The sequence below is a fragment of the Flavicella sediminum genome (genome assembly GCF_006381105.1).
In the GTDB taxonomy this organism is placed as follows: domain Bacteria; phylum Bacteroidota; class Bacteroidia; order Flavobacteriales; family Flavobacteriaceae; genus Flavicella; species Flavicella sediminum.
Genome location: NZ_VDET01000002.1, coordinates 651,546 through 709,216 on the forward strand (window position 1 = coordinate 651,546; position 57,671 = coordinate 709,216).

The window sequence follows — 57,671 nt, forward strand, 5'->3', positions numbered from 1 at the left end:
TTAAAGGAGGTTTTTTATTTTTTACTAGGACCTATATTCTTTAAAATAAATCAGCAAAAATTTCTCTAGTTTTTGCTGCTACAAACAAAAGCCTTAAATTCGCTTTTCATATTTAAACTCCAGTAATTTTGGCAAAAACAAAAGCGAAAAAGGAAACTCCTTTAATGAAACAATACAACACAATCAAGGCAAAATACCCTGATGCCATGTTGTTATTTAGAGTTGGTGATTTTTATGAAACTTTTGGAGAAGATGCCGTAAAATGTGCACGTGTTTTAAATATTACTTTAACCAAAAGAGGTGCCGGTAGTGAAACCGAAACTGCTTTGGCTGGTTTTCCCCACCATTCGTTAAACACCTATTTGCCTAAACTGGTAAAAGCAGGAATGCGTGTGGCTATTTGCGATCAATTAGAAGATCCTAAAATGACCAAAACCATTGTAAAACGAGGCGTTACTGAACTGGTTACTCCTGGTGTTTCATTTAATGATGAAGTCTTACAATCCAATACCAATAATTTTTTAGCCGCCGTTCATTTTGGAAAAAAACAATTGGGAGTTTCTTTTTTGGATGTTTCTACGGGTGAATTTTTTACAGCACAAGGTTCTGCTGAATACATCGATAAATTATTGCAGAATTTTCATCCAAGTGAAGTCCTAATTCAAAAACAACACCGTGTAAAATTTACCGAAGTTTTTGGCACTAATTTTCATTCTTTTTATTTAGATGATTGGGTTTTTCAAAGTGATTTTGCCAATGAAAGCTTAGAAAATCATTTCAAAGTAAACTCTTTAAAAGGTTTTGGTATCGATACCTTAACAGAAGGAATTATTTCTGCAGGGGCTGTTTTGTATTATTTGTCAGAAACACAACACAATAAAATTGAACACATCACTTGTATTCAAAGAATACAAGAAGATAAATATGTTTGGATGGACAGATTTACCATTCGAAATTTAGAATTATACGCATCAACGGAAGCAAACGCGGTAACTCTTTTAAAAGTTATTGATCAAACCATTTCTCCTATGGGCGGACGCTTATTAAGAAGATGGTTGGCTTTGCCCTTAAAAAATATTGACGAAATAAAAACACGCCAAGAGGTAGTTAAATACCTAATGGACACACCTGATTTCTTTGAAACGGTAAGTTATCAAATCAAACAAATTAGCGATATTGAAAGATTGGTTTCTAAAGTTGCTACCAGTAAAATTCAACCTAGAGATGTTGTCAATCTTAAAAATTCTTTAAACGCAATTATTCCGATCAAAGAAGCTGCTGAAAAAAGCAGCAATACTTCTTTAAAAACAATTGGACAACAATTACACGATTGTGCTGAAATAAGAAATACCATTAAGAGTACTTTATTTGAAGAAGCTCCAGTGAATATCAACAAAGGAAACAGCATTGCTTCTGGTGTTTCTCAAGAATTAGACGACTTAAGAGCAATATCTACTTCGGGTAAGGATTATTTAGATGCCATGTTGACTAGAGAAACTGAACGAACTGGAATTACTTCGTTAAAAATAGCTTTTAACAATGTTTTCGGATATTATATTGAGGTGCGTAATTCTCATAAAGACAAGGTTCCCGAAGAGTGGATTCGTAAGCAAACCTTAGTCAATGCAGAAAGATATATTACAGAAGAATTAAAAGAATATGAAACTAAAATTCTTGGTGCTGAAGAAAAAATAAGCAAGTTAGAACATGAATTGTATGCTAAATTGATTCATTATTTAAGTGGACACATTCAAAAAATGCAATTAAATGCACAGCTTATTGCACAAGTAGACTGTCTGACTTCTTTTGCAAAAACCGCTACAGAAAATAGTTATGTTCGTCCGCTTTTAGATGAAAGCACCGATTTGGAAATAAAAAACGGTCGACACCCTGTTATAGAAAAACAATTGCCAATTGGCGAAGAATATATTGCCAATGATGTGGTGTTAAATAGGACTTCCCAACAAATTATTATGATTACAGGACCCAATATGTCGGGTAAATCAGCCATCCTTCGCCAAACTGCTTTGATTGTTTTGCTAGCACAAATGGGAAGTTATGTTCCTGCACAAAATGCCAAAATTGGCGTGGTTGATAAAATATTTACACGAGTTGGAGCCAGTGATAATATTTCTATGGGAGAATCTACTTTTATGGTAGAGATGAATGAGACTGCTAGTATTTTGAACAATGTTTCTGAGAGAAGTCTGATTTTATTAGATGAAATTGGACGTGGAACTAGTACCTATGATGGAATTTCTATAGCTTGGGCCATTGCAGAATATTTACATGAACATCCTACCAAAGCAAAAACATTGTTTGCTACGCATTATCATGAATTAAATGATATGACCAATACCTTTGAAAGGGTAAAAAACTTTAATGTTTCTGTAAAAGAATTGAAAGACACGGTTATCTTCTTACGTAAACTGGTTGCGGGTGGAAGTGAGCACAGTTTTGGTATTCATGTTGCTAAATTGGCCGGTATGCCAACACAAGTAATTCACAGGGCCAATAAAATGCTAAAGCAGTTAGAGAAAAACCATACCAATGAAGATGTCAAAGAAAAACTAAAAACAGCAAGTCAGGAAGACGATTTACAATTGAGTTTTTTCAAATTAGACGACCCACTTTTAGAAGACATCAAAGAAGAAATTTTAACAACAAATATTGACACTTTAACACCCATTGAAGCTTTAATGAAGCTGAATGAGATCAAAAGAATGTTGACAAAAAAATAGTTTTTCTATGAACCCGATGGAACTTATCATCAGCCATATTACTATTGTTGGATCCTTTGTTTTTGCTATATCAGGCGCACTTACAGCCATCAAAAAAAAATTAGATCCTTTCGGAATTCTAATTGTTTCCTTTATTACTGCCGTTGGTGGTGGTACCTTAAGAGATATGCTTTTGGCGGAAAGAGATGTTTTTTGGTTGTACGAAACCAAAATAATTTATGCCGTTCTAACGGGAGGAATCATCGCTATGGTATTAAAAGATAGATTGGATTTCTTTAACAAACCGATGTTCTTTTACGATTCTGTTGGACTAGGTTTATTTACTATAACAGGTGTGCAAATCGGTTTAGGCGCTAATTTAGAACCTATTATTTGTGTACTATTAGGAACTGTAACCGGTGTTTTTGGAGGCGTAATTCGTGATGTTCTTGTTAATAAAATACCCGTTATTTTCAAAAAAGAAATATACGCCACGGCTAGTATTTTTGGTGGAATTTTGTATTTAGTTTTAACAAAACTTGATGTCGAAAATCCTTACGTACAAATTATCCCAATTATTTCAATTATCTTAATTCGTATTCTTGCGGTCACTTTTAATATTTCACTTCCCAACATCTACAAGAAAAAAAAATGATTGATAATTTACAACAAGGCTTTTTTGGTATTGGAATTTTTAATGGTAAAACTCCAGAAAATTTAGGGGTATTATGGCGCTCTGCTCAAAACATGGGAGCCAGTTATATTTTCACCATCGGAAACCGCTATGCCAAACAAGCCTGTGATACACACAAGGCTGTAGGTGCCATGCCCTATTTTCACTATACTACTTTTGATGATTTTTACCAGCAGCTTCCAAAAGGAGCTATGTTGGTTGGTGTTGAATTGGATGAAAGAGCCGTATCTTTAGAAACCTTTAAACACCCAACACGTTGTGTGTATTTATTAGGGGCAGAAGACCATGGCTTGTCTAGAGTTGCCATAGAAAAGTCACATCACCTAGTGAAATTTGACACCCCTATGAGCTTGAATGTTTCTGTAGCTGGAAGTATTGTAATGTATGACAGGAGAACTAAAGTTTTTCAAAAAAACTAATCTGCATTATAAAGCAACCATTTGTTCTTTCTTGCATCTTATAAAAAAGACCCGATTCACTTACTTAAAACAGTATTGGTATTCTTATGAAAAATATACTTGTAAAAACATTGATCTTTTTTCTTCTGATAGCTTGCAGTGAAAAAGGTGCTGAGAACAACACCGAAAGCTTAGACTTTATAAAATATGGTACCTCATTCGGATTTTGTTATGGCTATTGCAATGAACATCTAAACATTACGGATTCAAAAATTGTTTACAATAAAGAAAGTTGGGGAGACAATGCCTTGTTTCCTAAAATTGAAAAAACAATAGACATTGATTTAAATGATTGGGAGTTATTAAATAACAAAATCAACTTCAAAAATTTCTCAAAACTACAAGAAACCTTTGGCTGTCCAGATTGTGCTGATGGAGGAGCAGAATGGATTGAAATTCAATCTGGAGAACGCACTCATAAAATAACATTTGAGTATCAAAATGAACCGGATGCTGTAAAAGAGTATATTTCCATATTAAGAAATAGAATTTCAATGATCTCTAAAAGCCATAATTTTCATGAAAGCTTAAATACTTGGAATACATTGAAAGCGAATAAAGGAAATTCATACAAATACACGATCGAGTTTGTTTCTTATATTGGTTTTGGAAACCGCACAGAAATTGAAGTCTATAATGGAAACGTCATTTCTAGAAAGTACGAAGATTTCTTAACAGAAGGAGCCATGATAAAACCAGCTTTGACAACATACACTGAGACGGGGAATGAACTCGGTTCACACACTAAAGGAGCTCCTATAAAAACCATAGACGAATTGTACGAAACCTGTATTGGAGAATACCTAATTGTTGATGCAAACACAAACTATATAAGTTTTTTAACAAACGATGCCGGTCTTCTAAGTGATTGTGGCTATAGTTCAAAGAACTGTGCAGATGATTGTTTTGTTGGAGTCTCAATTTCAAATTTTGAATGGATTCAATCCGAACAGCGTTAATCAACAATCTCAATATTTCTTTTCAACTCATTCCCAAATTCATCAACCACCGTCAACACATATTTCCCTGGCTTTACGGCAATAGATTTTTCATGAATAGCATTTGTTTCACCCAAATACTTTTCGTTTACATACCAAAATACTTTTGTATCCGAAATACTATGCGCCAATTTTACGACCAATTGGTTTTGAGATCCATCAAAATCCTTGGGTAAAAATATCTTAGAAAAATCTTTAGGATAAACAAAATCCATCACCCGTTGTTTTTCTGAGAAACAGTCCCTTCTATAATTAGGCAATGTTTTGTAAAACGGATTTTTCTGACGGTAATAAAACTCCATTAAAGGAGGCAAAACAAACCAACTTTTGTGTTTGATTTTGTTTAACGGTTGGCAAGAAGTATTGACTTGGTATTGCTCATTTTCTGTTACATGCACCCAACGGTGGTAAGGGCACGGTTTGGTATCTAGTCCGGCCAACTGCACCAAAACCGTATCTTTTTCTGTACAAATTTCTTTTGCTCTATAGCCACTTTTCCCACAAACAACAACTTCTGCCAATTCATCACTCGGTTCTTCAAACCAAGTGCTAGAAGGCAATGTATCAAAAACATCAAACAAGACAGGTCCAGCTGTGGAAACTCCTGTTAAACCGGGTCTACCCTCTCCATCTGCATTTCCTACCCAAACACCAACAACATAGTCTTTGGTACTTCCAATAGCCCAAGCATCACGAAAACCAAAACTAGTTCCTGTTTTCCAAGCAATCTCCTTTGAAGAATCAAAAAACTCCCAATTTTCTTCTCCTTGTGGGCGGTTGACTTCTCTCAAAGCCGTATAAGTTAAAAACAAGGAACCAGCATCAAAAATAGTTTTTTCTGTCGAAGCCTTTCCAAAGTCAATTTTTTCATTTTCATAATAACTAGGTGCCACAAATTCCTTAGAAAAATACTTCCCATAAGATTCTTCATAATGATTGATTGTCCCGGAAAAAGCGGCATAGGTTTTACACAAATCCCATAAATTACTTTCTGCTCCACCCAAAATCAACGACAGTCCGTAATGACTCGAATGGTATTTGATATCCGTCAACTTCATTTTTTTTAAATAATCATGAAATCGATCTACACCAAATTCTTGTAGCATTTTAACAGCAGGTACGTTTAAAGACCTCGACAAAGCCTTACTTGCAGGAACAGCACCATCGTATTCCAAGTTAAAATTTTTTGGATTGTAAGACGCTATTTGTGTTGGCACGTCTGCAATTAAAGTATTGGGTAAAATAACTCCCGCATCTAAAATTCCTGCATACAAAAGTGGTTTTAAAATACTTCCGGTACTTCTTGCTTTGTGAATAATATTCACATCTTTTTGATGCAATTTGTCTGTAGGTGTATTGCCAACATAGCCCAACACTTTTCTTGTTTTTACATCCAACACCAAAACCGACATATTGTAAATATTGTTTTGCTGCAAATCTTTGTAATGTTTCGAAACAATGGCATTTACTTGTTGCTGAATCGCAATATCAAGACTGGTTTTTACTTTTTCTATTGGGTTTTCGGCATCAATTTTAGCCAATAAATGAGGAGCAATTTGTGGTAAACTATGTGGTTTTTGAGGCACACTTTCTAAAGAAGCCAAAGAACAAGTAAGAGAATCTATTACTTTTGTTTTCCATAATTTTCTTAAAAGTCGGTTTCGTTTTTCCAACAAACGGTATTGATTTTTACCCGGATAAATTAAACTCGGGGCGTTTGGCAATACTGCCAAAGTAGCTGTTTCTCCCCAAGAAAGATTTTGCGGAGCACAAGCATAATAACGCCATGAAGCAGCTTCCAAACCAACAACATTTCCTCCAAAAGGAGCATTGGAAACATAGTGACTTAAAATTTCTTTTTTTGAAGAACGAAATTCCAAACGAATGGCTAACAGTACTTCTTTTAATTTCTCAAAATAGGATCTTTTTTTTCCTTTTCTAGACAAACGAATGACCTGCTGAGTAAGAGTACTACCTCCTCTTTTTATCCTTTTCGATTTGCTGTTTTTCACAATTGCCTTTGCAATGGAAACGGGATTAAACCCAAAGTGCTTGTAAAAATAAGCATCTTCAAAAGCGAGGATGCATTCTTCAAATTTAACAGGTATCTTTTTATTTTCTGGGAAACGCCATTGTCCATCCTTGGCAATTTTGGCGCCTAATAAAACCCCTTCTCTACTTTCAATTACTGTAGATTTGGGGTCGTTAAATAGTTTTTCTGGCAGACAAAAATAGAACCATAACAAACAACAAAAACCAACAAGTAGTTTAATTTTATGTCGCTTTACAAAAGTACGGTTCTGAGCCAAAAGAATTTTTCAGTTAATTAATCTTCAACACTTTCATTCTTAAATCTTGGAAGAATAATTCTTTTTTCATCATCAAATTCTAAATAGGCAACACCTACATCACCTGTTTTCCAAGAATCATAAGATCTAGACCCGCCCTTTACATAACATTTTAAACGCTGTCTATCAACAAATTCTCTTAAACCATAAAGACTTAAGTTTTTGTTCTTTTTAATTTCTCTAGTAATTAAATTTGCACTTTCCTGAGTAATGGCATTTAAAAAAGCCATTCCATACGTTTCCCCATTTTGGTGCTTAAAAATTTCACCATTTTCATGATGTGTTCTAAAGTCGTAAATTTTCACGCCTTCAAACCCAACATTGTGCTCGTCTAAAATTGCAATCGTCTTCAATTCTGCATCTATATACTCTGCTACTTTTTTATCCATTCTTTTCTTTTTTTAAAGCTGTAACTTCAATTTCTATTTTCATTCTTTCATCCGCCAAACCTGCGGATATCATCATTGCTGCCGGACGAACATTTCCTAAATACTTTTTCATCGTAGGCCAACATTTTTCAAAGTCTGTAGCTATGGGCAGCACATATTGTACTTTTACAATATCTTCCATTTTCGCACCTGCTTTCTCCAATGCCGCTTCAATATTCACAAAACATTGTTCTACCTGAGATTCTACATCTTCCACAATACTCATGGTATTGTAATCAAAGCCTGTAGTTCCTGAAACAAAAACCCAATCACCTACAACAACAGCTCGTGAATACGCCATTTTTTCTTCAAAACTAGATCCTGAACTGATATGTATTCTCTTCATTTTGATGCTTATTTTACTACTTCAATCCAACGCCCTTGACTTCTAGAAAAATAATCGTTGTCGTACATCGCTTCTGCCTGCACACCTGGCAAATAATATTTCCCGAGGTAAGATGCATTTAGCAAAACTTTAAATGTCCTGGTTTCATTCTTTTCTAAAGAGAAATAAAAATTCACACGATCATCTCTAATATCCGTATAATCTGCTTTATTCTCAGTAGCCTCTCCAAAATCAGTAAAACGTGTATTTACAATTTCCCAACCTGAAGGAAAAATCTGTGTCAACGCAATATCTGCAACTTTCTCCGTATTCGGATTTGACAAGGTTACCAAAGCCATAAAATCAGTCCCCTGTTTCAGCTTTGCAAAAGTAATAGGTTTTGCTTCATCATCCACATATTTGACATACAATTTGAAATTTCTTTGCACCGCAATTTCATTCCCAACAGGTAATATTCCAGAATTGATCAATCGTACATACACCACATTGTCTTTGTTATTTGTGATCGTGAATTTATTCGTGGAAGTCTCCGAAATTTTCAATGTTCGTTGCGCAATCGTGTTTTCTGTTTTAATAGAAGATTGGCTTTTGTTAATTTGATACTTTATTGCTATTTCTTTTCCTCCATTCAACTCCACCATTTTTGCCATAGACAACAAGCAATAGGCAGTCGTTTGTGTACTCATCCAAGAGTCTGACGACAAACGCTTGGCAATGGTCTTGGCCAAAGTTCTACTTTCCGAATCTTTCAATAACAATAAAGTTTCCATTGCCATCGCCCTGTTTCTGTCGGAAGAACCATAGGTATAATAATCTCTATATTTCCGACTAAAATCGTAATTTGCTTTTCCGGCTAGTTGAACTGCTGCCTCTTTTTGACCTGCCAAAGCATAGGCTGCTGCCAAACGCCATTTTGCCGTATTGCTAATATTTGTAAACTCTCTTAATCGATTCATAGCCGCCAAATCCGGAGAACCTGCCAAGGCCAAGGTATACAAACGGTAGGCTTGTGCCACATCAGAATAACGATAACTGAAACTTGGTCGCCAAGCTCGGGCTGTTTCTTTTTGGTAACGAAGCCAATTGCTCATAAATGTCAATGGCAATACAAAGCCTTTTTTCTGAGCTTCTATCATAAAATGCCCTGCATAACTAGTCCCCCAATCATTTGCGGAAGCACCACCTATCCAATAAGACAAGCCTCCACTTGCTTTTTGGAATTTTCCTAGTCGCTTGATCCCTTTTTCAATATTCTCTTTGATTTCTGTTTTCTTTTCATACTCCAAATCAAAAATTGTGGGTAAAAACAATTGCGGAAACACACTAGAAGTCGTTTGTTCTACACAGCCATGTGGATAGCGAATCAAATAACTCAAACGTTTTGTAAAATTCATTGGAGGAAGTGTTGATACTTCAATTTCTGCATAATTGGTTCCTCGATCTCCAAAAACGGTAAAATCACGTTCTATCGTTTGATTGGCTTGCAACTCAATATCAATAAATTTACTAGAAACAGGATTTGGATTTACCACATCTAGTTCTACTTTTTGAGTAGCACGTTCTCCATTACCCTGCACAATTACTTCTACCGTATTTATTCCTATAAGGTCTTGAACATCCAAATCGAAATACACCATTTTCTCATCGGGTTGATCAAAATGGATGGATTGCACAGAAAGACTTTTGTTTTTTATTCCTCGACTTAGTTTTAAGCTTACCTGAACATCTTTTACATTTTCTTTCATTGCAAAAACCGTAACAGGAAGTGTTACTTTTTCACCTGGACTTAATTTCCTAGGCAGGCTAGCTAAAACCATCAATGGCTTTCTTACAGGAGTTGCTTTCTCCGCTTTTCCATAAGCTTCATTTGCAGCATCTCCAGCAACAAGCATCGTTCTAACAGAACCTACATAATTTGGCATTTTAATTTTATGAGTTGCGTTTTTCCCTGCCCCCAATTCAAAAGGACCTAATACCGTAACCACGGGTTTAAATCGGTTAGCTTTGGTCGATTTCTTTTTCTGCCCTTCGTCATCACCTCCAATAGAAAAAACTTGGTTAACCGTTCCTCCAAAGGCACCAATAACTTCATCAAAAACATCCCAAGTTCTCACTCCCAAAGCTTCTCTAGTATAAAAGGCATTCCATAAATCGGGGGTTCTAAAACGAGTTAAATCTAGCAAACCTTCTTCTACAACAGCCAGCGTATAGGTCATTTTTTTACCAGATTTTTCTGAAACCTTTACCACAAAAGTACTTTCAGGTTCCAATTCATCAGGCATAAAAATTTGGGGATCTAGACGAGTTTTTTCATTTTCAACCAAAATTGGAATCACACCATACAAACGCAAAGGCAGGTCATTTGCCACTGAAGCATGTGGCTGTAATAACGAAATATTGATATATACATTCGGGGTCATTACTGCGGTAATAGGAATGCTAGCCGTTGTTTGCCCTTTTTTTGTTTTTACCCAATAAGTTTCTAAAACTTCAGAACTATTTTCTACACTGATCAAAGCATTTCCTTCCGTTCCAGAAGGAAAAGTAAGTGTAGCCTCCTCACCTACATTGTATTTTTCCTTATCCGAAGAAAACACCAACATAGTGGCCGATTCTGAATTTTTTTCTGAACTATTGGACCACCAATCTCTGAAAAAATAAGCTGTTCTTCCCGTAGCATGACCACTAATAGGGTCTTTTACTCGAATCAAATAACGCCCACTTCTTCCTTCAGGGATTTTAATATTTAAAACTCCCGTTCCTTGTTTATTGGTTGTGACTTTAAAAGATTTATAAAGCGTTGAATGTTTTTTGCTTACATAGGATGCTAAATTATCGGAAGCAGCATTCCACCACCAAGACCAGCGAATTTTATACAATTCTACTTCTAAATTTTTACGAGCAATAGGATTTCCTTGATTGTCGACTGTGGCAATACCAAAATCAATTGTTTCACCTGTTACATAGGAATTACCATACCTTTTGGAAACCGGAGATTTCAGTCCGACAAAACTTTGAAATGGAGCTAAATCTTTAGAAACGACATCCGAAGAAAAATCACCTCCATTTTCAAAAACGCGGGTTAAAAAAGTAGCTTTTAACAATCCAGGCGCATTGCTATTGACACTCACTTTTTTCGAAATTATTCCTTTTCCTTCTACATCTATATTTCCATCAAACACAACCAATTCTTCCGTTGAAAAATCTTTAATTGGGTCTTTAAAAACATAGCTAGGAAATTTTTCGAAACCTTTATTAGAGGGCGTTAATTTCATTTTTACTTCTGTCTTCAAATTTTTAGCGGTAGCCCCATGCAGCCATTTCACTTCAATATTCCCAACAATTGGCTTTTGAGTTGTTAACAAATCATCTTTAAAATCGATGTTTATTTTCAATCGATTTGGCTTTACAGTTTCTACCTTAAAGGCCTTGTAAAATGTAGCTCCTCCTACTGAAACTTTGGCGTTCCAATTTCCGGTAGCATCTCCATCGTCGGTTGGGATATGAAAGCGATAAAAGCCATTGAGACCTGTTGTACTTACTTTCTGATATTTCAATTTCCCATGTGGATCGGTCACTTCCATTTTAATAGGATGCCCTTGCGGGATTGGATTGGCAGCATCATTCAAAACAAAAACAGAATGAATGGTATCGCCCGGTCTCCAAACACCACGTTCTGCATAAACATAACCTTTCAGGCCTTTTTTAATTCGCTTTCCAGCCACGTTGAACTTGCTCAGCGACAATGAATTTCCTTCGTTTAATTTTACATAGGTTTTCTCGTTCCCTTTAGAAATAACGGCAAAAGCAGCCTGAGCATCTAAATCCAAAAGGGTAATTCCATCTTCATTGGTTGCGGAAACTCCGATAGATTGCTGCTGATAATTGTACAATTCTACTTTTGCTTCAGCTATTGGAGCGGTAGTCAAAATAGATGTCACTGCAAAAAAGTAGGTATTACTGCTCCCTTTTTTTACAATAACCCCCAAATTAGACGCAAGAATATTCGCCCCTACAGTTTTCTGATTGTAATAATAAGAAGGCGTACATGGATTATCTCTATCTCGCCAATTGTAGTCTTCGTAATAATGGTTCGAAGCAAAACCATCCCAATAGGCGGCATCTCGATCTTTCTCATTTTGCAGGGCAATCGCATCTTTTTTCGGAATAGTATAATCCACATTTTCCGAAGTACCCTCACATGAAAATAAGGAGTACACTTGATCAAAACTCAATTCAACCCTGTAAATAGCACCCGGCTCAGTTGCTATCAAATTACTCAAATCAACTGCATAATTTTTCCATTTCCCATCGTTTTCCAAATCATTTTTCACCAAAGGAATTGTCTTTTTTGCCACAGGTCGCCCCACAGCTTTTATATCGTATCGATTGGAGTTGCTAAGATTTCCTTCTTGTAAAAACTGTAAAATATTATCTGCGTAAATTTTTATCACTTCAACATCTACAGCTTTTAGATTGACCGCTTTGAAATTAAATTTTAAATTTTCAGAATCCGGTAAAATAAGTCCGTTAGTAATGAGTTGCACAGCAGGTTTTATTTGTTCAAAGGTTACTTTTTCAGAAAACTGCTTTTGCAATTTATAGTTACTGCTATTTTTTATTCCTGTAAAAATATCCACTTTAACAGCTCCCGAAATTCTATTTTTAGGGTAAACTTTCAACACATTTCCCTCCACAACATATTTTAGGCTTTTGGCATTTTGAATGGCCACCAGTCCTTTTAAATTTTGTTGTTTTTTTAAAGGATCTGAAAAATTAATTCGCAAATGTTGTTCCGGCGATTGTCGCACATACACATTCATTACCGAAAAATTATTCTTTCCTGGTATTGTAACAAACGATTCCCCTACATTTTCTTTTAAACCTAAAACGCTACCATCCCATTTTACCAGCACTTTTGAATCATTTTTTTGTCTTGAAATACTATCAATGACAAAATCGAAATACACGCTCGATGTCTTTTCATCACCGTGCCATTTTATGGGTAATTGTTTTCCATCCTGACTTGCCACCAATAACTGTTTCGCTTCTTTCAGACTTATTACATCGGCAGATTTCACAACTCCATCTAAATATTGTAATTCCGTAGTATAAGACTGTAAATCTTTAGTGTTTACCGTAAAATTTGGCGCAATTGTTTTAAATGAAAAATGAAATTCTTGCTTTTCTTTTGGCACTTCAGTAAATACTTTACCCAATTGCAATGCAATACTGTATTCGGTATCGGACTTTAAATAATCTTCAGGAATAAAAACCAATTTTTTCAAGCTTTCCAAAACCAATTTTCCGGTAACTTTTGGCTTAATTTCAACGATATCTGCTGGAATTTCTGATCCAACTTCAAAACCAACAATATCTTGAGTTACTATAATTTCAATGGGATTACTTTTAGAAACAAGCCCAGAAGTAGTTGAAAAAATATATTCTTTGAACTGATAAATTACATCTTTTTCTGGCGCTTTTTTTTCACAAGCAACAAGCATTACTAGCAAAAGTACTAGATAGGCAATCTTTTTCATTTTCTTTTTTTTGGAGCCTAAATATACTTAAAATAAAAATTGGCACTTCGCTAAAAGTGGAAGATTTAAAAGTTTCTTTACTTATAGAAAATACGGAAATTCAAATTCTTTTATTTGGCACAAAAACAAAGTTCCATTTTCAAGACGATTTACTATCTTTGTGTAAAATTTTTATACCTATGGTCTTATTTATTGGTGCCCCTGAAGTGATGATTGTACTACTTATTGTAGTGATGTTGTTTGGAGCCGACAAAATTCCGGAAATAGCAAGAGGGCTAGGAAAAGGAATGCGTCAAATAAAAGATGCTACCAATGATATAAAACGAGAAATTAATACTAGTGCTGTAAAACACGATATTGATTTAGATGTCACCAAAGACATCAAAAAAGAAATTGATTCGGTAAAAGAAAATTTGGATGATGTAACGGGACCTATTAAAAGAAATTTTTAATAGCACTCATTTTACTTGACTCTAGTCAAAGTTAACCCATCACGAATTGGTAATAAAACCGTTTCTACTCTAGGATCTTCGTTGATGTATTTATTATAGGCTAACAAGGCTTTGGTATCCACATCCTTCGGATTGAGTTCTTCTACAACCTTTCCACTCCACAAAACATTATCTGAAAGAATCACCCCTCCTGAATTCATTTTACCAATAATCAAATCGAAATAATTGCTATAATTTGCTTTATCAGCATCAATAAAAACCAAGTCAAATTTTTCATCAATAGCAGGAATAATCTCTAAAGCATTCCCAACATATTGCACAATTTGAGGACCATATTCGGATTTATCAAAATATTTTCGCTGTAAATCGTACAGTTCTTCATTGCGATCAATGGTATGTAGTTTTCCATGAGAACTCATGCCTTCAGCCATACAAAGCGCAGAATATCCAGTATACGTTCCTACTTCTAAAATATTTTTAGGTTGAATTAATTTAGACACCATGGACAAAACACGACCTTGAAACCCACCACTAAGCATACGTGGGTTTAAAACCGTTTGCCAAGTTTCCCTATTTAACTCTTTTAATAATTTAGGTTCTTGTTGAGAATGTGCCACCACATACTCATCCAATTTTTCTGGTAGAAAATCCATAATTGTTTGGGTATTTTGTAACGAATAAAAAGTACTAAAAAACTTATTCTTTAAAGTTTTCCATATTTTTTCGCATCAATGCTTTTTCTTCTTCAGTCATAGAACAAATAGTAGTTCCACCTTTGTTCAAGTTTAACAATCGAGAAAGTATTGTATTTTGTTTTGTATATAAGGCACAAATTTTACATCCTAAAAAATGAAACCTTAATTTGATGATTTCTACTATTGTTGCTTTTCCATATTGTGATTTATCACAAATTGTGGTAGCTTCATCGCAGGTTAATTTAAATTTTGACATATTCCCTTTTATTTAACAAACCAATTATCTTCCATACATTTTCTAAGCTGTGTTCTTGCTCTATGGATGATAACCCACAAATTAGACGACGTGATATCGAGCTCCTTACAGATTTCTTCCGTATCAAAATCTTGCATTGTTTTCATTTTAAATACCAAGGCATATTTTTCTGGAAGTTTTTCTATACAAGCAGCCAAAGTAGCTCCTAATTCTTCAGTTTCTATAGCTTTATCAGCATCGCTGCCCCAAGTTTGCGGCACACGCTCCTCTATCCAATCCCCTTCATTTTCTCCGTCATTATAAAAATTCATTCGAACTTCAGCTTTTCCTTTATTCGAATTGATTTTTCGATAATAATCAATAATTTTCCTTTTCAGAATTGCAATTAGCCATGTTCGCTCACTTGCCTTTCCTTCAAAATTCTTCATTGCTTTTAAACCTGCAAAAAATGTTTCCTGTACCAAGTCTTTAGAAACCTCAGATTTACTAACTCTTGAAATTGTGTAATTATACAGGTAATCCGCATGTAAATCAATCCATTTATCTGGATTTAATGTATGTTTTGTATCAGTAGTCATTGATTTTTTCCTATTACATCTATTTTTTACAGAGGATAAATATAGGCAATCTTGATTTCTTTTAGGCTGATTATTTATTTTTACTCAAGGAAAGAGCTCTCTACTCAATCAAATTATAATTTCAATCGCCTCAAAAAAACTGTGCTATTTAGCGTAGCCTAAATGCTTTAAAAAACAAGCCCCCGTCAATACGAACAAAAAGCAACCTTAACAACTTGAATAATAGCAAAATAAAACACATTCAAACCTTAAATCAAACATAAAACATTGTATAACTTTCTTCAATGATATAATTCACACAATTATATTTATAATTAAATGTACTTTAGACCACTATAAAAATTAAACCAAAAATCACTTACGATGAAAATAAATTCCACTCGTTTTTCAATGGCAACGATGTCATTTCTTACGACGCTACTTCTGCTAAGTAGTTGCAATGGTAAAAAAGAGTACAAAGACATTATTTACACCAAACCGGCTATCGTAAAAGATCCGCCGATAAGCTTTTTATCTCCGGAAGAAAGCATGAAAACCATGCATCTTCCAGAAGGTTACCACGTAGAACTTGTGGCAAGTGAACCAATGATTAACGAACCTGTTGCCATGGCATGGGATCCTAATGGAAAAATATATGTTGCTGAAATGTTAACGTATATGCAAGATGTAGATGGAACTAATGAAAACAAACCATGGAGTAGAATTTCTGTCTTAGAAGACCTTGATGGAGATGGAAAAATGGACAAAAGCACTGTTTTTATCGACAGCCTGATCCTTCCTCGTATTATTTTACCTTTAGATGACCGAGTGATTGTAGGTGAAACTTACAACAGAGATATGTGGAGCTATAGAGATACCGATGGCGATCAAAAAGCAGATGAGAAAATATTGCTTTTACACGAACCTAAACGTGACAATGCCAATTTGGAACATCAATCGGCAAGCATGCTTTGGAGCATTGATAATTACATGTATTTATCGAGAGGCTCTATAAGATATCGTTTTACCAAAGGTAAAATAGAAACAGACACCTTAGCAGATGCACCACATGGTCAATGGGGATTAACCGAAGACGAAATAGGACAATTGTACTACTCAAGTGCTGGTGGAGAAACTGCTGCTCTTGGTTACCAACAACATCCTTACTATGGAACCCTTGAAATGCCAGGGAAATGGGAAAAAGATTTCGAAAAAGTATGGCCAATTATTGGAACACCTGATGTACAAGGAGGTTTAAAACGTTTGCGTGAAGACGGAACCTTAAATCACTTTACAGCAAGTTGTGGTCAATCAATATTTTTAGGTGACAAACTACCTGCCTATGGAGATTTATTTATTCCAGAACCTGTAGGTCGTTTAATTAGACGTGCAAAAGTATCTAGAGTAAATGGTAAAACTGTTTTAAAAAGTGCCTATCCTGAAACAGAATTCTTAGCCGCAACTGATGCCAATTTCAGACCTGTAGATACAAAAACTGGACCTGATGGATGTTTGTATATCGTAGATATGTACCGAGGAATTATTCAAGAAGGGAACTGGACAAGAAAAGGAAGTTTTTTACGCCCTGTTATTGAACGTAAAGGTTTGGATAAAAACATTCAGAAAGGTAGAATTTACAGAATTGTACACGATGAAATGACGCCAAGTAAAACCACTCCGCTTCTTAAAAAATCTTCTCAGGAATTGTTAGCTTTCTTAGGACATCCAAATTCTTGGTATAGAATGAACGCTCAAAAATTAATAATTTTAAAAGGAGATAAATCAGTACTATCTAATTTGAAGGACACGGCTAAAAGTGATAAAAATGCCTTGGCGCGTTTGCATGCACTTTGGACTTTAGAAGGAATGGATGCCATTGATCCTTCTTTTATAATTGAAAAATTAAAAGACGAAGATACTCGTGTTAAAAATGCTGCTATCCGACTTAGTGAACGCTATTTAAAACAAGGTAATGAAGAAATTCTTACAGCTTTAGCAACTTTACAAAAAGAGGAAGATAAAGATGTACTTGTGCAACTTTTGTTATCATTAAGAGACAGTAAAAGCGATGAAGCTAAAAAAATCATCAGACAAATTATGTACAGAGAACCTACCAATGAAGTAATTACGAAAGTAGGTAAAATTGGTTTGATTGAAGTTCCGCCAATTGTAGAGCAACTTAAAAAGAAATACATTCTTGAAAGCTCGAGGACTAAAAACGACATCGTAAAAGGATACGAAAATTTCAAAACCATTTGTGCTGCTTGTCATGGTATAAACGGTAAAGGAATTGAAGGAATGGCTCCTAGCTTAGTAGGCTCTGAAAGAGTGAAAGGCAATTGGGAAATTACGGCGAAAATTGTCATGAACGGATTAACGGGTCCTATTGAAGGAAAAGAATATGCCGGAGTGATGGCAGGTATGAAACACCAAGACAATGAATGGCTTGCAAGTGTATTGACTTATATTCGTATGGAATTAAATGATGCTTCACCCGTAACAGGTTGGAGATTAAATAAAATTAGAAAGGAAGCCAATGAAAGAGATACTTATTGGACAATTGACGAGTTGTACAAAAAGAAAAAAAAGGCTTCAAAAAAATAGCACCTAATTTTTAACACCAATATAGTATAGCGGGAATTTCATTTTGGAATTCCCGCTATTTTATTTTCCACAAAATTCACTTCTATAGAACCTCCTTCCAAAACTTCACAAATCTTTACGTATTTTTACCGTCTGATTTTTAAACATCGAAAAAATGTCTTTAGCAAAAAAACAATACAAAAGAGTGACCACTAATTCATTGATTGAAATGAAGCACAATGGTGAAAAAATTTCAATGCTTACCGCATATGACTACACCATGGCTAAAATAGTTGACTCTGCGGGCATCGATGTCATTTTAGTTGGAGACTCCGCTTCAAATGTGATGGCAGGGCATGAAACTACTTTGCCGATTACACTAGACCAAATGATCTATCATGCAAGTTCTGTTGTTAGAGCTTCCCTTAGAAGTCTTGTAGTAGTTGATTTACCTTTCGGAAGCTATCAATCTGATCCAAAAGAAGCTTTGCGATCGGCCATTAGAATCATGAAAGAATCTGGAGGCCATGCTATTAAAGTAGAAGGTGGTAAAGAAATAAAAGAATCGATCAAAAGAATACTTGGAGCAGGTATTCCTGTAATGGGACATTTAGGTTTAACACCTCAATCTATTTATAAATTTGGTACTTATAGCGTTAGAGCAAAAGAAGAAGCGGAAGCAGAAAAATTAATTGAGGACGCCATGCTTTTAGAACGACTTGGATGTTTCTCTATTGTTTTAGAAAAAGTTCCTGCAGCCTTAGCAAAACAAGTTGCTGAAAGCATCAACATTCCTGTAATTGGTATTGGAGCTGGAAATGGTGTGGATGGTCAAGTGTTGGTTACCCATGACATGGTAGGAATGACTCACGAATTTCATCCTAGATTTTTACGTCGTTATTTAAATTTATTTGACGACATGTCCAATGCCTTCAAACAATACAGCAAAGATGTAAAGTCGAAAGATTTTCCTAGTGACAAAGAACAGTATTAGAAATTCAGATTTCAAAATTCAGTAACACATGAAGGTTCTCCATATAGATAGCAATCACCCACTTTTAGAACTGGGTTTAGAAAAATTAGGCTGCACAAATCACCAAGATTACACGTCGAATAAAGAGGCTATTGAAAGTAAAATTCATTTGTATGACGGCATAGTAATTAGAAGTCGCTTTAAAATTGACAAACAATTCTTAGACAAGGCCAGTCAGTTAAAATTTATAGCCAGAGTTGGTGCCGGATTGGAAAGTATTGACATTGATTATGCCGAAAAAAAAGGAGTCTATCTAATTTCTGCTCCTGAAGGAAACAGAAATGCAGTAGGAGAACATGCACTGGGCATGTTATTGTCACTTTTTAACAAAATTAAACAGGCCGATGCTCAAATACGAAAAGGCAAATGGCTGCGTGAAGAAAACAGAGGCTTAGAGTTGGATGGCAAAACTGTTGGGCTTATTGGCTATGGAAACATGGGGAAATCTTTTGCTAAAAAACTTAGAGGTTTTGATGTGGAAGTTCTTTGTTATGACATTAAAGAAAATGTAAGCGATGAAAATTGCCGACAAACAACCTTAACAGAAATTCAAGAAAAGGCAGATGTTTTAAGTATTCATACACCATACAACGAACTTTCTGACAAAATGATCAATAGAGAAATGATCAGCCTTTTTAAAAAACCTTTTTATTTAATCAATACCGCAAGGGGTTCCGCAGTGGTTACAGATCATTTAGTTGAAGGTTTATTATCAGGTAAAATATTGGGTGCCTGTTTGGATGTTTTAGAATACGAAAAAGGTTCTTTTGAAAATTTATTTGAAAACAAATCCTTCCCTCCGGCATTTGACTATTTAATTCATTCCGAACAAGTTTTATTATCTCCTCATGTAGCGGGTTGGACGGTTGAATCCAAAGAAAAACTTGCACAAACCTGTGTAGATAAAGTCGCTGCCAAATTTTACAACATTTATGCGAACCCAAATCAACAAATTCAACAAACGGAAGACGTAGGTAAAGTTACAGGAATTGGCGGTGTATTTTTTAAAACCAAAGATGTTGAAAAAACAAAAGCATGGTATCAAAAACACTTGGGTTTTGCCACAGATGACTACGGAAGTACTTTTTGGTGGAATGATTTAGAACACAAAGCTGCCACAACGCAATGGTCTCCTTTTAAGCAAGAAAGCAATTACTTTGAGCCATCTAAAAAAGACTTTATGCTAAATTACCGGGTTAGTAATTTAGACAATTTACTGATCGAACTGGAAAAAGAAGGCGTTACATTAATTGACAAACCTGAAGAATTTAGTTATGGTAAATTTGCTTGGATTTTAGATTTAGACGGTAACAAAATTGAGCTTTGGGAACCTATTGACAAAGCTTTTCAATAAAACAACAACAGCTCGCTTTTTATAAAAAGTGAGCTATAAGCTTTCTACATACTTTTTTAAACTTTCCGCATCCATTTGAACAACTTGCCAATCGTCTAATATTTTGGCACCTGTACTTTCGTAAAATTTAACTGCGTTGGTATTCCAATCCAACACGTTCCATTCAATTCGTTTTAAGCCCAACTGAACACCATAAGCAAGCACTTTATTGTACAAACCTTTTCCAATTCCTTTCCCTCGAAAAGCTTCTTTAACAATTAAATCTTCCAAATGAATTGTTTTTCCTTTCCAAGTAGAATAACGATAATAAAACAAAGCAATTCCAACAATTTCTTCATCTACCAGTCCAACAAAAACTTCAAATAGTGGGTTTTCACCAAATCCATCTCGTTCCAAATCTTTCACGGTTACCTCCACTGCATCCGATTCTTTTTCAAAATGAGCCAATTCACAAATACAGGTATGCACAGCTTTCATATCGGATACTAAAGCTTTTCTTATTGTAAAATTCATTATTCTTTTAATTTCAAATTGTTCTGTTAATTCAACTTACTTATTCTTCCCTATTCTTTTTATCTCGCACATACTTGCTAGGAATGACTCCAAACTGTTTTTTAAAACATTTAGAAAAATAAGATCCTGTACTAAACCCAGTATTGTACATAATTTCTTTAATTGACAAATCGCTGCTTTCAATAAGCTGCATGGCTCTTTTTAAACGAATATTTCTAATAAATTCACTTGAAGAAAGTCCGGTAATTTCTTTCAACTTTAAATACAAATTACTTCTACTCAAGCACATTTCCTTCACTAGCATTTCCACGCTGAATTCACTATCCGCCATATGCTCTTCAACAATTTTAATGGCATTTTGTAAAAATTTCTCATCCGCAGAAGTCACAGTAACCTCATTAGGCTGCAAGGTAATTTCTCTATTAAAACGTTTTCTTAGCTCCGCTCTATTCTTTAAAATATTCGATAATTTAAGTCGTAATAACTCCATATCAAAAGGTTTTCTGATATAACCATCAGCTCCTGTTTTTAGGCCTTCAATCTCCCATTCTTGAGATAATTTTGCGGTAAGCATTACTACAGGAATATGACTTGTTTCTTGTGCTGTCTTTAATTTTTCACACAATTCCACACCATCCATGATAGGCATCATCAAATCGGTAACAATAACATTTGGCAAGACTTTATTCGCTACTTCCAATCCTTGTTTTCCGTTTTCCGCCTCATAAATATAATACTCTTCACCTAAAACCTGTTTTACAAAAGATCGAATATCCTCATTATCATCTACAATAAGTAGTACGGGTAGTTTTGATCTAGATCTAGAAATATTTTTATCTACAATATCATCAATAACGCTAATGGCATGAGATTCCGCATCGGTTTGACTGACATAATTTTCTTTAGCTGCTACCAAATCTAAACTGATCTCTTCTTTGTTTTCATAGGCTTCTTTATTTTTTGGAAGCCAAACAAAAAAGGTAGTCCCCTCTTTTGGATCGCTACTAACATCAATAATACCTTGGTGTAATTCTACCAAATTCTTGGTATAAGAAAGCCCAATTCCTGCTCCTTTTTTATTGACACCTATTTTATCAACCTCTACATAAAAACGTTCAAAAACATGACTAATTCGATGTGCAGGAATCCCTGGCCCTGAATCTTTTACTTTTATTAAAATATAATTTTCAAAATCAATATTTCGATACTTATTTTTTATTTCTCCATTGGATTTATCTCCCTCCATTACATCAATCTGAACCTCACCTTCTTCAGGCGTAAATTTAAAGGCATTGGATAAAAGATTATTTACAATTTTTTCCAAAGCATTAGAATCAAACCAAGTGGCTATTTTTTCATTTGATGCTTCCAATTTAAATTCAATTCTTTTTTTATGAGACAAAAACTGAAACGGCTCACAAATATCTTTTAAAAATTGTACGATATCATTTTTAGAAACCATAAGATCCAATTTTCCTTTGTCCATCTTTCTAAAATCTAGCAACTGATTGATCAAGCGCAGCAAATAATTGGTGTTCTTTTGCATCAATTTGTATTTATCTTTGACCTCCTTTGGACTGATTGCATCTCCTTCTTTTAATAGAAAATCTAAGGGACCTTTTATCAAGGTTAAGGGGGTTCTAAACTCATGTGATATATTGGTAAAAAACTCAAGTTTTAGTCGGTGAATTTCATCATTCTTTTCTTTTTCCAACGATTTAAATTCCAAATCAAATTTCTTAGAAGTCTTTATGACTGTAAAACGCCTAAAGGCAACTAGCAGCCCTATAAAAATTAACAAGTATATAAATTTTGCCCATTGTGTTCGCCAAATTGGTGGCGTGACAATTATTTTTAATGTCGCAGGAGAATCATCCCAAACACCATCGTTATTAGAAGCCTTTACTTTTAAGGTATACGAGCCAGGCTCTAAATTTGTATACGTTGCAAATCTATCTTTTGAGGTAGTATAAATCCAATCATCTTTAAATCCTTCTAATTTATACGCATACTGATTTTTATTTGGCGCCGCATAATGCAAGGCTGCAAATTCAAAAGAAAAACTATTCTCTTCATACTTCAATTCAATTTCATTTATTTCATTGATCGATTTTTCAAGAATAACCCGTCCATTGACTTCCTCTCCTATTTGTACATTTTTTTTAAAGATAGAAAAACCTGTAAAAACAGTTTCTGGATTGATTTTGTTGGTATATAATTTTGAAGGATTGAATACATTGTAACCATTTACACCTCCAAATAAAAATTCTCCATCCTCCTTTTTAAAACAAGCCAATTCACCAAACTCATTACTTTGGAGCCCATCATTTACATCGTAATTTTTAAAAGTTTCTGTAGCAGGATTAAATTTAGAGAGACCTTTGTTTGTGGAGACCCATAAATTTTTCTGGTTGTCCTCTAATATTCCTTTAATGGCATTGTTAGGCAGTCCGTCCTTTATTGAATAGCGAATAAATTTCCCTTTCTTATTTTCTGATGGAGGAATGTATTTATTCAAACCACCTCCCAAAGTACCAATCCATAAATCGCCCAAACTACTTTCAAAAATGGTCATTACGTAATTGTGACTCAAACTTTCATGGTTCGTTTTATCATTTTTATACACAATCATTTTAGGATTGTTTTCATGAATTTCCGAAGCCTCTAATTTACACAGTCCATCACCTGTACCAAACCATATATTGCCCTCTTGATCTTCACAAATGTCTCTAATGATATTGTTTGGAATACTAGTCGGATTGTTTGGATCTTCTTCTAAAAGTGTTTTTTTGTATACGCCGGGTGTAGCCGTCGTCAACCATCTATACACCCCTTTAGAATAGGTACCCGTCCATATATTTTGTTTAGAATCCTGCAGAATACTAAATACACTTGCTTTGATATCTTTGATCTTAACAAAATCCTTCTCATTATAAGCTTGTTTTTTGGTTATATCTAGCTCCAACAATCCTGGAATCTGCTCTCCTCCAACAAATAATTTCTTTTTATCACCTTCAACAATTTCAGCAATTGAAAATACTTTTAAGGCATTTTTAAAATGTTGAAAACTTCGATTATTGGAATTCGTATCACCTTCTAATAACAAATTCAAACCTCCACCTTCAGTTCCAATCCACAAATCTTTATTGCTATCTTCAAAAATGGCCCTAATTTTATCATTGCTCAAACTTTCTTCTCGTGAGGTTTTTCGAATATGTTTGATTCTTTTGGTTTTCGGATCAAATTTATTAACGCCACCTCCATTTAAACCTAACCAAATCACGCCTGTTTTATCTGAATACAAAGATTTTACAGAATTTTTACTAATGCTATTGATTGGATTTTCAGGATCGTATTTAGAACGGGTCAATAATTTATTGTCCTTTAATCTTATTTGAAACAAGCCATTTGTGGACCCTCCCCAAAGAAATCCTTTATCAACAATAATACTTTGAAAGCTTCCTGGATACATCAAAGTAACTTTTTCCGCATCTGATTGATTGGATAAAGAATACACCCCTTTTCCAGTTCCAAAATACAATTTCCCCTTGGCATCTGCCGCCATAGACCTAACAGGGGTAATTGGCAATCCTAAACTTTTATTCACTCTTTGAAAATAAAAATCTCCTATATTATTCACCAATAATTTATACAAACCATTTCCGGTACAAGCCCATAATTGGTAGTTCTCATCTTCAAAGAAAGAATGTACAGTAGTCGCTCTAATTTTATTGCTAAAATTCATATCACTTCCATGATTGAATTTAAACTTCTGAAAAGTTACAGAATCTAAAGACTTATCAAGGTCCAACATATTGATTCCATTTTTAGTCCCCACCCACAAATGATTCGATTTATCAATATAAACCGAAGTCAAATAATCATTACTTAAGCTGCTAGGATTATTCTTATCATTCATGAAATGACGAAATTCTTCCGTGCTTTTATCAAAATAATTCAAACCACTACCTGTGGTTCCTATCCATAAATTCCCGGTTTTATCACCAACAACATCCATAATTAAATTGCTGTTGATACTCTTAGGATTTGAAGGATCTAAATTATAAACACGAAAAGCATATCCATCATATCTATTCAAACCATCATGGGTTCCAAACCACATAAATCCCTGTTTGTCTTGATAAATACAATTCACATCATTTTGCGACAAACCATCTTCAGAAGACAAATGATCTATTCCAAGAGATCTTTGCGCATTTAAAAATCCGATGACAACAAAATTGAGGACTAAGGCTTGAAGTATTTTATTCATAAATTTTATGTAGTATTAATAGATAAAAAGGAAAAAGAATACTGTAAATTTATTCTTTCCGCAAGATAAAAACATCTGTTCCAAATACAAGGATTAAAAAAAGTCAAAAATAAGACGATCTAGTTTTTATCTAGATTAAAATTAAGCCTTTTTAGGTAGTAAATTCAATTTTCCAATCAATAAATCCATAAGTAACTTTATAAAAACCATTTGTTCCATCTAGCAACTTAAATAATTTCAACCTTTGTAGAAATTAACTTTAAAACTAAACAATATGAAATTCAAACTACTTGATTATTGGAAGCTCAAAACATGCACAGCCCTGTGTTTGTTGCTAATGAGCTTTGGGTCAATTCAAGCTCAAAAGCGTGTCATCAAAGGAATTGTAACCGGAGATGGCGGCCCTTTACCAGGGGTAAGTGTATTAGTTAAAGGAACTGCAAATGGAGTTACGACCGACTTTGATGGATACTATGAAATTAAAACAAACTCAAAAGCAACCTTACTTTTTAGCTATATCGGATTTGTAATTCAAGAAATCCAAGTTAAAAATCAAACCAAAATTAATGTCGATTTACAATCTGATGTATCTGCTTTAGAAGAAGTCGTTGTTATTGGTTATGGTTCTCAAAAGAAGAAAGAAGTAACAGGTGCAGTTGGCTCTATTAAGGCCGAAGATTTGGTTAAAACCACAACTTCAGATCTTGGATCAGCACTGCAAGGACAAATTGCGGGGGTAAATATTACAGCTAGTTCTGGTGCTCCAGGTGAAGAAGCGAATATTTTAATTCGTGGATTTAGTTCCTTAATGGATGGACAAAACAGTCCGCTATATGTAGTAGATGGAATTCCTTTTGACTCAGATCCTCAATTGAGTATTTCTGAAATTGAATCTATTGATGTACTAAAAGATGCTGCTTCTGCTTCTATTTACGGAACACGTGGTGCAGGTGGTGTTATTTTAATTACTACAAAACAAGGTAAAGTTGGACAAATGAATATTCGCGTAAATTCAGAATATGGTGTTCAAAACATTACTTCTCGTTTTGACCCAATGTCAAAAGAAGAATACACCTATATTCATTTATTAAGAGGCGCTTTAAACTCTGACAAATCGCAAGGAGGGGTAGATGGTGACATCCACAGAAATTCAAGCTACTTTACAAATAACACAGATATTGGCGATGTTTTATTGGTTAACAATGCAGCCATTCAAAATCATTCAGTAAATGTATCTGGAGGTAAAGACGGATTAACCTATAGTTTTAACGCCAACTTTTTTGACCAAGAAGGGGTATTTTACAACTCAAACTACAAAAGGTTTAATGTTCGTTCAAATACACAATTCACAAAAGGAAAGTGGAAAGTAACAACAGGATTGACTTTCAAAAGAGACTCTAAGCAAGTTCCCTTTGGAGGAATGATGAATCAAATTTACCAATACCAAACTTTCAAACCATCTATTAGTTTAGATACAGATGCACTTGCAGATATTTCTGAAATTAGTTTGGATGATCCAGGAAATGATTGGAAATTAAATGAAGCTAGAAGACTTGCCAATGCGGTAAGAGTTATCAAAACAGATGAAATAAGAAACGGAAATAGCCATACAGGAAATGTTCAATTTGCCTATGATGCAACCAAAGCATTAAAATTAACGGCTCGATTTGCAGCTACGTATTCTGACAGCAAATATGTAAAAATTGTTCCTCGTTTTGATATCTATAATACAGAAGGTGATTTGATTACAAATCCTAACAATATTACTTCAAACCAAACAACAGGAATTACTTCTTCTAAAATTACTTCAGAACAATTCTTATCTTATAAAAAACAATTCGGAAAACACAACCTAACACTTTTAGCGGGTACGTCTTTTGAAAAATCTACGTACGAAAGTTACCGAGTTGAAGTAAGAAATAACTTACACCCAGCAATTACCGTTTTAAACAATTACGAATTACTTTGGGAAATTGAATCTGCACCTAATGCAGGTCAACCTGATTATACAAGAACTTTATTAGGAAACATTGCCAGAGTTCAATACAACTACGACGGTAAGTATTTATTTAGTGCAAGTGGTCGTTATGATGGATCGTCTCAATTTAGTGACGGAAACAGATGGGGATTCTTCCCTTCTGCCTCTGTAGGTTGGAATGTATCTGACGAATATTTTTGGGACCCAATTAAAGACGTTGTAAACTCATTTAAAATTAGAGCTAGTTACGGTACTACAGGTAATGACAGATTCACACCTTATAGCAATCAAACAGTGGTTCAGCCAGGTACCGATTTCGTATTTGGATCAGACAATGCAGCCGACAATCTTACCAATCCTGGTGCTGAAGCCGTTGCTTTAGGAACAACTCAGTTAAAATATTCAAATGAAGATTTGAAATGGGAAACCAACATTGAAACAAATATTGGTTACGACATCGGATTGTTTAGAAATAAATTGACCGTGACAACTGACATTTACAAAAATGAAAAAAGAGATTTGTTATACCAAGTAGTAAACCCTCCTTCAACAGGGGTATCTGGTCAAAACAGAAACACTATTTTCAATATTGGAAACATGGAAAACTCAGGAATTGAGTATGCCGTAAAATACAAACACAAAAGTAGATCTGGTTTGAACTGGAATGTTGCGGGTACCTATACTCAAAATAACAATATTGTTACCAAAACAAGTCCAAACAATCCAATTATTAGATTGGACAATAGTAATATTTCAACTGCTGGAACAAATGAATTGGTTAGTGTTATTACTGAAGGTTATGAGGCCGCTGCTTTTTTCTTACGCGAAACAGACGGAGTTATTCAAACACAAGAACAGTTAGATATTTACAAACAAATTGACCCAAGTGCAAAACTTGGTGAGTTAATGTATATAGATCAACTGACCGAAGACACAAATAACGATGGTATTCCTGATGCTGGAAACGGTAGAATTGATGACAACGACAAAGTGTATGCTGGTTCAGGAACACCTGACTATGAAATTGGATTAAATTTCAATGCCAATTACAAAGGGTTCGACTTTACCATGCAATGGTATGGGTCTTTTGGAGCTGAAGTAATGAACGGAAGTAAAGCCTATGCGTATCAAGTAGGTACCCACCGCGATTTATTTTACTCTTGGACACAAAACCATCAAAATGCAACCATCCCTTGGTACAATGGTAACAACACAAGATCTTACAGAGGGGGTTCTGACTACTTCCTAGAAGATGGAGATTTTATCAGACTAAGAAATATTTCTTTAGGGTATTCTATTCCTAAAAAGAAATTAGAAAAATTTGGCGTGAGCAAATTAAGATTTTACATCCAAGCTCAAAACCCAATTACAATTACAGACTATTCAGGATTTGACCCTGAAGTAGGAAACAACGGGTTAAGTACTCGTGGTATAGATAGAGGAAGATATCCAGTATCTTCTCAATACAAGGCAGGTCTACAATTTCAATTTTAATTAGCTAAAAATGAAAAAAATGAAGACAGAAACCAAAAAAAAGACAGCAGAAATGATGAAATTTATAACTAGAAAAATAATTCCTCTTTTGGTACTTGCCCTAACATTTCAGGCATGTTTAGATGAATTAGATCAAATAAACCCAAACGCTCTTACCAACGGTAGTTTTTGGCAAAATGCCGGTGATTTAAATGCCGGATTGAACGCGACTTATGCAGCACTTAGAGACGAGAATATTTTAGGAATTACCTGGGAAACAACTCGTACGGATATTTGTGTACCTTTTTCTCAAAGAAGTAATGTAACAGGAAATCCAATCTATGACCAAAGTTTTGACTTATCTACAAATGAAGTACAAAACAAATGGGATGCTTGTTATTTAGGAATCTTTAGAGCCAATCAGGTTTTAGATGCTTATTACAATTTACAAGAAACCTTTACTACAGAAACAGCTATTGAATCTGGTTTACGAATTGAAGCCCAAGCAAGAGCTATTAGAGGTTATTTATATTATGTATTGCACACGAATTACAACTATGGTTCGGTACCTTTATTTACTTCAGTACCTAAAGTTTTTGAAGATTTTCAAAAAACCTTTGCAACGGCTGACGCTGTAAAAGAATTTTACAGAGCGGAATTGAAATACGGTATTGAAAACTTACCTGGAACCTACAATGCATGGCAGTCTGATGTCGGAAATGGAAATTTAGGTCGTGTTACTGGTGGTTTTTGCGAAGCTTTATTAGCTAAAAGTTATATGAATGAAAATAATTTCACCGAAGCAAAACCTTACTTAGAAAACGTAATGAACAATTACGATTATGCTTTGGTAGATGATTTATCAAAATGTTTTACAGGAATCTCAGAATTCAATTCAGAATCGATTTTTGAAATAAATTATTCAAACACTATTAATCCATTAGGATTAGACGAGCAACAACTTTCTCAAAGAATTTCTAACTTCCTAAACAACGGAAACAGAGTGCAACCAACTTCTTGGTTGGCATTAAAATATAGAGATGAAAGACCTGACCCTTTAGATCCTGCTAATTTAGTAGACCGAAATACGTATTTAGCAAATGGTGATTTAGACTCTGTTCAAGTTGGCGTTGTAAGAATGTACAGCAAACGTATGGGGAACTCTATGTCATCCGTAGACGACAGGGATGAAATGATGTATGGTGTTGAAAGTGCACAATATGGTTCACATATTGACGCATCGCCTCACGCCAAGCAATTTGCGAACTTTTGGAAAAAATTCACTAGCTGGAATACAGCTAATGGAGGTTCTGGAGAAGATGAAAGTGCTGATGGTAGACAAAGAGGAGAAATTAACATTCCTGTAATACGTTTGGCAGAAATCTATCTTTTGTACGCAGAAGTAATGATTGAGGAAGGAAACAATTCAGAAGCCTTAAGATATATCAACAGAATAAGAAAACGTTCTCATTTAATTCTTTTAGGAAAATCATCAGATGGAAGCGCTGAATTTGCAGGTGCACAAACTACCTATGATGAGCTTACCTACGACAAAGCAGCTTTGACAGAGCACTTAAGATTTACGGAAAAACCTTTAGAATTGGCTTTAGAAGCTGAAAGAACTACTGATTTAAGACGTTGGGGTGTTTGGAAAGAAACTTTACAAAAAATAGCCATTCCAGATTATGATGCGTGGCATTTTAGAAACAACAGAATGGGAAAAAACCCGACTAGATGGAGATGTTTTATTACTCCTAGAGGAGAATATCCTGCGGATCAAATTGTATACAACGACCCGCTTGTACCAATTTATCCTTTAAGAATTCTAGACAACCCAAATACTCCAAATGACGAATCAAATGTGAATGGAAATAGAAGAACCAATGAAGCACATTTAAAAGATCATTTAACAGGTTCAGTGAATTTTATTGAAGAATTACATTCTTATTTACCTGTTCCTCAAGACGAGATCAACTCTAACTTAAAATGGGATCAATAATTTAAGATTCAGCACAACACCTGAAACTTTTAACAAAATATACAATTATGAAAAACATAAAAAACATAGTTAAATTGTTCTTTTTACTTACGCTGGTGGTATTCACTAGCTGTGATCAGAATGACTACGAGGTGCCAGAAAGCTTTACCGATCTTTCTATTGCCTTAACCTCTGGAGCCTCTTCTGCAAGAGAAGCAGAAGTAAACAGATTCTTTTCATTAATGGACATGTCTGCGGGAGCCGTAAAACATGAATGGAGAATTCCTAAAGGAAGTTTCTTTTTAAAAGGACCTATTCCTAACAACTTAACAAACCATGATGAATACATCATCAATGCAGGTGATACGATCTCTTCAGACAAAACAGTACATGTATTATTCAAAAAAGGAGATACGGCAACTGTCATTCAATACTATGGTGAATTTAACGACTCTACTTCTTTTATCTACAATTCTTTCTGGGATTCTTCTATCAACGCAAATGTTGAAGACACCATTAAGACAATAAAAATTGGAGACAAGTGGGTTGCTGAACACAATTTCATTTTAGATGTTTACGATACGGTTGTAGCAGCCGCTGAATTAAGATTAACAGATGGAACTGTTATTGATCATGTAGATACACCATCTATGACATTTACCTTTGGAGACACTCTTGTATTTGAAGATTTGAGTAACTTTTTACCAAACAACAACGCAAGACCCGACGAATCAAGATGGCGTTTGCACACCATTGAAGACAATGAAGAAGACTGGACTTACAGAACTATAGGAACGCAAACTAGAGATGGAGATATGGAAAAACTTCTTATTGAAGAATATCCTTTAATGCAACTAGGATCCTTTAGAGCTGAATTAACAGCAACTAGAGCCAGAACAGAAACATTAAGACAAAGTCAAGACATTTATGAAACACCAATGATTATAAATGTAGTACCCGTAGCAGAAAATTTAGAAATCATCAGCACAGAAGCTGTTGTGGAATCTGATAGTGATGTTATTTTAATTCCAATAAACTATCGTTTAAAAGCATTCACTGAAAACCTTGCCGGTAATTTTACAGTTAAAGTAGATGGAACAGTAAGACCTGTAGCAACAGCAGCAAATCAAAATGCTCAATTAGAAGGCAAACGTATTGCTAAAATTGCCTTAACCCTGGAAACTCCTTTAGTACCTTCAGATGCAAGTAAAACTATTACTGTATCTTATAGTGGAACTAAAATTGTTTCTTTAGATGACCGTCCGTTACAAGCATTTTCAGACGCTCCAATAACCGTGTATGTACCACAACCAATTATTCAAACAGGTGCTATTATGGAAACTAGTGATGACAAAATTCAAATTGGTTTTGATCAAGCTATCGACCCAACGTCCCTTGTCAACGCTACAGATGCCAAGGCTGGATTTGTTATTGGTTTAAATGGAGGAGTTGGAACAATCGCTACAATTGCAGTAAATTCTTCAGACTCAAAAATACTTGATATAACTTTAGTTGAAGGTGTTTTCAGAAATGATGTCATAACAGTAGCTTATACTGGACCTGGTGAAATTGCCTCTGTTGGAGGAGGAATTATCTCTGATTTCGCTGCAAAAACAGTTGTAATGAATCAAGATGACTTCTTAGGAACTATTGGTGATTTTGAAGGAGTTTTTGCAGATAATTATACGAATGCAGGTACAAATGGCACCGGAACCGCAACTCTTGAAGCCCCAACCGGAGGAGCTTCTAAAGGAACTCAAGCCTTACATCTTTTTTCGCCAGATGGTTCTAAAGCCGTAGTTAACTCAATTGCAAAAATTTCTTTTGTCTCAGGTACTTCTTACACGATTAAATTCAAAAGATATATTGCTACTGGAACAGATGTTAGTAAATTTTCTAAATTTATTCTTGGAGGAAAAACATTTAATGACAACTACAACAACACAATCATGTTAGATCAATGGGTTGAATATAGTATAGACTTCATTCCAACTTCGGATGGTGAATCTACATTTAAAGTACAAACAATTCCAGCAGGAGACTGTAACGTTTACTATGATGACATTACTATTGCACTTACAGAAACAAGAATCTAAGATTCGTTACTAAATTAAGTTTAAAAGGCTCTCAGAAATGGGAGCCTTTTTTCATTCAAAAAATCTAAATACCAAACTTATCAATTTCACCTCATCTCCTTATTCTCTTTAAAGCAAAAGGATTATAAGCCATTTACTCTACTATTAAAAACATACGTGTCAATCATGTTTCAGCCTTTTTAAGATATTGCAGTAGTCAACAACACGCAAAAAAAATCATCATGAAATTCAATTCTGTCAAAGTGCTCTATTTTTTCTTCGCAGCTAGTATTCTACTTGTTTCTTGTAAAGACAAACCTATAGAAACCGCTAATTTGAATTTTAACAAAGGGTGGAAGTTTGTTCAAGAAGACATAAAGGAAGCCATTCTTCCAACCTATAACGATTCGAAATGGGAAACCGTGAATATACCTCATGACTGGAGTATCAAAGGTCCTTTTTCTAAAGAAAACCCCTCTTTTTCAAGAGGAGGATGGCTTCCTACAGGAAAATGCACCTACAGAAAAACCTTTGAGGTAAACGCAAACGAAGCCAACAACAAAGTTTTTATCTACTTCGATGGGGCATACAGAAATTCTGTGGTTTATATCAATGGACAAAAATTAGGTTACCGCCCTTTGGGTTATATTGGTTTTGAATATGACTTGACAAAACACATCAATTTTAACGGAACCAATGTACTTACCGTAACTTTGGACAATTCTGCACAACCAGGTTCTAGATGGTATACCGGAACAGGAATTTATAGAGATGTAACCTTAAAAATCAGAAATAAAACCTACATTCCAAACTGGAGTTTGTATGTAACCACCCCAGTTATTGAAAAAAATGAAGCTGTTGTCAATGCCGCTTTTCAAGTAAAAACTGAATGTGTAAATGCTCAACAAATTACCGTTGAAACAAACGTTATAAAAGACCATAAAATTGTAGCCACACAAAAACAAGAAATCGAAATTTTTCCGAATACAAAAAAAGAAATCTCTGTAGATCTAAAAATCCCCGAACCAACATTATGGGCTCCAGAAACACCAGAATTATATACCGTAGAAGTGGTGCTAAAAAATGGAGACTTGGTTATAGGAAAAGAAACTGTTAAAACAGGAATTCGAAAATTAGGCTACGACAAAGACAAAGGATTCTCTATAAATGGCATACAAACCAAACTAAAAGGTGTTTGTTTACACCATGCAGGTGGGCCTTTAGGATCTGCCGTTTACAGAAGAACCATTGAAAGACAATTAGAAATTTTAAGAGAAATGGGCTGTAATGCTGTAAGAACTTCTCACAACCCGTTTTCTACAGAATTTTTGGATATCTGTGATGAAATGGGCTTCTTAGTCATGAACGAAGTCTTTGACGAGTGGGAAATTGTAAAAAACCCAACTACCATTCAAAACGGAAAAAAAGTAAGAATTCCTGTAGACTACTATGCGGATATTTTTAAAGAATGGGCCGATAAAGATTTGACAGATTTTGTTTTAAGAGATAGAAATCATGCTTCTGTAATTATGTGGAGTATTGGGAATGAAATTGACCAAATGAAAACGGATGAAGGAATTCCGATTGCTAACAGACTACTTGATATTATTCACAAACTAGACAACCGACCTGTTACCAACGGATTAATTGGCTACGGATGGGATGCTTGGCCAAGCGAAGGTGCTGCTGAAACAAGTGATATTAGAGGCTACAACTACATCAAAGAAAATGGCTTGGATAGAGAAAACGAAATCGCTCCTCATGCCATGGGAATTGTTACTGAATGTGCTTCTGCCCAATCTTATTACCCCAGAGGTACATATGTGTACAACGAAGAAAAAAAGGCTTTTTGGGACAAATTAAATTACGAGCATAAAGATGCTTTTGACTGGGTGGAACAAAGAGAATTAATTGGATTTAGAGGTGTTCAAGCTTGGAAAGATATTAAAAATAGAGAAAATATTATGGGCCAATTTATTTGGACTGGGTGGGATTATCTAGGTGAAGTAATTCCTTACGGATGGCCAGCTAGATCTTCGTCCTTCGCTCCTATTGACTTATGTGGTTTCCCTAAAGATGGCTACTATTTTTACCAATCGCAATGGTCAAAAAAACCGATGGTTCATATTTTTCCGCATTGGAATCTAGAGGGTATGGAAGGAAAGGAAGTGACTGTTTACGCTTATACGAACGGAGATGCTGTTGAATTATTTCAAGATGGAAAATCATTAGGCACACAAACAAATAATACAAATGATGTGGAATACCAAAGTTGGAAAGTTACCTACAAACCAGGTTCTTTAAAGGCCATTGCCACCAAGAATGGAAAAAAATTCGCTGAAAAAGAAATTAAAACGGCTGGTAAAGCAGCTAAAATTAAATTATTTGTTAGAAGAACTTCTTTAAAAGCCAACGGAACAGACTTGGCTTATATTGAATGTACGGTATTAGATAAAGATGGAAATGTGGTTCCTAAAGCAGATAATTTAATAAAATTCAATATCGATGGGGAAGCTACTGTCATCGGTGTTGGTAACGGAGATAATTTCAACCACGATTCATTTCAGGCGAAAGAAAGAAAAGCTTTTAATGGAAAATGCTTGGCGATTATTAGAACCAATGAAATACCTGGAACTATAAAATTCACAGCATCTAGTAATGGACTTACTTCTGAAACCTTAGAATTTCATTCAACAAAATAAAAAGCTATGAAACTATTCGTACAACTTGTCTGTTTTTTATGCATCAACACAATTGCACAGGCACAACTAAACAGTAGTTATTTCCAAAAATTAAAAACTGAAAAAATTAGCTCTTCGGAAGAAATTACTTGGAATCAGTTTGGCCCAGGAATGGCGGGTTATTGTGAAGAATTTTGGTGCCACCCTACCGATGAAAACGTCATGTTTATGTCGCCTGACATGTACAATAGTTATGGAACTTGGGACAACGGACTTTCGTGGCACACTATTAAAGATTACGATGGAACAGGAAAAGACATGAGAAGAGTGCAATCCATCGTATTTTCTCATCAAAACCCTGATTTGGGCTACGCAATTGATGTCCGAGGAGAACTGTACAAAAGTATCGACAGAGGTCGTTCTTGGGAATTTATCAAAGACCTAGGTGGCAAACATGCTGAGCTAGCCGTAGACCCAACTAATGACAACAATTGGTATATTGGTGGAGGCGATTTTTGGAATGTAAAAGCAAACCATCGCAAACAAAATGATCTTTTGGGTTATGTCTATACATATTCCGATTATGGACAAGTTTTCAAAAGTACCGATCAAGGCAAGACTTGGAAAAAAATAAAATCAGGATTGCCTGCTACTTTAGATGTGGGTAGAATTATTGTGGACCCAAGAAATTCTAAGCATATTGTTATGGCGACCAATTCCGGGATTTATAGAAGTACAGACCAAGGAGAAACTTGGACTACAAGTCGCAACGGATTGCCAAACAACTCACCCCGAGATATGACTTCATATTTTGACGCGAACACCAAGGAGTATATTTTATATGTAATAGAACAAACATTTTATAGTGCTGATGGAAGTTCTGTAAAATCGACAGGAGGTGTTTACAAAAGTACAGATGGCGGTGTAAGCTGGACCAATGCTACTGGAAATTTGGGTATCGACTTGACCCAAGTAACGAATTACACCTCTACTTCTAAATATTGGAGGGCTATTGCATACTGGTTTGATATCAGTCAAACAGAAGCAAAAGCAACTTATCCAAATTATCCTACTCAAATACTTTCAGTTTTCAACAGAATAAAAGTCAACCCCTTAAATAAAAACGAAATATATTTATCACATAACGTAAAACACGATTATGCATTTGGACCTGGAGATGTTTGGAAAACAGAAGACGGGGGAGAAACTTGGTTTACAACAGCAAGATCAGGAAGCTATTGGAAGGATAAAAAAAATAATTCTTATTGGCAAAACAGAAACAATCCCAGTGGTGTAAACACAGAATTTGCGCATATTGAGCCCGAAAAACTAGACAGTGAAGAATATTATGGAAATCGTTTTTTACAGCTGAATTCAAAAGGGGAAGCTTTTATCTGCTTGGATCAACAAATAATGCGTTCTAACGACAAAGGTAGTTCTTGGCAACAAATAGACGACAATGAGACGGCTCCTGAAAGCAATGCATGGGTAGGTCGAGGAGGAAGTAACCTACCTGGAAGATTTATGTTGTTAGAAACAGGAATTAAAAACAGGCAATTATTTTGTAGTGGTGAACATGGCTTATGGCAGTCTGCCGACCTAGGTAGCTATCCCAATAAAAATGCGGTGGCTGTTAAACAAATAGAAGGGCAACTAAACACGAAAGGAGCTACCTCAATTGCAACTGTGGCAGTGCACCCAAACGATCCAAATATTATCTATTTTTTGACGTTTAGGCAAGATCAAAGGGGACAATTAAGAAAATCTACCGACGGAGGAAAAACCTGGTTCAATGTATCAAAACCTATTAATTTAACAGGAAATGAATCTAGCGATCATGTTTTTCAATATTCTTTAACTATAGATTATGACAACCCTAACAATATGTATTTCTGTGTAATTTCCAATAGAATAGCGGAAGTGAGCGGATCACATACCATTCCAGGTTTTAACGATTTTGGTGTTTATAGAAGTCAGGATGGTGGTTTAACTTGGTCTATAGAAAATACTGGATTGCCCAATAATGCAAGTGTGCGCAGACTAAAAATGGATACCGACAATCCCAATATTTTATATGCTGCTTTAAACAAAGGAACCGATGGAGCTAATGGGGGGTTGTACAAAACAACAAACAAGGGTAACCAATGGACAAAAATGAATATCCCTTCAAGCATTAAAGCCGTAAATAATGTTTTTGTAGATAGAAATAACAAATACATCTATATTTCCTGCGGAACAGAAGAGGGCAGTTTTAATGAAGGTGGTGTTTGGAGAAGTAAAGATGAAGGCTCAAGCTGGGAAAAAATATTTGACATGCCTTATGTTTGGCAAACAGAAACTTCTCCCGTAAATCCAAATATTATTACGGTCAACGTTCCTCTTCAACATGAAAACAAAGGCGCAACAACTTTCAACCCTGGAGCTTATATTTCTAGAGATGGCGGCTTGACTTGGATAAAAGCCAATAAAAACCTTGGACAACCAGATACAATTACGGACTTAAAACCGGATCCTTATACAGAAGGTGTTTATTGGGTAGCCCTCAAAGGTAGTGGTTGGGCAAAAGGCATCATAGCTGCCGACTTAAAAACACCTAAGGACACCTTTATTATTAAAACCACAGCGGCAACTTGCGTAGACAGTGCTAATGGAATTCTTGCTATTTCCACAGAGTCGAATACCCTATACAAGGCAACTTTAACAGGAAGTAACTTCAACAAAAGTTTTGATTTTTCTATGAACGTTACCACTGAAAACTTAAAACCTGGAAATTATCAATTAAAAATAGAAAATCCGAATGACCCGAATTTCGAAGAAAATTACGGCTTGGTCATTTCAGCACCTGATATCCTCGGCATGACTTCAAAAATAAATCCTTATAAACATGAAGTTCAACTGCATGTATCCGGAAGTAAAAATTATACAATTCTTTTAAATGATGACCTATACCACAGCTCTTCTTCTAGCTATTCTTTGCCATTGCACTATGGAATCAACAATTTAAAAATTACTTCAGAAAAGGAATGTCAAGGAATACTTGAAGAAACGTTTTTTATAAAAAGCACTATTTCTAGCTATCCAAATCCTTTTAAAAACCAATTAATTCTAGATTTTAGCTTCGATAACAGTACAGAAGCTATGGTGACAATTTTTACAACAATGGGCAGCTTAGCGTACCAGCAAAAAAAAGAGATCATTGATCATAAACTTCTTCTAAACACAGAATTTTTATCCAAAGGAAGTTATATTCTTTCAGTTAACACAAAATTGACTTCTGAAAAAACAACCATATTCAAAAATTAAAACCTATGATTATCAAACTACTAAAATCAATCCTTTATGCAATCATAGTCCTCTTAACAACCATCAATTGCGGTGGTGATGAGGCTACAGAAGATTCGCCTAAAACAATTACACCACCAAGTGCAGCCTTACTTGTCAGCCCCGCCAAAGATGAATCTTGCAACCAAGGAAATTCCATATCTGACACAAAAAGCACAGTTAGTTTCCAATGGAATACTTCCAATGACACGGACAAATACACCATCCAGGTTAAAAATTTAGAGAACGATCAAATTCAAGAAAAAACAACGACAGAAAACAATAGTAGTTTTGATTTAAACAAGGGAACTTCTTATGAATGGCATGTTATTTCCCTATCAAACGAAATAGACGAAACCGAAACAAGTGAAAAATGGACCTTTTTTAACGCTGCTTCTGGAGTTGAAAATCATGTTCCTTACGCCGCAGTAGTCATATTTCCTACAAATGACGCAACTATAGATACAACTACTGTTTCACTAGAATGGCAAGGACAGGATTTAGATAATGATATTGAATCCTACACAATATACCTAGATACAGACGATACTCCTAACTTAATAAACAGCACAACAAGTGAGATGCATACTTCTGAAATTACGTTAAATGCAAATACTACCTATTATTGGAAAGTGCATACAAAAGATACAGCAGGCAATATTTCTATTTCGTCCATTTTTAAATTTACAACAGGTTCTTAACATATGAATTTCACTAAAATACTACTCGTTGCCAGCCTTTGTTTGGCCAATTTTCAATTAGTTGCACAAGAGCGACCTAACATCGTTGTTATTCTAGCCGATGATATTGGCTTAGGCGATATTTCTTATTATCGAAAACAACATAATGGTAAAATTATTGTCGAGACCCCTACCCTAGATCAATTAGCTAAAAACGGAATGGTATTTACAGATGCCCACGCACCCGCTGCTTTATGCGCTCCTTCAAGATACGCAATTATGACAGGAACACATTGCTTTAGAAGTCCTGCTCCTTGGGGAGTTTGGGGATCCTACCAAGAATCTCCGATTCACAAAAATCAATTGACACTTGGAAAAATCATGAAACAAGCCGGCTACAAAACGGGGTTCTTTGGAAAGTGGCATATTGGAGGAGATTACAAACGAAAAAGCAATCCATCTGAGATCTATAGATCTGCAAGAAAAAAACCAGAATTAGATGTAGACATTCGCCAAATAGTTGGTGGTGGCCCTCAACAAAACGGTTTTGATTATAGTTTTACTTTTCCTGCCGGAATACAAGATGTTCCTTATGCCGTTTTTGAAAATGGTACTATGATGCCTTTGCATAAAGATTCTAAAATTACCCATATCACTTATGAGGCCATGAAAAAAATAGGTGTAAAATTAGACAAAGATGATGGCTTAGGAGATTCTCATTGGAATCCACATGACATGGGGCCCTTATTAGTAAAAAAAGCCGTGCAGTTTATTGAAGACAACAGCCATAAGAAAGCTCCTTTTTTCATGTATTATTGTTCTCAGGCCGTACACAAACCACATACACCATCAAAAATATTAAATGGTAAAAAAATTGCTGGGACAACCCCTTCCAAACATTTAGATATGGTAAAGGAAATGGATGTGCAAATGGAAATGCTTGTTGAAAGTTTAAAAGAAAAAGGCATTTTTGAAAACACATTATTCATTTTCACTTCAGATAATGGAGGTTTACAAATAAAAGAAAGCATGCAGTCGGGACATCGATCTAGCGATATTTATAGAGGAGGAAAAAATCAAGCTTATGAAGGAGGGACAAGAGTTCCTTTTATTGCCCATTGGCCTACTAAAATTAAAAAACGAAGCACATCAGAAATCCCTGTTCTAGGTTTGGATATTTTAGCGACTGTAGCGGAAGTGGCAGGCCAACCTATTGAAGAAAAACAGGCCATGGATTCTTCTAGTATGTTGTCTATTTTGTTAAATGAAAGCGATAAAAACCTACATCCTTTTTTAATAACACAAGCAGGAACGAGCAGACAAGTTATGATTACAGAAGACCATTGGAAATTGATTATTCAATTGGATAAAAAAGATAAAACAGACAAAACCAGAACACCTTCAGAATTGTATAACTTAAAAGACAATCCTACCGAAAACAAAAGCAAAAATCTTGTCAATAATCCTAAACACAGAAACAAGGTGCTGTATTTATTCAACAAATACAATAAATACAGAGACCTTGAACTCTAAAACTCGATTAGCTTCTGTGAATTAAAAAATTAGTCTCTAAATTTATCCGTCTTTTAAAATATTTCTTTTAAGAGGCGGATATTGATATTCTATCCTATTTTTTAAATTAAAAAACGGGGGTACAATACTAGGAAATTTAATCATTGGTAGTATCTAGAGCTTATTAAAAGACATGAAAAAAAATACGTATACCTAATCTCCTTATTGTGTTCTAGCTTTTTCTTATCGGCTTGTTCTGATTCTAAAAAGAACACTCCATTCAAGGACACCAAAACAATCAAAAAAATTGACGGAGAAGCACTTGCCAAAACTCATTGTGCACGTTGTCATGAATTTCCTGAACCCCATGTTTTACCAAAAGCTTATTGGGAAGAAGTATTACCCGTAATGGGTTTATACCTGCATAAACAAGAAAAATTGATCTCAGCAAACCTCAACAACCCGATTGCAAAAAAAAGACTAACCGAAGCTCGAATTTATCCTGAAACACAGATATTAAATGATGAAGAATGGAAAGCAATTACGAATTATTATTCAAAAAATTCTCCTGAGCATACAATGCCAGAACTGTTGCCTAAATTCGAAATAGGCATACCTCATTTTGAAACTAAAATTTTACCTTGGAAACACACTGGTGATGGTCTAACCTACTTAAACTTTAAAAACGGAAACTACCAACTAGGCTATAATTCAGAACAAACGAGTCATTATATTGTTACAGATACAACCGGCCAAGAAATCCAAAATTTCCAGATTCCTTATCCATTAGTAAAGAGTATTACTAAAGGAAAAATAGAATTGCTTTTACTTATGGGACCATTAGCAAGCGTTGATGACCCCAAAGGTCAGATTTTAATAAAGAAAGACACGCTTTACGATTTTATCTCAGCACTTGAACGACCTGCTGATTTTGTTATTAAAGATTTTAATAATGATGGCTCTGATGACCTTTTAGTAGCTGAGTTTGGCAAGAATTTAGGAGGCATCAATATCTACACAACACGCGGAGAAAATTCAAAAAACAATGTCCATTCAAAACCTGGTGCTGTTAAGTTTGAATTAAGAGATGTTAACAATGATGGCTTAGAAGATTTCTATGTACTAATTTCTCAAGAGGATGAAAGTATTTACTTATTTTTAAATGAAGGCGACTTTAAATTCACTAAAAAAAAGCTTCTCAGCTTGCCTCCCTATTATGGAACGACACATTTTGAACTATTAGATTTTGATAAGGATGGTGACGAGGATATTATTTGTTCTAGTGGAGACAATGGCGACTTTACAAGTGTTGTAAAACCTTTTCATGGTATTAGACTTTTTGAAAACTTAGGCAAGAATCAGTACAAACAAGCTTGGTTTCACAAGCAAGTAGGCGCATACGGAACGGCTTGTGCAGACTATGACAATGACGGAGATATTGACATTGCTTCTATAGGCTATTACGCTTCCTTATATAATGCCAATCAAGAAAGCTTTTTATATTTTGAAAACCAAGGTCAAAACACCACCGAAAAATGGAATTTTAAAACACATACGCTTCCCAATGTAAAAAATAGTTGTTTTATGCTAATTACCTCTGCGGATATTGACAACGACGGAGATTTGGATATTTTACTAGGCAGTAATTCTTATATTTATACTTCCGATAAAAAACAAGCTATCTCTAAAAAATGGCAAGAACAAGGTGGCTTAGTTACTATTTTAAAGAATACGCATAAATAATTCTAGGTAAACATCGTTTCCATTATTTTTCAATGGAACAACCAAGCAACTAATTTGACCGAAGCATTTAAATTTTAAATCCTTCGGTTAGTTTTTTTCTTTTTGATATTTTCTTTTTCTTGAGCTGTTTTTCAGCTTTAGTAGTATCATAATTGGGATTGACTTCCATCATTTGTGCCCCTACAGAAACTCTCCACTTTTTTAGCTTTTTAAGTAAGGACTTAGCTTTTGAACTTTCCGTAGCTGCTAAATTATTCGATTCAAAGGGGTCGTCTTTCAAGTTGTACAATTCTAAATTCCCTTCCTCAAAAAATTCAATTAGCTTCCAATCACCATCTAAAATAGCGCCATAGGGTTTGGTTCTATGATAGTGTGGATAATGCCAATACAAGGTTTTTCTTTTTAATTCCTTCCTCTTTCCTGTCAAAAGCGGCAACATGCTGACACCATCCATATGTTGTTTTTTTCGCAATTTCAATCCAGCCAAATCCAACATCGTAGGATAAAAATCTGTTCCCATTACTTTTTCCTTACAAACAGTACCTGCTTTAATTTTGTTTGGCCATTTTACTAAAAAAGGTTCTCTTGTACCTCCTTCATGAGAAAAACCTTTAAAGCCCTTTAAACCATTTGTTGTTTCGTCATAATTACCACCATTATCACCCGTTAATATAACTACCGTATTGTCATCAATTCCCAAGTCTTGCAATTTAGCCATCAACCTACCCACACTCACGTCTAGTTTCTCCACCATTCCAGCCCTTGCCGGATCCATATATTCATTTTTTGAATTGGTAAATGTTTTTGCTTTTTGTTTGTATTTCTTCACCAATTCTGGCGGTGCCATGACAGGTCCATGTATTGTATAGTAAGAAAAATAAAGTAAAAATGGGTTTTGCTTGTTGATGGTATCTAAAATAGAAACAGCAGCATCGGTTAATTTATCTGTTAAAAAATCTCCTGGTTTTCCATTGTCTAAATTAGGCATATCAAAAGGAGAAAAATACTTTCCTGGTCCTTTTGGTGCTCCCCATTCTCTACCACCAATATTCACATCAAACCCATGATTTGTAGGATAGTGCTCCTCAAAATCTGCTTGTCCTTCTGGCATTAAATGCCATTTCCCTAGAAAGGCAGTATTGTAGCCTTCTTCCTTTAGAGCTTCAGGCAACAAGACTTCTTTTGGGCCCATTTTCATTTTCCAATCGGGCACTTTTAATTTAGCGTATGGATATTTATGACCGTCAATCCAATCCGTTAGCTGTAAACGAGCCGGATATTTTCCTGTAAGAATGGCGGCTCTACTAGGAGAACAGACTGTACAAGCGGCATATGCGTTGGTAAACAACATTCCTTCACTTGCTAGTTTATCAATATTTGGAGTTTCATTAAAGCTTGCACCATAGCAACCAAAATCGCCCCAACCTAAATCGTCTACCAAAAGAAAAACAAAATTTGGTTTTTCAGTTTGTGCAAAAAACAATGAGGGCAACATCAATAGTCCAAGTAGTATTCTCTTCATATAAATTCAATTTGTTTAAAATAATTTCGCAATAAATGTATGCTATTTAAATTTACTAAAAAAAGGGACTCCAAAAATGAAGTCCCTTTTTAACAAACACTAATTCAATTTTACTTTTCTAATACTATTTTGTTAAAACCACTACGCTAGCACTTTTTAAGCCCTTTGATTTGGCCGTTAATTTTATTTTTCCACCTTTTTTAGAAGACTTTAAAATTGCCAAACACATACCACTAAAAGCTTTTCTATGATTTGCTTGAAAAGACTCCAAACTAATCTGATTCCCATTATCTACCGCTTCTAAGTTCCCTTCACCTCTCACGGAAAAGTTCACTAAGTTTTCAGCATTCGGACATAAATTTCCGTTTTTATCTTCAATTCTAACGGTCACATAAGCTAAATCAGAACCATCTGCCTGAATCTCTTTTCTATCTACTGACAATGTTACTTTTGCTGGTTTTTCTGCTGTGAAAATTTGTTCTTCCTGAACCGCTTTTCCATTTTTATAACCAACAACTTTGATATTTCCTGCTGCATAAGGAACGTCCCAAGAAAGTCGGTATTTTGATTGAAAAGTTTCACCTTCATAACGCATAAACTTTACAATCAATTCTGTTAAGTCTTTTCCTTTTACCTTTTTCCCCATCGATTTTCCATTCACAAACAATTCAGCTGAATCGCAGTTTGTATAACAGTACACAGGAATTGTTTTACCTTCCATACCTTTCCAATTCCAATGTGGCAACAAGTGAATCATCGGCTTTGTTGTCCAATGACTTTGGTACAAATAGAAACGGTCTTTCGGGAAACCACACAAATCAACTGCCCCGAAATAAGAACTATGAGAAGGCCAATCTCCATTCCAATACCCATTGGTCGAATTGTCTTTCCCTCCGTATGGGGTAGGTTCGCCTAAATAATCAAAACCTGTCCAAATAAATTCTCCCATCATATTTGGATTTTTTTCTTGAAAATGAAATTCAACATCTGGAGGATAAGCCCAAGGTGGTCCTATCAAATCGTAGCTACTTACATGCTTAGAGGGATGTGTTTTGTATTTTTCAATAGGCAAATGATATACTCCACGACTACTAGTACAACTTGACGTTTCAGAACCATAAAATGGTAAGCCTGGATAATCAGAAATCAACTCACCATACTTTGTAGGTTTGTAATTGATCCCTGCAATATCTACTTGCTGTGCAAAATTCAATTTATAAGGTGCAGGAAAATTATTCATTCCTACCGTTGTTGGGCGAGATGGATCGATTTCTTTGCACGCGTCATGTAACATTTTTGCTACTTTCCAACCGTTCTTTTTATCATGCTGTTCATGAATTTCATTCCCAGTACTCCACATAATTACTGAAGGATGATTTCTATCTCTACGAATCATGTCTTGAATATCTCTTTTAGCCCAATCGTTAAAATATAGATTGTAGCCGTTTGGAACTTTAGGCTCTTTCCAAACATCAAACGCTTCATCTAAAACTAACAAACCTAGCTCATCACACAATTCTAAAAACACTCTAGAAGGTGGGTTGTGACTTGTACGAATGGCATTTACACCCATTTCTTTCATAATCTCTAGCTTTCTTTGGTCAGCTCTTCTATAAATAGCAGCTCCTAAGGCGCCATTATCATGGTGTAAACAAACACCATTAAATCGAACTTTTTTACCATTTAAGAAAAATCCTTCTGTAGTATAAGCAATGGAACGTAATCCAATTCGAGACTCAAAAGTATCTACTACTTTTCCATTTTGGCTTACTGTAGTCACTACTTTGTATAAATTTGGTGTTGCAGTATCCCATCGCATAGGATTTTCAATATTGCACCAAACAGCAGAAACTTTCTTTGAATTGGCTGCTATTTTGATTTTATCTTCTGTTTTTGCCGCTACTCTTCCATCAGGAGAAATATATTCATGCTGAACGGTAGCTTCCACTTCTTTGTTCGATTTATTTTCAATGGTTGTTTCGTTTTGAACCACAGCAATTTTTTCCGTTACTGTTGGCGTAGTAATATAGGTTCCCCACATCGGCACATGCACAGTTTCGTCCACTTTTAACCAAACTGAGCGGTACAAACCAGCACCTGGATACCATCTAGAAGACAAATCTTGCGGACGTAAACGAACCGCAATTACATTATTTGAACCATCGTATTTTAAGAACTTACTGATATCAAATTCAAATCCGATATATCCATAAGGACGATTTCCTACAAAATTTCCATTTACCCAAACATGAGCATCGTACATGGCTCCTTCGAATTCTACACGAACAACTTTTCCTTCTGCTTCTTTGTTCATGGCAAAATTCTTACGATACCAACCTGTTCCATGAAAAGGAAGTCCACCACAACGGGCATTGTATTTTTCATCAAAAGGCCCTTCAATTGCCCAATCATGAGGCAAATCTAATTTTCTCCATTTTGACACATCAAAACTTGGTTTTTCTGCACCATCTGCTTCGGCATTGTAGAACTGCCAGGAAGCATCAAAATTTACGGTTTGTGCATTTGTTGTAAAACAACTAAACGCAATCAGTGCGACTAGGCACCTAAAAAAATTACTTCTCATACTTTACTTTTCTATTTATTAACTGTTTCATTAAATGTGACTTCCGGTAACAACTTTACTGTCTCTAGTTTCATTGTATTTACGCAACAAATACGCTACTTTTTTTCTATATTTCTTAACTGCAACATAATTGAATCTTTCATCCTCTGTATCATTCGTTTTTAAATTGAACAATGCAATCGGAGTTCTTTTCATATTAGTCTTGTCCTTTTTATCAATTTGAATAATTAGTTTCCAATCCTTTTCAATAATCACCACTTCTCTTTGAGAACCGCCTTGAATCAGGATGTGACCACGTGTATGTTTTTTTTCTTTATTTGTAAATAAGGGTACTAAATTATAGGAATCCATTGCTTCATTTTCTGCTAATTTTGAGTTTGCAACGGCTGCAATGGTAGCTAAAATATCAGTTCCTAAAATAGGTGTATTATTATTTTGTCCTTCTTTTATTTGCTTTGGCCAAGAAGCTATAAAAGGCACTCGATGTCCACCTTCATAAGGATCGTTTTTGCAACCTCTGTAAATATCACTTGGATAATGATGAGCATTCCAAGAATCACCATCGGTATGTAAGCCCCCATTATCTGACGTAAAAATCAACAATGTATTGTCATAAACACCTTGCTTTTTTAATTCTTTTACCAACATACCTACTTGAACATCTAATTCTTTGATCATATCCATATGACGAGAAGGTGTTGTTCCTGCTATTTTTACACCATCCAATTCTGCTGCTGCAAGATGCGGTGTATGCACAGCTTGTGAGCAATAATACATAAAAAATGGGTTTTCCTTTTTCGCATTGTTGGCAATAAATTCCACAGCTTTATTTGCCAATATGGGGCCTATTTCTGAAGGCTGCCAATTAGAATCACCCAAGCCTTCTTTTTTATCCAAAACAGCACCAATACTTTCCATATAGACCTTATCAATCAAGGCAATTTCAGATGATTTTTTCAAAGGCAACCATTGGTCATTTTCATAAATGGCATACGGCTCATTTTGAATTCCTGAAGGCAAGGTTACACTGTAATCGAAACCACTTTGTTTAGGACCAAAATCCTTAATTTTAGTGATATCTATATTCAAACTTGTTTTATTTCTAGTCGCAGCAAACAGTTCATTTGGATCACTTTTTTTGGCGAAACTTGTTCCCAAATGCCATTTTCCTATAAATGCTGTATGGTAATTTGCCTTCTTCATAACTCTACCAAGCGTTGGTTGTTCCTTAGAAATTACTGACTGTGCATAACCAGACCAAACACCCCAAGGCAATGGACTTCTATAATTATTATTCCCTGTCATGATAGAATAACGAGAAGTTGCACATAAGGCGGCAGGAGCGTGTGCACTTGTAAAATACATTCCTTCGCTTGCCAATTTATCAATATTCGGAGTTTCTAAAACAACTTTTCCTTTGTGTAAACGGCGATAATGAGAAATATCTCCTACCCCAATATCATCTGCTAACACCACAATGACATTTGGTTTTGAATTTTCTTTTGATTGCGATTTTACAGTTGTTGAAGCAATTACTAAAACAAATATTGCTATTATTTTTAATGAGTTCATAGTTACTTTTTTACGAATTTGCCCGTGTTAATTTTATTTTCTGAATGAATGCGATAAAAATAAATTCCAGACTTTAAGGCAGAAATAGTAATTCCTTCTTTCTTATAAAGAGCTGTCATTAAAAGTTTGCCTTCTAAAGAATAAATTTGAAGATCTGAACTTTTTTCAATTCCTGAAATTTTTAATAAATCAGAAACAGGATTTGGATAAACACGTATTTCATTATTCTCCGAAAGAATTGTAGGAACCGCTAAGTTGGCAGAAGGGTCCATGGCCATATACCACCCACTTCCTCTAGTTGAAGCATAATATTTCCCAGGTACCGTATAATCTATGGCAATATCATTTACTCTATCCGACTGGCCGTTTCCTTTGTTAAACTTCACCCATGTTTCACCTCCATCTTTCGACAAATAGGTTCCTGCATTTCTAAAAGAAACTTGCGCATTTGGCAAGGTTGAAACCATAATAATCGCAGCATCGTGTTTCGCAACCTCCACACGGTTTGTCCAAGGATAATCAAATATTTTAGTCCATGAAGCTAATTGATCATCGCTCACCCATAAACCTCCACTATCCGCAGATTCATTTTTAAAACCCGCTGTAATATATACTTTTCCATCCACCCCAAAGTGAATGTCATTAATTCCTGATGCACCAGAAATACTTGTTGTAGAAGCGACTTCGCTCCATGTCTCACCTTTGTTTATGGACTTAAACAAACCACCATTATCACCAATAACGGTAGCATATAAAACACTTGAATTATTCGGGTCCATCACCAATCTAGAAACATCTAAAGAAGCCGGTAAGCCTGTATTTGGTTCTGTCCAAGTAACACCACCATCAGTAGATTTATGAATTCCATATCCAGTAACACTATCGCCCACCCATTCTAGTTTTAAAGTAGAACGTGGAACACAGAAGTACATCGTATTTGGATTGTCTTTATCAATTTGTAAACTCAATTGATGCACGGCTTGATCACCACCTCCTAAAACGGGCCAAGGAGTTGGAATTGGTGTACCTATACTCGTCCATGTTGCACCGCTATTTGTAGATTTTAAAATTTGTCCTCTTTTTTCTTGTCTAAAAAATGTTGCATACCAAATAGTTGGATCTGTGGGATGAACAACCACTGAACTTACCGAATGCTCTCCCCCTGTTATGTCAATTACTTGTGCTCCTTGAGCGCCTGCTCTGATACTTTCACCTTCATTATTTGTAAGCCACAAACTGTTCTCGCCAGAAGGACAAAATACTTTGTTTGGCAATAAAGGTGACTGATAAAAACCATGGCCTGGCACATTGCTATTTCCTGCTCCCACCCAACTGTCATTACTTGCGGTAGCTTCATCATCAATATCTAACCAAGTGCTTCCTTTGTCGTACGACACAAATCCTATTTTGGCCATTTGCGTATACAAGACCGAGCCATCAGCGCTAAATCGAACAAAATTACAGCCCTTACGTTCGTAATCATCTCTATTTACCCAATCACTTTTATACTTCATAGTAATATTTGTCCCCATCGGATTGTTTTTTTGGGTCACCCAATAAGCATCATCCTTTCCATTGTTCCAATTTTTTCCATTTCTGAGGGTAACAAACCAGCTAGTTCCTCCATTTGTAGTCCGCCAAATTTGTCCGGGTCTAAAATTATTTTCAGAAGCATTGGAATAGTTATTTACCAAATAGATATTATTCACATCAAACGGATCTACCGTAATCAGATTAAAACGAGAACTAATATTTGTTGGTAAAGTTGGATAGGTTGTTTGCGCCTCTTCCCAAGAACTCAAACCAAAATAATGTGCTATAGATTGGTAATAATCTTTCTTTATGTTGTAATTATCTGAAAAATAGGACAAGTCAACACCAAGATTTCCATCAATATTTGTCCAAGTTTCCCCTTTGTCGGTACTTTTAAAAACACCCCCTTCATCATCTTCAACAGTAGTGCCATTAGCTTTCCAAGTGATATTACTCAAAGCATATATTGTGACAACATCCGTTGAAGTATCATGGTGTATATCCATAGAACGAATCATGTCATGATCTATTCCATTTGACTTTAAACTCCAAGTTGAGCCGCCATTTATACTTTTATAAAAACCATAATTGGTACCTGCATACACAATTGAAGAATTTACTGGGTCTACACGAATGGTTTCTACCTCTGCATTTGAATGAATTCCCGAACTAGTCAAAGTCCAATTCAAGCCTTTATCCGTACTTTTCCAAATTTTACCCTGACTATTTACATCGACCTGTGTTCCTTTCGGAGCAGATTGAGGATACAACAGACGTCCATAATCACGCATTCTTCCGGCTCCTAAAAACCAAATATTTTCATTTTGTGGATCTACTGAAACACAAGCCAAATAAGAATTCCCTATGACATTTTGAGTAGCAGTTTGTCTGGCCCAAGTTTTTCCTTTATCGGTTGAAAAAAACAAATCTCCTTTCTTTTTTCCTGTCATAAAACCATAATCGGCGTCCTGTCTCGAAAAATCAACTGAATACATTTCAATAGCACCTCTATAGTCAGAATGATAAGATGGTGCGTCTTCATTTAAAATAGTTTCATAGGTAAATCCTTTATCTGTAGACCTGTAAGAATTTCCCATATTGGGACTTGTAAAAACAATATTCGCATCAGTTGGATGGGTATAGAAACAGGTATTATTCCCACTCATTCCTGGACCAAACTGCACCCATTTTATGCTTTCATCAGAAGCGATGTCTTTAGATTTGATATCTACAAAAAAACCAGTTTCTGGAACCATTTCTTCTATGACATAATCATCAAAATAGAATTCACCTGAACCATCATCATTTGGTCGCATAGAAAATAACACATAGCCACCCGTACTATTTTCAGCAGCCGTAAAAACCGTAGAATATTTGACCCAGTTTGTACTAGACAAGGTCATATTTATGTGTCCTATTTTTGTACCTGAATTATTAAAAATTTTTATGTTCGGCTCATTATTTGTGCCAATGCTAAGCGCTTTGTAGTAAAATGAAATGGTATAAGCAACACCGTCTTTCCATTCAATATTTTTTGGAGTCCATAAATTCCCTTTTTGCCCCGTAGCAGTAAACTTCATATGCAAGCCATTCGTACCTTGATTTTTTGCCGCAGTTTTTATTTCGAAGTTAGCCAATCCTGATCCGCTAGTTGCGGCATCCCAATCTGTTGCCAAACTATTCTCAAAACCACTGGTAAAAACTTGTGCCATTCCTAAGCTAGGAAAAACGAACAGTAATACTATTTTATATAATTGTAGTTTCATTTGCTTCGGTTAATAGTTTTGAATGTCCCTTAAACATACAGCACAAATTTACTCCTAAGCAACAATTCAACTTTAAACAAATGATTTTGTTTGTGTAGTATATGTGTTTTTTGAAGAAACACATGAACAAAACAACACCCCTTGATTATTTAAAACAAGGGGTGTTGCAATATAAAAGAGATAGAGCTTTTTAAAAAATTCTGATCAAAAAACTCTTTCGTAAAGACTTTATTTTAGAAAGTACTTTTTGCTTTCGCTTGTATTTTCTCCTTTAAAAGCAAAGTCAATTCTGCTACTTTATCGAGGTTTATATCTGAAATATTTGTTGTCTCAAAAGGATCTTTTTCATGATCGTATAGTTCTGCACCTTTTTTATCATGAAGCGTAAATCTATATCTCTGAGTTCGTAGGGTATGAGCACCACCACGATAAGCAAAAGCCACATGCCCTTGTTTTTTTTCATTTTTCAACAAAGGAAGCAAAGAGGTTCCGTTGGTGAAATTTGGTATCTCTACGTTTGTCAACTCACAAAAAGTTGGAAATAAATCTACAGTTTCTACCACAGCCCTTGTGCTTTTTCCTTTTGTTTTGATACCTGGATAAGAAATAATAAGAGGCGAGCGCAAACCTTCTTCAAATAAATTGTGTTTTCCCCAAATAGCATGATCACCTAAATTCCAACCATGATCACCCCATAAAACAACTATGGTATTTTTATCGGCGCCGGTCTTTTTTAATTTCTTTAAAATTTTACCCACCTGAGCATCTGCATAACTAACACAAGCAGCATAATGTCTTCTAACCTCGTCGGCAAATTGCTTATCCACATTCGGATCTTTATCCCAAAGATTGTATCTTCTAAATTCACCCGACTTATGCCATGTTGAAATTCCTATTGGTTTTTCTGGAGAAGGAATTGGAGGTAATTGAACTCCCTTATACAAATCCAAATATTTTTTTGGTGCCCCAAAAGGCAAATGAGGCTTTATCATTCCAACAGCTAAAAAAAAGGGTTTTGTTGTGTCGGCAGTCAATTGCTCTAGTTGATGTAAAGCTTCTTTTGCAATATACCCATCCGGGTAAATCATATCGGAACCTTCAGTGCTTTGAAAAACATCCATATCTTTTGAATTTTTCCGAATTTCACCATTTGCCAAACCATGCATTGCTCCTCTAGGGTGCAACCATTCTGCCACTGGCATTAGATGTTTATCCCAAGCATTGGGCATTTCAATAACATTCGGATCATTCCAATCGACACCACCTTCACCTCCAGGATGATGAGATACTTTTCCTATAGAAACCGTGGTATATCCATTCTTTCGAAACCATTCAGGCATGCTTAAATTAACCGAATTGTTTTTATTTTTCAATGCTTTCGCTCTTAAAAAAATAGCATCATTTTGCGGAGGACCATAAATACCCGTTAGAAGTGTGTAACGAGAAGGCCCACAACTTGGCGCATTGACATAATGATTCTTAAAAATGAGTCCTTTTTTTGCCAAGGCATCTATATTTGGAGACTTGATATAAGATGCTCCAAAGCAGTTTAGCTCTGGCCGTAAATCGTCAATACAGAGCAATAAAATATTTTTCTTATTGGATTGTGCTACCGACAAACATGTGCATAAAAACAGGCAACTTAGCGCTGTAATTCTAAATAATTTCATCTATTTATTTTAAAACAATTCCTTTTACATCTGAAGCGTAATTTACAAAAGATTTCCACGGTCCACTTAACCAAATTAAAACTTTGTGCCCTTCATTTGCAACTACAATTGGGCGAATATTTCTAAAACTTGAATTTTCAGTAATCGCTTCCCATTTTATGGTTGAAATATCATCAGCCTCTTTTATTTTAGCGGTGTAAATTTCATGAATATTGTTCATCTTTTCTCCCGTAGAAGGGTTTACATCTGTTGAAATATACACTCGTGTTGGATCTTCAGGATCAAAAGCCATTAAACCCGTATAACTACTTTCCATGGTGTACAAACAAGTTCCTGCGTAGGCAATTTCTCTATCAACCCACTTGCTACCGTTCCAACTATTAATTCTGAATCTATGATCCTCATTACTCAAATACAAAGTATATCCAAGGTGCGGATTATTTTCAGCATCTTTTCCCATGGCACAAGTCCAAGCAGCGTTTGGTACACTTTCAAAACCGTGAGGCTTCTTCTTTGTTTCACTACCCACATATAATTTTTCAGCTTCTGGAGTTCTCAAAGGCTCTCCATTTGCTTCTTTAATTTTGGTTCCATCTACATTGTAAAAAGTTCCATTTCTAAATTCGGCATAATACAAACTATTCCCATAGGCACGAGGATGTCCATCAGTAAAAGAAATTCCAACGGTATTTTCATCTTTTTGAATATAGCGAGCGTAAGGACGTTGTCTCCCTTCCACATCATCTGCAATAAAATGCGTTCTATTACCCCAAGTTTTTCCATGATCTTTTGATGTGATATAACTCGGATTAAAAGAGGGTCCATCTCTAAAAAAATTATACAGTGTTTTTTCATTTTCTAAATAATGAAGATTCATATAAGTAACTCCGCCCCTTCCTTTATACTCATGAACAAAAGTTTGTTTTTCTCCCCATTGTGTATAATCTGTTGTAGAAGAAATACTGTAATAATGTTTGTTTTCATTTGCATGTCTTGCCCAAACAGAAAGTACACTTCCATCAGGACGCGCATAAAAAGCAGGAACATCATGATCGTCGACTTGGAAATTTTTATCTAAAATAACTGTTCCTTGATCTGATTTTTTATCCAAATCATAAACACTCACTTTTACATCACCACTTTGTCCACTAACACCACCAATTACTAATTTTCCGTTGTTGATAATCGCTCGAGGATCTTGGTACCAACACCAACCACCATCTTTCATAAAAGTAAGCGCATTGCTATTTTCTTCAACTACAATTTTACGCTCTTTTTCCTTAAAATATTTATACATCTCGGCACCCGCAGCCAAAAATGCCCCAACACCATATACTTCAGTATAATCTTTAAAACTATTACCAGGAGCCGCGCCGATAGGTTGAATATATCCTACTAATCCCGCTTCATTTACACATTCAGTTAAAGCATTCCAACCTTTTAACATTACGGAAGTGTATTCATTGGCAGGCAAGTACCCGTTGTTAATTCCCCATGCCAAACCGAAAACAAAAAAAGCAGAACCACTAATCTCCTTAGTTGGGTAGGCCTTTTCACCTCCTAACAATCCAGATGACCAAGTACCATCCTTTCTTTGCGTTTTTTTAATCGTTTCAGCCATTTTTTTAAAAAGAGCAACATAAAATGGTTTTCCTTCCCAATTTTCAGGTAGATCTGGTATCATTATAGATAAACCGCCAAACACCCATCCATTTCCCCTAGACCAAAATAATTTTTCTCCGTTTTTTTCTTTTTTTGAAATGAATGTTTTATCTCTAAAAAACAATTGTTCTTCATTGTCAAACAGCTTATCATAAGTCCTATGATATTGCTGATCCATAAAATTTAGATATTTTTCATTGCCTGTAGCCTCTGATAACTTCGCCCAAACTGGTGGTGCCATAAATAAGGCATCACACCATGTCCAGTGAAAATTATCTTTTTGATCACTATTTAAAATGGCGTCAAATTGTTTTTTTAAAGGTTTGATTAGTTTGCTATAACCAAACAATTCTCCCATATTCAAATAATTTTGACCAACAGCATGATCATCTGCATGGTACATTCTTTTGTAAAGCTTCCATCCATTCTTTTGACCAATATTGTATAACCATTTTGAATATTTTGGATCGCCTGTAATTTCGGAAAACTCGAACATCCCTGCATACAAAGCCGCACAGGTCCAATCCAAATCGTGGTGTTTTTCTCTATTATGCCATTTTTTTCTTTCACCTCCCACAGGTAGTGCTCTGTACTTCCCCATTTGTTCAAATGTAGCAATTTGCCAATCGGCTACTTTTGTCGTTAATTCTTTGACTTCCTTTGCTGTGGTACTATTTTCAATTTTAGCAGTATCTACTAAAACGGCTATTTTTTTTCTGCTTTTACAACTTGTAAGAACAAGAAAACTGATGCATAAACAAATACTAATTTTTTTCATGGTATAAATTTAGTCGGTTGGATTCACTAGAAATTTAAGGCATTAAAAAACACGTTTCACTACAAATTTGAATAAAACGTGTTTTGAATATATTTGAAATTACAATTTAGGCTCCCACCCTTTTTCGTAGTCTCTTTTCCAAAGTTTATTGGCTTTTTTATTTTTTAGAATTCTTCCTGTTTTTGGATCAACATCCAAACTTTCGCCAACTGCTTGTGCAATATTTCCTAAATGACATAGCTGTGTTGAAATGGCACCATCAGCAATAGGAGCATTCAGTTTTTCTCCTTTTAAAATAGCATTGGCAAAATTCTTCATATGATTCACTGTCAAACCATCAAAGCCTCTAGTATCTGCCGTGTTGTTTGATGTCCCCTGTTGATTTTCTTTCTTTGAGCTAATTTTCTTTCCTCTTATATCAAACAATTCGTACTTACCTCTATCTAAAACAATAGAACCTTCAGTTCCAAAAATAGTCGCTCCTCGACCCCCTGTTGGTTTATAAGAATTGCAACTTCTACCGTCCCAGGTAATCATTTTCCCATCTTCAAACTCATAGCTAGCCATTTGGGTATCATAATATTCCCAATCATCACCCTGACCGTGTAATCTACCACCAGCCGAAACGACTCTTGTTGGGTAATCAACACCTAAAGCCCAACGACAGATATCAATTTCATGAGTTCCATTGTTATGAATTTCTCCAGTACCCCAAGCTTTAAACCAATGCCAGTTGTAAGGATGCACATTATCTCTATAGGCTTCTCTAGGAGCCGGTCCTTGCCACAAATCCCAATCTAAAAACGAAGGAACTTCTACTTTTTTACCAATTCCAATAGTTTTACGAGCATTTCTATAATGTGCTTTACCCGCATAAACTCTACCTATAATTCCATCTTTGATATCCGCCATTGCTAAAGTTGAAGTCACAGAAGAACGTTGTTGGTTCCCCATTTGGCATTGCATCTTGTATTTTTTTTGAGCAGCAATTAGCAATTCTGTTTCATGAGGATTGTGACTACAAGGTTTTTCAACATATACATGTTTTCCTGCTTGCATAGCCATAATAGCCATAGGTGCGTGCCAGTGTTCGGGTGTAGCCACGGCAACCGCATCAATATCTTTATTCTCCAACAATACTCTAAAATCAGACTCCATTTCAGGAGTATTCCCATTGGTTGTTGTGCAATATCCTTGGAATTTTTCCAATCTATTTTTATCCACATCACAAATATGAGTGACGCTACTATTTCCGCTATCTGCAATTGCTTTGGCCAAACTATGTGCTCTACCACCACATCCTAATATTGCGATATTCACCTTACTATTTGCACCTATAATATTTGAAAATCCTGCTGCGCTTACCAAACTTAATCCAGCGGTTGTTAAAGCTGTGTTTTTTATAAATTCTCTTCTTGTTGTCATTGAGCTAGTTTTTTGAATTATTTTAATTCTTTAATTTTAATTGTTTTGAAATGTACCTCGTCACCATGGTCTTGCAATAAAATCAAGCCTTCTTTTGCTTCACCAAAATTTGGCCAGTTTTTGTACTTGCTATATGCAACCAAGGCCTTCCATTGTTGGGTACCTCTTTCATACTCCACCACTTTACAACCATTTAAATAATGTGCAACTTTTGATCCATTGACAACAATACGTGCTCTGTTCCATTTTCCAGCATTTACATATTTTACAGGTTTTAAACCATGCACATGCAATCTAGAATCTGCTTTGATCAAATCGTATAAAGAACCAATTGTACGTTTACCATCGACTCCTTTTTTTGCGTCAGGATGCAACTTATCATCCAAAATTTGGAATTCACAACCAATTGCAGATCCTTTTCCTTTATTCAATTCAGTATCTACAAAATATTTAATTCCGCTATTGGCACC

General features: G+C 35.3%; 33 protein-coding genes and 1 pseudogene (1 of these 34 only partly in view). 17 read left to right on the forward strand and 17 right to left on the reverse strand.

Going from position 1 to position 57,671, the window contains the following annotated elements:
• Window positions 1-128 precede the first annotated feature (128 nt).
• From mutS to FGM02_RS03295, 4 genes are all read left to right on the forward strand, one after another.
• Entirely contained in the window at window positions 129-2,741 is a 2,613-nt protein-coding gene (gene mutS, locus FGM02_RS03280) for a DNA mismatch repair protein MutS (RefSeq protein WP_139956892.1), read from the forward strand.
• Window positions 2,742-2,748: 7 nt separating this feature from the next.
• Window positions 2,749-3,375 carry a trimeric intracellular cation channel family protein gene (locus tag FGM02_RS03285; RefSeq protein WP_243739342.1) on the forward strand — a complete coding sequence of 209 codons (627 nt, stop codon included), beginning with the start codon at window positions 2,749-2,751 and terminating at the stop codon, window positions 3,373-3,375.
• Window positions 3,372-3,833, forward strand: a complete 462-nt coding sequence (locus FGM02_RS03290) for an RNA methyltransferase (RefSeq protein ID WP_139956893.1) — start codon at window positions 3,372-3,374, stop codon at window positions 3,831-3,833. Before FGM02_RS03285 ends, FGM02_RS03290 begins: the two co-directional genes overlap by 4 nt.
• An 86-nt stretch (window positions 3,834-3,919) precedes the next feature.
• The gene (locus FGM02_RS03295) at window positions 3,920-4,831 is read left to right on the forward strand and encodes a hypothetical protein (protein ID WP_139956894.1); all 912 of its coding nucleotides are present in this window, start codon (window positions 3,920-3,922) and stop codon (window positions 4,829-4,831) included.
• Here the strand turns inward: FGM02_RS03295 and pbpC are convergent.
• From pbpC to FGM02_RS03315, 4 genes are read right to left on the reverse strand one after another with little or no spacing between them, the layout of a single operon-like run.
• The gene (pbpC, locus tag FGM02_RS03300) at window positions 4,828-7,179 is read right to left on the reverse strand and encodes a penicillin-binding protein 1C (protein ID WP_139956895.1); all 2,352 of its coding nucleotides are present in this window, start codon (window positions 7,177-7,179) and stop codon (window positions 4,828-4,830) included. The genes FGM02_RS03295 and pbpC overlap by 4 nt on opposite strands.
• 17 nt (window positions 7,180-7,196) lie before the next feature.
• Complete coding sequence (locus tag FGM02_RS03305) at window positions 7,197-7,607, reverse strand: hypothetical protein (protein WP_139956896.1); 411 nt, start codon at window positions 7,605-7,607, stop codon at window positions 7,197-7,199.
• Window positions 7,600-7,992, reverse strand: a complete 393-nt coding sequence (locus FGM02_RS03310) for a RidA family protein (protein WP_139956897.1) — start codon at window positions 7,990-7,992, stop codon at window positions 7,600-7,602. Before FGM02_RS03310 ends, FGM02_RS03305 begins: the two co-directional genes overlap by 8 nt.
• Before the next feature lie 8 nt (window positions 7,993-8,000).
• Window positions 8,001-13,532, reverse strand: coding sequence for an alpha-2-macroglobulin family protein (locus FGM02_RS03315; RefSeq protein WP_139956898.1), 5,532 nt, complete (start codon window positions 13,530-13,532; stop codon window positions 8,001-8,003).
• Window positions 13,533-13,711: 179 nt separating this feature from the next.
• Between FGM02_RS03315 and FGM02_RS03320 the strand changes: the two genes are divergently transcribed.
• A complete protein-coding gene (locus FGM02_RS03320) occupies window positions 13,712-13,984 on the forward strand; it encodes a Sec-independent protein translocase subunit TatA/TatB (RefSeq protein WP_139956899.1) in 273 nt (90 codons plus the stop codon).
• A gap of 11 nt (window positions 13,985-13,995) precedes the next feature.
• Here FGM02_RS03320 and FGM02_RS03325 read toward each other — a convergent pair whose 3' ends face one another.
• From FGM02_RS03325 to FGM02_RS03335, 3 genes are read right to left on the reverse strand one after another with little or no spacing between them, the layout of a single operon-like run.
• On the reverse strand, window positions 13,996-14,637 hold the full coding sequence (locus FGM02_RS03325; RefSeq protein ID WP_139956900.1) for an O-methyltransferase: 642 nt from the start codon (window positions 14,635-14,637) through the stop codon (window positions 13,996-13,998).
• Between the two features lie 43 nt (window positions 14,638-14,680).
• Window positions 14,681-14,935 carry a hypothetical protein gene (locus tag FGM02_RS03330; RefSeq protein WP_139956901.1) on the reverse strand — a complete coding sequence of 85 codons (255 nt, stop codon included), beginning with the start codon at window positions 14,933-14,935 and terminating at the stop codon, window positions 14,681-14,683.
• Window positions 14,936-14,943: 8 nt separating this feature from the next.
• A complete protein-coding gene (locus FGM02_RS03335) occupies window positions 14,944-15,513 on the reverse strand; it encodes a sigma-70 family RNA polymerase sigma factor (RefSeq protein ID WP_139956902.1) in 570 nt (189 codons plus the stop codon).
• 363 nt (window positions 15,514-15,876) lie between these two features.
• On the opposite strand from FGM02_RS03335, the gene FGM02_RS03340 reads away from it, so the two are divergent.
• The 4 genes and pseudogenes from FGM02_RS03340 (at window position 15,877) to FGM02_RS18395 (ending at window position 20,462) form a co-directional block, all read left to right on the forward strand.
• On the forward strand, window positions 15,877-18,096 hold the full coding sequence (locus FGM02_RS03340) for a DUF7133 domain-containing protein (RefSeq protein ID WP_243739343.1): 2,220 nt from the start codon (window positions 15,877-15,879) through the stop codon (window positions 18,094-18,096).
• Between the two features lie 154 nt (window positions 18,097-18,250).
• Window positions 18,251-19,069, forward strand: coding sequence for a 3-methyl-2-oxobutanoate hydroxymethyltransferase (gene panB, locus FGM02_RS03345; protein ID WP_139956903.1), 819 nt, complete (start codon window positions 18,251-18,253; stop codon window positions 19,067-19,069).
• A 28-nt stretch (window positions 19,070-19,097) separates the two neighbouring features.
• Window positions 19,098-20,030: pseudogene (locus tag FGM02_RS03350) on the forward strand (2-hydroxyacid dehydrogenase); the annotation flags it as partial.
• Window positions 20,031-20,096: 66 nt separating this feature from the next.
• On the forward strand, window positions 20,097-20,462 hold the full coding sequence (locus FGM02_RS18395; protein ID WP_394344438.1) for a VOC family protein: 366 nt from the start codon (window positions 20,097-20,099) through the stop codon (window positions 20,460-20,462).
• 33 nt (window positions 20,463-20,495) lie between these two features.
• Here FGM02_RS18395 and FGM02_RS03355 read toward each other — a convergent pair whose 3' ends face one another.
• Together FGM02_RS03355 and FGM02_RS03360 are read right to left on the reverse strand one after the other, a co-directional pair.
• A complete protein-coding gene (locus FGM02_RS03355; protein WP_139956905.1) occupies window positions 20,496-20,975 on the reverse strand; it encodes a GNAT family N-acetyltransferase in 480 nt (159 codons plus the stop codon).
• A gap of 40 nt (window positions 20,976-21,015) precedes the next feature.
• Window positions 21,016-25,248, reverse strand: coding sequence for a two-component regulator propeller domain-containing protein (locus FGM02_RS03360; protein ID WP_139956906.1), 4,233 nt, complete (start codon window positions 25,246-25,248; stop codon window positions 21,016-21,018).
• A 274-nt stretch (window positions 25,249-25,522) separates the two neighbouring features.
• Here FGM02_RS03360 and FGM02_RS03365 point away from each other — a divergent pair, with 274 nt between their 5' ends.
• The 8 genes from FGM02_RS03365 to FGM02_RS03400 all read left to right on the forward strand — a co-directional run bounded on the left by FGM02_RS03365 (window position 25,523) and on the right by FGM02_RS03400 (window position 42,689).
• Window positions 25,523-28,720, forward strand: a complete 3,198-nt coding sequence (locus tag FGM02_RS03365) for a SusC/RagA family TonB-linked outer membrane protein (protein ID WP_139956907.1) — start codon at window positions 25,523-25,525, stop codon at window positions 28,718-28,720.
• Between the two features lie 19 nt (window positions 28,721-28,739).
• Window positions 28,740-30,698 carry a RagB/SusD family nutrient uptake outer membrane protein gene (locus tag FGM02_RS03370; RefSeq protein ID WP_166461125.1) on the forward strand — a complete coding sequence of 653 codons (1,959 nt, stop codon included), beginning with the start codon at window positions 28,740-28,742 and terminating at the stop codon, window positions 30,696-30,698.
• 47 nt (window positions 30,699-30,745) lie between these two features.
• Complete coding sequence (locus tag FGM02_RS03375; protein ID WP_139956909.1) at window positions 30,746-32,773, forward strand: hypothetical protein; 2,028 nt, start codon at window positions 30,746-30,748, stop codon at window positions 32,771-32,773.
• A 221-nt stretch (window positions 32,774-32,994) separates the two neighbouring features.
• Entirely contained in the window at window positions 32,995-35,454 is a 2,460-nt protein-coding gene (locus tag FGM02_RS03380; RefSeq protein WP_139956910.1) for a glycoside hydrolase family 2 TIM barrel-domain containing protein, read from the forward strand.
• A gap of 6 nt (window positions 35,455-35,460) precedes the next feature.
• Window positions 35,461-38,736: a VPS10 domain-containing protein gene (locus FGM02_RS03385; protein ID WP_139956911.1), complete on the forward strand. Its 3,276-nt coding sequence runs from the start codon at window positions 35,461-35,463 to the stop codon at window positions 38,734-38,736.
• A 5-nt stretch (window positions 38,737-38,741) separates the two neighbouring features.
• Window positions 38,742-39,455 (forward strand): fibronectin type III domain-containing protein, encoded by a 714-nt coding sequence (locus FGM02_RS03390; RefSeq protein WP_139956912.1) that lies wholly within the window; start codon window positions 38,742-38,744, stop codon window positions 39,453-39,455.
• A gap of 3 nt (window positions 39,456-39,458) precedes the next feature.
• Window positions 39,459-40,967, forward strand: a complete 1,509-nt coding sequence (locus tag FGM02_RS03395) for a sulfatase family protein (RefSeq protein ID WP_139956913.1) — start codon at window positions 39,459-39,461, stop codon at window positions 40,965-40,967.
• Between the two features lie 204 nt (window positions 40,968-41,171).
• Window positions 41,172-42,689, forward strand: a complete 1,518-nt coding sequence (locus FGM02_RS03400) for an FG-GAP repeat domain-containing protein (RefSeq protein WP_139956914.1) — start codon at window positions 41,172-41,174, stop codon at window positions 42,687-42,689.
• A 67-nt stretch (window positions 42,690-42,756) separates the two neighbouring features.
• Here the strand turns inward: FGM02_RS03400 and FGM02_RS03405 are convergent, their stop codons facing one another.
• From FGM02_RS03405 to FGM02_RS03440, 8 genes are all read right to left on the reverse strand, one after another.
• Complete coding sequence (locus tag FGM02_RS03405; RefSeq protein WP_139956915.1) at window positions 42,757-44,211, reverse strand: sulfatase; 1,455 nt, start codon at window positions 44,209-44,211, stop codon at window positions 42,757-42,759.
• 124 nt (window positions 44,212-44,335) lie between these two features.
• Window positions 44,336-46,795, reverse strand: a complete 2,460-nt coding sequence (galB, locus tag FGM02_RS03410) for a beta-galactosidase GalB (protein ID WP_139956916.1) — start codon at window positions 46,793-46,795, stop codon at window positions 44,336-44,338.
• Window positions 46,796-46,825: 30 nt separating this feature from the next.
• Window positions 46,826-48,367 (reverse strand): sulfatase family protein, encoded by a 1,542-nt coding sequence (locus FGM02_RS03415; RefSeq protein WP_139956917.1) that lies wholly within the window; start codon window positions 48,365-48,367, stop codon window positions 46,826-46,828.
• Between the two features lie 2 nt (window positions 48,368-48,369).
• Window positions 48,370-51,666, reverse strand: a complete 3,297-nt coding sequence (locus FGM02_RS03420; RefSeq protein WP_139956918.1) for a T9SS type A sorting domain-containing protein — start codon at window positions 51,664-51,666, stop codon at window positions 48,370-48,372.
• 233 nt (window positions 51,667-51,899) lie between these two features.
• A complete protein-coding gene (locus tag FGM02_RS03425; RefSeq protein ID WP_139956919.1) occupies window positions 51,900-53,336 on the reverse strand; it encodes a sulfatase in 1,437 nt (478 codons plus the stop codon).
• A 4-nt stretch (window positions 53,337-53,340) separates the two neighbouring features.
• Entirely contained in the window at window positions 53,341-55,776 is a 2,436-nt protein-coding gene (locus FGM02_RS03430) for a glycoside hydrolase family 88 protein (protein WP_139956920.1), read from the reverse strand.
• A gap of 99 nt (window positions 55,777-55,875) precedes the next feature.
• Window positions 55,876-57,201 carry a Gfo/Idh/MocA family protein gene (locus FGM02_RS03435; RefSeq protein ID WP_139956921.1) on the reverse strand — a complete coding sequence of 442 codons (1,326 nt, stop codon included), beginning with the start codon at window positions 57,199-57,201 and terminating at the stop codon, window positions 55,876-55,878.
• A gap of 17 nt (window positions 57,202-57,218) precedes the next feature.
• Window positions 57,219-57,671, reverse strand: partial view of a 3-keto-disaccharide hydrolase gene (locus FGM02_RS03440; RefSeq protein WP_139956922.1) — the end only. Its footprint extends 909 nt past the window's final position; 453 of the gene's 1,362 nt are visible here — the last part of the coding sequence; the start codon falls outside the window, past its right edge; it ends in the stop codon at window positions 57,219-57,221.

Bases quoted from the DNA above. Each gene is read 5' to 3' on its own strand.
- FGM02_RS03325 (WP_139956900.1), bottom strand. From the start codon at position 14,637: ATGGATTTTCTACCAGAAAAATTGGATGAGTATGTGGTGGCACATTCT.
- FGM02_RS03405 (WP_139956915.1), bottom strand. From the start codon at position 44,211: ATGAAGAGAATACTACTTGGACTATTGATGTTGCCCTCATTGTTTTTT.
- FGM02_RS03365 (WP_139956907.1), top strand. From the start codon at position 25,523: ATGAAATTCAAACTACTTGATTATTGGAAGCTCAAAACATGCACAGCC.
- FGM02_RS03360 (WP_139956906.1), bottom strand. From the start codon at position 25,248: ATGAATAAAATACTTCAAGCCTTAGTCCTCAATTTTGTTGTCATCGGA.
- FGM02_RS03390 (WP_139956912.1), top strand. From the start codon at position 38,742: ATGATTATCAAACTACTAAAATCAATCCTTTATGCAATCATAGTCCTC.
- FGM02_RS03380 (WP_139956910.1), top strand. From the start codon at position 32,995: ATGAAATTCAATTCTGTCAAAGTGCTCTATTTTTTCTTCGCAGCTAGT.
- FGM02_RS03320 (WP_139956899.1), top strand. From the start codon at position 13,712: ATGGTCTTATTTATTGGTGCCCCTGAAGTGATGATTGTACTACTTATT.
- FGM02_RS03290 (WP_139956893.1), top strand. From the start codon at position 3,372: ATGATTGATAATTTACAACAAGGCTTTTTTGGTATTGGAATTTTTAAT.
- FGM02_RS03340 (WP_243739343.1), top strand. From the start codon at position 15,877: ATGAAAATAAATTCCACTCGTTTTTCAATGGCAACGATGTCATTTCTT.
- FGM02_RS03370 (WP_166461125.1), top strand. From the start codon at position 28,740: ATGAAGACAGAAACCAAAAAAAAGACAGCAGAAATGATGAAATTTATA.
- FGM02_RS03375 (WP_139956909.1), top strand. From the start codon at position 30,746: ATGAAAAACATAAAAAACATAGTTAAATTGTTCTTTTTACTTACGCTG.
- FGM02_RS03310 (WP_139956897.1), bottom strand. From the start codon at position 7,992: ATGAAGAGAATACATATCAGTTCAGGATCTAGTTTTGAAGAAAAAATG.
- FGM02_RS03435 (WP_139956921.1), bottom strand. From the start codon at position 57,201: ATGACAACAAGAAGAGAATTTATAAAAAACACAGCTTTAACAACCGCT.
- FGM02_RS03315 (WP_139956898.1), bottom strand. From the start codon at position 13,532: ATGAAAAAGATTGCCTATCTAGTACTTTTGCTAGTAATGCTTGTTGCT.
- panB (WP_139956903.1), top strand. From the start codon at position 18,251: ATGTCTTTAGCAAAAAAACAATACAAAAGAGTGACCACTAATTCATTG.
- FGM02_RS03415 (WP_139956917.1), bottom strand. From the start codon at position 48,367: ATGAACTCATTAAAAATAATAGCAATATTTGTTTTAGTAATTGCTTCA.
- FGM02_RS03330 (WP_139956901.1), bottom strand. From the start codon at position 14,935: ATGTCAAAATTTAAATTAACCTGCGATGAAGCTACCACAATTTGTGAT.
- FGM02_RS03335 (WP_139956902.1), bottom strand. From the start codon at position 15,513: ATGACTACTGATACAAAACATACATTAAATCCAGATAAATGGATTGAT.
- FGM02_RS03420 (WP_139956918.1), bottom strand. From the start codon at position 51,666: ATGAAACTACAATTATATAAAATAGTATTACTGTTCGTTTTTCCTAGC.
- FGM02_RS03425 (WP_139956919.1), bottom strand. From the start codon at position 53,336: ATGAAATTATTTAGAATTACAGCGCTAAGTTGCCTGTTTTTATGCACA.
- galB (WP_139956916.1), bottom strand. From the start codon at position 46,795: ATGAGAAGTAATTTTTTTAGGTGCCTAGTCGCACTGATTGCGTTTAGT.
- FGM02_RS03355 (WP_139956905.1), bottom strand. From the start codon at position 20,975: ATGAATTTTACAATAAGAAAAGCTTTAGTATCCGATATGAAAGCTGTG.
- FGM02_RS03430 (WP_139956920.1), bottom strand. From the start codon at position 55,776: ATGAAAAAAATTAGTATTTGTTTATGCATCAGTTTTCTTGTTCTTACA.
- FGM02_RS03395 (WP_139956913.1), top strand. From the start codon at position 39,459: ATGAATTTCACTAAAATACTACTCGTTGCCAGCCTTTGTTTGGCCAAT.
- FGM02_RS03295 (WP_139956894.1), top strand. From the start codon at position 3,920: ATGAAAAATATACTTGTAAAAACATTGATCTTTTTTCTTCTGATAGCT.
- FGM02_RS03305 (WP_139956896.1), bottom strand. From the start codon at position 7,607: ATGGATAAAAAAGTAGCAGAGTATATAGATGCAGAATTGAAGACGATT.
- FGM02_RS03385 (WP_139956911.1), top strand. From the start codon at position 35,461: ATGAAACTATTCGTACAACTTGTCTGTTTTTTATGCATCAACACAATT.
- FGM02_RS03285 (WP_243739342.1), top strand. From the start codon at position 2,749: ATGAACCCGATGGAACTTATCATCAGCCATATTACTATTGTTGGATCC.